This window comes from Nonomuraea sp. NPDC051191, from assembly GCF_044455665.1.
Lineage (GTDB): Bacteria > Actinomycetota > Actinomycetes > Streptosporangiales > Streptosporangiaceae > Nonomuraea.
The window spans coordinates 227,326-281,173 of the sequence record NZ_JBITEZ010000010.1; the positions used below are offsets into that span (position 1 = coordinate 227,326).

General features: G+C 73.8%; 56 protein-coding genes. 18 read left to right on the forward strand and 38 right to left on the reverse strand.

Annotation, left to right across the window (positions count from 1 at the left end; translation table 11 throughout):
• Positions 1 to 41 precede the first annotated feature (41 nt).
• The 3 genes from ACIA8R_RS28680 to ACIA8R_RS28690 all read right to left on the reverse strand — a co-directional run bounded on the left by ACIA8R_RS28680 (position 42) and on the right by ACIA8R_RS28690 (position 2,911).
• Positions 42 to 1,448: an NAD(P)/FAD-dependent oxidoreductase gene (locus ACIA8R_RS28680; protein ID WP_397041333.1), complete on the reverse strand. Its 1,407-nt coding sequence runs from the start codon at positions 1,446 to 1,448 to the stop codon at positions 42 to 44.
• 109 nt (positions 1,449 to 1,557) lie between these two features.
• The gene (locus ACIA8R_RS28685) at positions 1,558 to 1,986 is read right to left on the reverse strand and encodes a type II toxin-antitoxin system PemK/MazF family toxin (protein WP_364088237.1); all 429 of its coding nucleotides are present in this window, start codon (positions 1,984 to 1,986) and stop codon (positions 1,558 to 1,560) included.
• Positions 1,987 to 2,029: 43 nt separating this feature from the next.
• Entirely contained in the window at positions 2,030 to 2,911 is an 882-nt protein-coding gene (locus ACIA8R_RS28690) for a helix-turn-helix transcriptional regulator (protein ID WP_397041334.1), read from the reverse strand.
• Positions 2,912 to 3,163: 252 nt separating this feature from the next.
• Between ACIA8R_RS28690 and ACIA8R_RS28695 the strand changes: the two genes are divergently transcribed.
• Positions 3,164 to 3,514: a VOC family protein gene (locus tag ACIA8R_RS28695; protein WP_364088242.1), complete on the forward strand. Its 351-nt coding sequence runs from the start codon at positions 3,164 to 3,166 to the stop codon at positions 3,512 to 3,514.
• On the opposite strand, the gene ACIA8R_RS28700 is transcribed toward ACIA8R_RS28695, so the two are convergent.
• Positions 3,511 to 4,587 carry an epoxide hydrolase family protein gene (locus ACIA8R_RS28700; RefSeq protein ID WP_397041335.1) on the reverse strand — a complete coding sequence of 359 codons (1,077 nt, stop codon included), beginning with the start codon at positions 4,585 to 4,587 and terminating at the stop codon, positions 3,511 to 3,513. The genes ACIA8R_RS28695 and ACIA8R_RS28700 overlap by 4 nt on opposite strands.
• A gap of 51 nt (positions 4,588 to 4,638) precedes the next feature.
• On the opposite strand from ACIA8R_RS28700, the gene ACIA8R_RS28705 reads away from it, so the two are divergent.
• Both ACIA8R_RS28705 and ACIA8R_RS28710 read left to right on the forward strand, forming a co-directional pair.
• On the forward strand, positions 4,639 to 5,583 hold the full coding sequence (locus ACIA8R_RS28705) for a helix-turn-helix transcriptional regulator (RefSeq protein ID WP_397041477.1): 945 nt from the start codon (positions 4,639 to 4,641) through the stop codon (positions 5,581 to 5,583).
• Positions 5,584 to 5,590: 7 nt separating this feature from the next.
• Positions 5,591 to 6,364: an acyl-CoA thioesterase domain-containing protein gene (locus ACIA8R_RS28710; RefSeq protein ID WP_364088246.1), complete on the forward strand. Its 774-nt coding sequence runs from the start codon at positions 5,591 to 5,593 to the stop codon at positions 6,362 to 6,364.
• Between the two features lie 39 nt (positions 6,365 to 6,403).
• Here ACIA8R_RS28710 and gndA read toward each other — a convergent pair whose 3' ends face one another.
• A complete protein-coding gene (gndA, locus tag ACIA8R_RS28715; protein ID WP_397041336.1) occupies positions 6,404 to 7,828 on the reverse strand; it encodes an NADP-dependent phosphogluconate dehydrogenase in 1,425 nt (474 codons plus the stop codon).
• Between the two features lie 68 nt (positions 7,829 to 7,896).
• Positions 7,897 to 8,589: an HAD family hydrolase gene (locus ACIA8R_RS28720; protein WP_357704948.1), complete on the reverse strand. Its 693-nt coding sequence runs from the start codon at positions 8,587 to 8,589 to the stop codon at positions 7,897 to 7,899.
• 24 nt (positions 8,590 to 8,613) lie between these two features.
• Between ACIA8R_RS28720 and ACIA8R_RS28725 the strand changes: the two genes are divergently transcribed.
• Entirely contained in the window at positions 8,614 to 9,258 is a 645-nt protein-coding gene (locus tag ACIA8R_RS28725) for an SDR family oxidoreductase (RefSeq protein ID WP_357704702.1), read from the forward strand.
• Positions 9,259 to 9,339: 81 nt separating this feature from the next.
• The gene (locus ACIA8R_RS28730) at positions 9,340 to 11,844 is read left to right on the forward strand and encodes an ATP-dependent Clp protease ATP-binding subunit (protein WP_357704704.1); all 2,505 of its coding nucleotides are present in this window, start codon (positions 9,340 to 9,342) and stop codon (positions 11,842 to 11,844) included.
• A gap of 18 nt (positions 11,845 to 11,862) precedes the next feature.
• Here the strand turns inward: ACIA8R_RS28730 and ptsP are convergent, their stop codons facing one another.
• The 8 genes from ptsP to ACIA8R_RS28770 are packed head-to-tail and all read right to left on the reverse strand — an operon-like array spanning position 11,863 to position 18,490.
• Positions 11,863 to 13,452 carry a phosphoenolpyruvate--protein phosphotransferase gene (gene ptsP / locus ACIA8R_RS28735; RefSeq protein ID WP_397041337.1) on the reverse strand — a complete coding sequence of 530 codons (1,590 nt, stop codon included), beginning with the start codon at positions 13,450 to 13,452 and terminating at the stop codon, positions 11,863 to 11,865.
• Complete coding sequence (locus ACIA8R_RS28740) at positions 13,445 to 13,768, reverse strand: HPr family phosphocarrier protein (protein WP_397041338.1); 324 nt, start codon at positions 13,766 to 13,768, stop codon at positions 13,445 to 13,447. The genes ptsP and ACIA8R_RS28740 overlap by 8 nt, the downstream gene beginning before the upstream one ends.
• An 11-nt stretch (positions 13,769 to 13,779) precedes the next feature.
• The gene (locus ACIA8R_RS28745; protein ID WP_357704710.1) at positions 13,780 to 14,784 is read right to left on the reverse strand and encodes a zinc-dependent dehydrogenase; all 1,005 of its coding nucleotides are present in this window, start codon (positions 14,782 to 14,784) and stop codon (positions 13,780 to 13,782) included.
• Entirely contained in the window at positions 14,781 to 15,206 is a 426-nt protein-coding gene (locus tag ACIA8R_RS28750) for a PTS sugar transporter subunit IIA (RefSeq protein WP_397041339.1), read from the reverse strand. Before ACIA8R_RS28750 ends, ACIA8R_RS28745 begins: the two co-directional genes overlap by 4 nt.
• On the reverse strand, positions 15,199 to 15,507 hold the full coding sequence (locus ACIA8R_RS28755; protein ID WP_357704714.1) for a PTS lactose transporter subunit IIB: 309 nt from the start codon (positions 15,505 to 15,507) through the stop codon (positions 15,199 to 15,201). Before ACIA8R_RS28755 ends, ACIA8R_RS28750 begins: the two co-directional genes overlap by 8 nt.
• A gap of 3 nt (positions 15,508 to 15,510) precedes the next feature.
• A complete protein-coding gene (mtlA, locus tag ACIA8R_RS28760; RefSeq protein ID WP_397041340.1) occupies positions 15,511 to 16,704 on the reverse strand; it encodes a mannitol-specific PTS transporter subunit IIC in 1,194 nt (397 codons plus the stop codon).
• A gap of 32 nt (positions 16,705 to 16,736) precedes the next feature.
• Positions 16,737 to 17,732 (reverse strand): 1-phosphofructokinase, encoded by a 996-nt coding sequence (gene pfkB, locus ACIA8R_RS28765; RefSeq protein WP_364088262.1) that lies wholly within the window; start codon positions 17,730 to 17,732, stop codon positions 16,737 to 16,739.
• Entirely contained in the window at positions 17,729 to 18,490 is a 762-nt protein-coding gene (locus ACIA8R_RS28770) for a DeoR/GlpR family DNA-binding transcription regulator (RefSeq protein ID WP_357704720.1), read from the reverse strand. Before ACIA8R_RS28770 ends, pfkB begins: the two co-directional genes overlap by 4 nt.
• 108 nt (positions 18,491 to 18,598) lie before the next feature.
• Here ACIA8R_RS28770 and ACIA8R_RS28775 point away from each other — a divergent pair, with 108 nt between their 5' ends.
• Positions 18,599 to 19,453: a hypothetical protein gene (locus tag ACIA8R_RS28775; protein WP_357704722.1), complete on the forward strand. Its 855-nt coding sequence runs from the start codon at positions 18,599 to 18,601 to the stop codon at positions 19,451 to 19,453.
• Positions 19,454 to 19,527: 74 nt separating this feature from the next.
• Here ACIA8R_RS28775 and ACIA8R_RS28780 read toward each other — a convergent pair whose 3' ends face one another.
• The 5 genes from ACIA8R_RS28780 to def form a co-directional block, all read right to left on the reverse strand.
• Entirely contained in the window at positions 19,528 to 19,878 is a 351-nt protein-coding gene (locus ACIA8R_RS28780; RefSeq protein ID WP_397041341.1) for an MmcQ/YjbR family DNA-binding protein, read from the reverse strand.
• A gap of 9 nt (positions 19,879 to 19,887) precedes the next feature.
• Entirely contained in the window at positions 19,888 to 20,304 is a 417-nt protein-coding gene (locus ACIA8R_RS28785) for a CBS domain-containing protein (protein ID WP_357704726.1), read from the reverse strand.
• 131 nt (positions 20,305 to 20,435) lie between these two features.
• Complete coding sequence (locus tag ACIA8R_RS28790) at positions 20,436 to 21,848, reverse strand: pyridoxal phosphate-dependent decarboxylase family protein (RefSeq protein ID WP_397041342.1); 1,413 nt, start codon at positions 21,846 to 21,848, stop codon at positions 20,436 to 20,438.
• Positions 21,841 to 22,476 (reverse strand): XRE family transcriptional regulator, encoded by a 636-nt coding sequence (locus ACIA8R_RS28795; RefSeq protein ID WP_364088269.1) that lies wholly within the window; start codon positions 22,474 to 22,476, stop codon positions 21,841 to 21,843. The genes ACIA8R_RS28790 and ACIA8R_RS28795 overlap by 8 nt, the downstream gene beginning before the upstream one ends.
• 7 nt (positions 22,477 to 22,483) lie before the next feature.
• Positions 22,484 to 23,023, reverse strand: coding sequence for a peptide deformylase (gene def / locus ACIA8R_RS28800; protein WP_364088271.1), 540 nt, complete (start codon positions 23,021 to 23,023; stop codon positions 22,484 to 22,486).
• A gap of 153 nt (positions 23,024 to 23,176) precedes the next feature.
• Between def and ACIA8R_RS28805 the strand changes: the two genes are divergently transcribed.
• Positions 23,177 to 23,971 carry a methyltransferase domain-containing protein gene (locus ACIA8R_RS28805; protein WP_364088274.1) on the forward strand — a complete coding sequence of 265 codons (795 nt, stop codon included), beginning with the start codon at positions 23,177 to 23,179 and terminating at the stop codon, positions 23,969 to 23,971.
• 33 nt (positions 23,972 to 24,004) lie between these two features.
• Here ACIA8R_RS28805 and ACIA8R_RS28810 read toward each other — a convergent pair whose 3' ends face one another.
• Together ACIA8R_RS28810 and ACIA8R_RS28815 are read right to left on the reverse strand one after the other, a co-directional pair.
• Positions 24,005 to 24,520 carry a hypothetical protein gene (locus tag ACIA8R_RS28810; RefSeq protein WP_357704736.1) on the reverse strand — a complete coding sequence of 172 codons (516 nt, stop codon included), beginning with the start codon at positions 24,518 to 24,520 and terminating at the stop codon, positions 24,005 to 24,007.
• 50 nt (positions 24,521 to 24,570) lie between these two features.
• The gene (locus ACIA8R_RS28815) at positions 24,571 to 25,596 is read right to left on the reverse strand and encodes a hypothetical protein (protein WP_397041343.1); all 1,026 of its coding nucleotides are present in this window, start codon (positions 25,594 to 25,596) and stop codon (positions 24,571 to 24,573) included.
• Positions 25,597 to 25,837: 241 nt separating this feature from the next.
• Between ACIA8R_RS28815 and ACIA8R_RS28820 the strand changes: the two genes are divergently transcribed.
• Positions 25,838 to 26,773: a GNAT family N-acetyltransferase gene (locus ACIA8R_RS28820; protein WP_364088278.1), complete on the forward strand. Its 936-nt coding sequence runs from the start codon at positions 25,838 to 25,840 to the stop codon at positions 26,771 to 26,773.
• Between the two features lie 31 nt (positions 26,774 to 26,804).
• Here ACIA8R_RS28820 and ACIA8R_RS28825 read toward each other — a convergent pair whose 3' ends face one another.
• Both ACIA8R_RS28825 and ACIA8R_RS28830 read right to left on the reverse strand, forming a co-directional pair.
• On the reverse strand, positions 26,805 to 27,548 hold the full coding sequence (locus tag ACIA8R_RS28825; protein WP_397041344.1) for a DNA polymerase beta superfamily protein: 744 nt from the start codon (positions 27,546 to 27,548) through the stop codon (positions 26,805 to 26,807).
• On the reverse strand, positions 27,545 to 28,183 hold the full coding sequence (locus tag ACIA8R_RS28830; RefSeq protein ID WP_364088282.1) for a DNA polymerase beta superfamily protein: 639 nt from the start codon (positions 28,181 to 28,183) through the stop codon (positions 27,545 to 27,547). Before ACIA8R_RS28830 ends, ACIA8R_RS28825 begins: the two co-directional genes overlap by 4 nt.
• Before the next feature lie 57 nt (positions 28,184 to 28,240).
• Here ACIA8R_RS28830 and ACIA8R_RS28835 point away from each other — a divergent pair, with 57 nt between their 5' ends.
• Positions 28,241 to 30,106: a propionyl-CoA synthetase gene (locus ACIA8R_RS28835; RefSeq protein WP_357704746.1), complete on the forward strand. Its 1,866-nt coding sequence runs from the start codon at positions 28,241 to 28,243 to the stop codon at positions 30,104 to 30,106.
• A gap of 76 nt (positions 30,107 to 30,182) precedes the next feature.
• Complete coding sequence (locus tag ACIA8R_RS28840) at positions 30,183 to 32,999, forward strand: NACHT domain-containing protein (protein WP_397041345.1); 2,817 nt, start codon at positions 30,183 to 30,185, stop codon at positions 32,997 to 32,999.
• Positions 33,000 to 33,059: 60 nt separating this feature from the next.
• Here ACIA8R_RS28840 and ACIA8R_RS28845 read toward each other — a convergent pair whose 3' ends face one another.
• Together ACIA8R_RS28845 and ACIA8R_RS28850 are read right to left on the reverse strand one after the other, a co-directional pair.
• Complete coding sequence (locus tag ACIA8R_RS28845) at positions 33,060 to 34,196, reverse strand: HAMP domain-containing sensor histidine kinase (RefSeq protein ID WP_364088288.1); 1,137 nt, start codon at positions 34,194 to 34,196, stop codon at positions 33,060 to 33,062.
• Positions 34,193 to 34,849, reverse strand: coding sequence for a response regulator transcription factor (locus tag ACIA8R_RS28850; protein WP_357704752.1), 657 nt, complete (start codon positions 34,847 to 34,849; stop codon positions 34,193 to 34,195). The genes ACIA8R_RS28845 and ACIA8R_RS28850 overlap by 4 nt, the downstream gene beginning before the upstream one ends.
• Positions 34,850 to 35,005: 156 nt before the next feature.
• On the opposite strand from ACIA8R_RS28850, the gene ACIA8R_RS28855 reads away from it, so the two are divergent.
• From ACIA8R_RS28855 to ACIA8R_RS28865, 3 genes are all read left to right on the forward strand, one after another.
• Complete coding sequence (locus ACIA8R_RS28855) at positions 35,006 to 36,442, forward strand: hypothetical protein (RefSeq protein ID WP_397041346.1); 1,437 nt, start codon at positions 35,006 to 35,008, stop codon at positions 36,440 to 36,442.
• Between the two features lie 225 nt (positions 36,443 to 36,667).
• A complete protein-coding gene (locus ACIA8R_RS28860; protein WP_364088294.1) occupies positions 36,668 to 37,555 on the forward strand; it encodes a hypothetical protein in 888 nt (295 codons plus the stop codon).
• A gap of 81 nt (positions 37,556 to 37,636) precedes the next feature.
• Positions 37,637 to 38,533, forward strand: coding sequence for a hypothetical protein (locus tag ACIA8R_RS28865; protein ID WP_397041347.1), 897 nt, complete (start codon positions 37,637 to 37,639; stop codon positions 38,531 to 38,533).
• On the opposite strand, the gene ACIA8R_RS28870 is transcribed toward ACIA8R_RS28865, so the two are convergent.
• Together ACIA8R_RS28870 and ACIA8R_RS28875 are read right to left on the reverse strand one after the other, a co-directional pair.
• The gene (locus ACIA8R_RS28870) at positions 38,503 to 39,729 is read right to left on the reverse strand and encodes a UDP-N-acetylglucosamine--N-acetylmuramyl-(pentapeptide) pyrophosphoryl-undecaprenol N-acetylglucosamine transferase (RefSeq protein ID WP_364088299.1); all 1,227 of its coding nucleotides are present in this window, start codon (positions 39,727 to 39,729) and stop codon (positions 38,503 to 38,505) included. The genes ACIA8R_RS28865 and ACIA8R_RS28870 overlap by 31 nt on opposite strands.
• Positions 39,730 to 39,733: 4 nt before the next feature.
• Complete coding sequence (locus tag ACIA8R_RS28875) at positions 39,734 to 40,549, reverse strand: formylglycine-generating enzyme family protein (protein WP_397041478.1); 816 nt, start codon at positions 40,547 to 40,549, stop codon at positions 39,734 to 39,736.
• A gap of 254 nt (positions 40,550 to 40,803) precedes the next feature.
• On the opposite strand from ACIA8R_RS28875, the gene ACIA8R_RS28880 reads away from it, so the two are divergent.
• Entirely contained in the window at positions 40,804 to 41,763 is a 960-nt protein-coding gene (locus ACIA8R_RS28880) for a Ppx/GppA phosphatase family protein (protein ID WP_364088303.1), read from the forward strand.
• Between the two features lie 58 nt (positions 41,764 to 41,821).
• Positions 41,822 to 42,178, forward strand: coding sequence for a hypothetical protein (locus ACIA8R_RS28885; protein ID WP_357704766.1), 357 nt, complete (start codon positions 41,822 to 41,824; stop codon positions 42,176 to 42,178).
• Positions 42,179 to 42,269: 91 nt separating this feature from the next.
• Here ACIA8R_RS28885 and ACIA8R_RS28890 read toward each other — a convergent pair whose 3' ends face one another.
• The 3 genes from ACIA8R_RS28890 to ACIA8R_RS28900 all read right to left on the reverse strand — a co-directional run bounded on the left by ACIA8R_RS28890 (position 42,270) and on the right by ACIA8R_RS28900 (position 43,762).
• Positions 42,270 to 42,701, reverse strand: coding sequence for an ATP-binding protein (locus ACIA8R_RS28890; protein ID WP_357704768.1), 432 nt, complete (start codon positions 42,699 to 42,701; stop codon positions 42,270 to 42,272).
• Between the two features lie 92 nt (positions 42,702 to 42,793).
• Positions 42,794 to 43,342 carry a helix-turn-helix domain-containing protein gene (locus tag ACIA8R_RS28895; protein ID WP_364088306.1) on the reverse strand — a complete coding sequence of 183 codons (549 nt, stop codon included), beginning with the start codon at positions 43,340 to 43,342 and terminating at the stop codon, positions 42,794 to 42,796.
• A gap of 99 nt (positions 43,343 to 43,441) precedes the next feature.
• Positions 43,442 to 43,762: an STAS domain-containing protein gene (locus tag ACIA8R_RS28900; RefSeq protein WP_357704772.1), complete on the reverse strand. Its 321-nt coding sequence runs from the start codon at positions 43,760 to 43,762 to the stop codon at positions 43,442 to 43,444.
• 68 nt (positions 43,763 to 43,830) lie between these two features.
• On the opposite strand from ACIA8R_RS28900, the gene ACIA8R_RS28905 reads away from it, so the two are divergent.
• Positions 43,831 to 44,760 (forward strand): GNAT family N-acetyltransferase, encoded by a 930-nt coding sequence (locus tag ACIA8R_RS28905; RefSeq protein WP_397041348.1) that lies wholly within the window; start codon positions 43,831 to 43,833, stop codon positions 44,758 to 44,760.
• Between the two features lie 17 nt (positions 44,761 to 44,777).
• Here ACIA8R_RS28905 and ACIA8R_RS28910 read toward each other — a convergent pair whose 3' ends face one another.
• The 5 genes from ACIA8R_RS28910 to ACIA8R_RS28930 are packed head-to-tail and all read right to left on the reverse strand — an operon-like array spanning position 44,778 to position 50,104.
• Positions 44,778 to 46,061: an AAA family ATPase gene (locus tag ACIA8R_RS28910; RefSeq protein ID WP_364088312.1), complete on the reverse strand. Its 1,284-nt coding sequence runs from the start codon at positions 46,059 to 46,061 to the stop codon at positions 44,778 to 44,780.
• A complete protein-coding gene (locus tag ACIA8R_RS28915; protein ID WP_397041349.1) occupies positions 46,052 to 47,479 on the reverse strand; it encodes a hypothetical protein in 1,428 nt (475 codons plus the stop codon). Before ACIA8R_RS28915 ends, ACIA8R_RS28910 begins: the two co-directional genes overlap by 10 nt.
• Positions 47,476 to 48,606, reverse strand: a complete 1,131-nt coding sequence (locus ACIA8R_RS28920) for a hypothetical protein (RefSeq protein WP_397041350.1) — start codon at positions 48,604 to 48,606, stop codon at positions 47,476 to 47,478. The genes ACIA8R_RS28915 and ACIA8R_RS28920 overlap by 4 nt, the downstream gene beginning before the upstream one ends.
• Positions 48,603 to 49,373 (reverse strand): hypothetical protein, encoded by a 771-nt coding sequence (locus ACIA8R_RS28925; protein WP_364088316.1) that lies wholly within the window; start codon positions 49,371 to 49,373, stop codon positions 48,603 to 48,605. Before ACIA8R_RS28925 ends, ACIA8R_RS28920 begins: the two co-directional genes overlap by 4 nt.
• A gap of 50 nt (positions 49,374 to 49,423) precedes the next feature.
• Positions 49,424 to 50,104 carry a class I SAM-dependent methyltransferase gene (locus ACIA8R_RS28930; RefSeq protein WP_364088318.1) on the reverse strand — a complete coding sequence of 227 codons (681 nt, stop codon included), beginning with the start codon at positions 50,102 to 50,104 and terminating at the stop codon, positions 49,424 to 49,426.
• Between the two features lie 55 nt (positions 50,105 to 50,159).
• On the opposite strand from ACIA8R_RS28930, the gene ACIA8R_RS28935 reads away from it, so the two are divergent.
• Positions 50,160 to 50,579 carry a hypothetical protein gene (locus ACIA8R_RS28935; protein ID WP_357704786.1) on the forward strand — a complete coding sequence of 140 codons (420 nt, stop codon included), beginning with the start codon at positions 50,160 to 50,162 and terminating at the stop codon, positions 50,577 to 50,579.
• Positions 50,576 to 51,178, forward strand: coding sequence for a TetR/AcrR family transcriptional regulator (locus tag ACIA8R_RS28940; protein ID WP_397041351.1), 603 nt, complete (start codon positions 50,576 to 50,578; stop codon positions 51,176 to 51,178). Before ACIA8R_RS28935 ends, ACIA8R_RS28940 begins: the two co-directional genes overlap by 4 nt.
• Before the next feature lie 9 nt (positions 51,179 to 51,187).
• Here ACIA8R_RS28940 and ACIA8R_RS28945 read toward each other — a convergent pair whose 3' ends face one another.
• The 3 genes from ACIA8R_RS28945 to ACIA8R_RS28955 form a co-directional block, all read right to left on the reverse strand.
• Positions 51,188 to 52,165, reverse strand: a complete 978-nt coding sequence (locus tag ACIA8R_RS28945) for a phosphotransferase family protein (RefSeq protein WP_397041352.1) — start codon at positions 52,163 to 52,165, stop codon at positions 51,188 to 51,190.
• Positions 52,162 to 53,352 carry an acyl-CoA dehydrogenase family protein gene (locus ACIA8R_RS28950; protein WP_364088325.1) on the reverse strand — a complete coding sequence of 397 codons (1,191 nt, stop codon included), beginning with the start codon at positions 53,350 to 53,352 and terminating at the stop codon, positions 52,162 to 52,164. Before ACIA8R_RS28950 ends, ACIA8R_RS28945 begins: the two co-directional genes overlap by 4 nt.
• A gap of 101 nt (positions 53,353 to 53,453) precedes the next feature.
• Complete coding sequence (locus tag ACIA8R_RS28955) at positions 53,454 to 53,639, reverse strand: hypothetical protein (protein ID WP_357704794.1); 186 nt, start codon at positions 53,637 to 53,639, stop codon at positions 53,454 to 53,456.
• Positions 53,640 to 53,848: the final 209 nt, after the last annotated feature.

The window sequence follows — 53,848 nt, forward strand, 5'->3', positions numbered from 1 at the left end:
CCGTCCTTCATGCGGCGTCCGGCCGGTCACTCGCGGGCGGGTCAGACGGCGGGCGGCGCGTAGGGGGTGAGGTCGATGGGCGACTGTTCGTCGAGGGCCAGCCTGGCCACGAGCTCGCCGGTGAACGGGCCGGCCGTCAGGCCGTACGCGCTCAGGCCCGTCGCCACCACCACCCGGGGGGTGAGCCGGCCGATGAGGGCGGGGCCGGGGGCGTTGACCGGGCGCAGGCCGACCCTGGTCTCCGACACCGTCGCCCCGAACAGGCCGGGCGCCACCCGCAACCCCGCCGCGATCACCTCGTCGAGCCCGCCCATCGTGACCCGCGGCGCGAACCCGACGTCCTCCACGGTCGCGCCGATCACGACCCGCGAGCCGGGGAACCCCAGCAGGTACGGCCCGCTCCTGGGCAGCACGATGGGCCAGAACGCGGTGTCCACGCCGTCGAGCGTGGCGTGCAGGATCTGCCCCCGCCGGGGGAACACCGGGAGCTCCACCCCGAGCGGACGGCACACCTCGCCGGTCCACGCCCCGGCCGCCACGATCACGACGTCCGCCTCCAGCGGGACGCCCTCGTCGGCGGGCGCCCGATCGGCCGCGGGAGGCCCGGCGGGCTCGGCCGGACGGGCTGGCCGGACGGGCGCGGCAGGCTGGACGGGTTCGGCGGGCGCGGGCGGGATCGGGGCGGGGCCCTCCGGGGAGCCGTCAGGGGGACCGCCGAAGGGGGCGTCGCCCGCCGCTGCGACCGGCCCCTCGGCGGACGCCTCAAGGGGGCTCTCGGTCAGGTCCCCGGTGGAGGACGGCGTGAGAGGGGCGGCCTGCGGCCAGGAGGCGGTCTCGCCGCCCGCCGCCTCGGCACCGGGGCCGGTCCACTGCCGCCCGTCGCCCGCCGGGGGCTCCTCGTCGGCGGCATGCAGGCGTACCCGCCCGTCGGGGGTGAGGACGGCGTCGCCCCTCAGCACCTCGGCGCCCTGGGCGACGGCGGCGCGCAACAGCGCGTCACGCACGGCGCCGCCGTCCACCCGGGCGGCGCCGGGCACGAGCAGCGCGCTGAGGTCGTCGGACAGCGGCGGGAACAGGTCGGACGGCGTGAGCACGTCGGTGACCTCGCCCATCTCGGGCGCGTCGGCGTAGCGGCGGCGCAGCAGCGCGCGCACCGGTTCGAGGTCGACCGGGTCCTCCGCCACGAGCAGGGCCCCGACCTTGGCGTAGCCGATGTCCTCGCCCAGGGCCTCGACCAGCGCCGGGTAGTGGCGGGCGCCCTCCCTGGTCAGCCGGTACCAGGCGTCGTCCTCCGGATGGTCCACCCAGGGGCACACGATGCCCGCGCCCGCCTGGGTCGCCTGCCCCTGGGAACCGCGGTCCACCACGGTCACGGCCACGCCACGGCCGCTCAGGTAGTAGGCCGCGCTCGCTCCGACGATCCCGCTGCCGATCACCACAACACGCATGGACCCATGATCGCAGGCGTGGGTGACCTCGGGCGATGACCGGATCGTGCGCTTACCATCCGGATACTCCCTCACGCCCATCCATGGGGTCAGGGACCCGGCGGCGCGGTCAGCCCACGCCCCACCCGTGCGTCTGCATGAGGACGGACGCCACCCGCGCGAACCGGTCGCCGTCGAGCACCGCGCCCTCGCGGCGGATGTCGGCCTCGTCGAGCACGAAGACCCGGTCGAGCCGCAGGTACGACACCCGCCCGTCGCGGCCCCACGCGCCGACCTCCAGCCAGTCGGGGCCGTCGTCGCCCTTGCTGGACAACATCATGCCGAGCAGCCTGCGCCCGGTACGGCCCACGACCAGCAGCGGCCTGTCCTTGCCCCGCGCCGGATCCTCCTCGTACGGCACCCACGCCCACACGATCTCCCCCGGATCGGCCAGGCCGTCGAGGTCGGGGGAGTAGGCCAGAGTGACGGGCCCGTTGAGCGAGTGGACCTCGCGTACGACGCCCCGGTCGGGCCGGGGGTCCTCACCTAGATCACGCATTGTGGGAGCCTACGGCGGCGGGCCGCCCGAAATCCACCCGGCCTCAGGGAACGGGGGAGGCCAGCAGACGGCGTAAGGCCGCCGGGGTGTGGCCGACGTGGCGGCGAACCGTGCGGGTCAGGTGGGCCTGGTCGGCGAACCCGAGGTCGGCGGCGAGCGCGGCCAGGCCGGTCTCGCCGCTCTCCAGCCGGTCGAGTGCCCGGCTCACGCGCACCCGGTTGCGGTAGTGGGTCAGCGAGACGCCCAGCTCGCGGGTGAAGGCCCGGCTGAGCCGGTAGGGGGAGACGGCCAGGAGCTCCGCCAGCGGCAACAGCCCGGCGGCCGCCGGATGATCGGCCGAGATCGCCTCGCGGGCGGCCTCGGCGATGGCGGCGGGGGAGCGGACAAGGGCACGGACAGGGGAACGGGCGGGGGAGCGGGCAGGGGAGCCGGCAGGGCCGGGGGCGGGCGTGGGCGCGGCGGCCGGGGTGGCGGGCCCGGCCAGCTGGGTGAGGGTGGCGCTGGTCAGCGACAGGAGGGACTCGACCAGCGCGAAGTCGGGGTCTCCCGCGCGGGCGGCGGCCAGCAGGCGCCGGTGCGCGAGCTCGAAGCGGGCGTCGACGTAGACGGTCGGGCGGGCGAGCCGCGTGCCGTCGCCCGCCAGCGTGCGCCAGAGCGCGGGGGACAAGGACAGGGAGGTGCAGACGTCGCCGCCCGCCGGGTGGGCGAAGCGTTCCTCCTCGCCGGGCGCGCCCAGGTAGGCCATCGTCGGGTCCACGGCGGCCGGGCGGCCGTCGGCCATGCGGCGGAACGCGCCGCGGTGGACCAGCACCATGCGGTGGGCGCGGCCGACCTCGGGCCGTGACCAGCCTCGGTGGTCGTCGACGCAGGTCACCAGGTCGAGGGTGAAGCCCTTCCCACGGGCCAGCTGTCTGGAGGATCGCACCCGCCGAACGTTACGCGCCGCCTCCGACAATCTCCCCCGCCACGGCCCGGGGCCTGTGGCGCCTGGGGGCATGGCATCGGCGGAGATATGGGGTGGAGGGGTGGAGGCGTGGGGTGGATCGGGCGAGGCAACTCCGGAAAGGGCGTGGAGCGGAGGTGTGGTGGGGGCGGGCGAGTGTGCGGCGGTGAGGGGGCGGGCGGGGTGCAAGGATGTTCAAGACCCGGTGTCGTCGTCACCGGCAAGGTGGGCGACATGACAACAATGATTTCCTCCATAGTCGTCGACTGCGCCGACCCCGTCGCCCTGGCGGCCTTCTACGCCAAGGCGACCGGCTGGCAGGTCGCCGACTCCGACCCCGAGTACGCCACCGTCACCGGCGGCCCCGTGCAGCTGGCCTTCCAGCGGATCGACGGCTACCAGGGCCCGGGCTGGCCGAACGACGGCAAGCACCTGCACCTCGACCTCACCGTCCCCGACGTCGCGGAGGCGAAGCGGACGTTGGTCGCCCTGGGCGCCACCCTGCCCGACCAGCAGCCGGGCGGTGACGAGTGGACGGTGGTGCTCGACCCCGAGGGTCACCCGTTCTGCGTGATGGCCGGCTAGAGCCCGGCGAAGAACGCCCTGACGTCCTCGGCCAGCAGATCGGGGGCCTGGAGGGCGGCGTAGTGACCGCCGCGCGCCGGCTCCGACCAGCGCACCACGTTGTGGGAGCGCTCGGCGTAACGGCGGACCGTGCTGTCGCCCGGGAAGACGGCCACGGCCGTCGGCGTCCTGCCGGGCTCGGCGGGCGGCGCCCAGTCGCCGCCGCTCTCGCGGTACAGGCGCGCCGAGGAGCCGGCGGTGCCGGTCAGCCAGGTGATGGTGACATCGGTCAGGACGTCGTCGGGGGCGACCCCGCCGACGTCCTGGCCCCAGCTCGCGAACGCGTCCAGGTGCCAGGCGAGCTGGCCGGCGGGCGAGTCGGCCAGGGCGTAGGCCAGGGTCTGCGGCCTGGTACCCTGGACGGCGGCGTAGCCGGAGAACTCGCGGTGCCAGCGCTCGATCCGCCGCGCGCGCTCGGTCTCGGCGTCGGTCAGTCCGGACAGGTCGTCGGAGACGAAGGCCGTGAGCGCGTTCAGGTGCACGCCCACCACCCGGTCGGGGACCGTCCGGGCCAGCGCGGGGGAGACGAGCGAGCCGAAGTCGCCGCCCTGGAGGCCGTACCGGTCGTAGCCGAGGCGGTCCATGAGCTCGATCCAGGCGGCGGCGACGCGGCGCACGCCCCAGCCGGTCTCGGTGGTGGGGCCGGAGAAGGCGAAGCCGGGCACGGACGGGATGACGAGGTGGAAGTCCCGGGCGAGCGGCTCGGCCACCCGGGAGAAGTCGGCGAACGTGCTGGGCCAGCCGTGCGTCAGCAGCAGCGGCAGCGCGTCCGGGCGCGGCGAGCGTACGTGGGCGAAGTGCACGCGCTGGCCGTCGATCTCGGTCGTGTACTGCGGCAGCTCGTTGAGCCGCGCCTCGTGCGCCCGCCAGTCGTAGCCGTCCAGCCAGTACGCGGCCAGCTCGCGCACGGCCTCGGGCGGCACGCCGTAGGACCAGCCGACCCCGTCCAGGGCGTCCGGCCAGCGCGTACGGTCCAGCCGCGCCCGCAGGTCGTCGATCGCGGACTGTGGGACGTCGATGACGAATTGGTTCATGCCACCCACGCTAGGCACCATTGCGGTCAGGAACGGGCCACAATGGACAGTGTGCTCGACACCTCGGCGCGGCTTCTGCGCCTGCTCTCCCTCCTGCAGACGCGGCGCGAGTGGCCCGGCGCGGAGCTGTCGAACCGGCTCGGCGTGGCCCCGCGCACGCTGCGCCGCGACATCGAACGGCTGCGCGGCCTCGGCTACCCGGTGGGCTCCACGCCGGGCGTGGCCGGCGGCTACCGGCTCGGTCCGGGCGCGGAGCTGCCGCCGCTGCTGCTGGACGACGAGGAGGCGGTGGCCGTCGCGGTCGGCCTGCGCACGGCCGCGGGCGGCACGGTGACCGGCATCGAGGAGACCTCGCTGCGCGCCCTGGCCAAGCTCGAACAGGTGCTGCCCGCCCGCCTGCGGCAGCGCGTGAACGCCCTGCAGACGCACACCGTGCGCGTCGGCGGGCAGGGCCCGACGGTCGATCCCGAGCTGCTGATCCGCATCACCGCCGCCTGCCGCGACCGCGAGCAGCTCCGCTTCGACTACACCGACCACGAGGGCGCCGTCACGCTGCGGAAGGCCGAGCCGCACAGCCTGGTCAGCAAGGGCAACCGCTGGTACCTGGTCGGCTGGGACGTCGACCGCCAGGACTGGCGCACGTACCGGGCCGACCGGATCGAAGTGCGCACGCCGAACGGCCCGCGCTTCGCCCCGCGCGAGCCGCCGGAGGCCGACGTCGCCGCCTGGGTGCGGCACCGGCTCGGCCACGAGATGTGGCCGGTCCAGGCCCGTTTCCTCATCCACGCGCCCGCCGCACGCCTGGCCGGCCGCGTCGCCGGTCAGGTCGAGCCCGTGGACGAGGCCCGCTGCGTGCTCACCATGCGCGGCGACGACCTGCACCTGATGGCCGTGGCCGTGGCCTTCCTCGACGTCGACTTCGAGGTGCTCGAACCGACCGAGCTGAAGGAGCGCCTGCGCGCACTGGGACGGCGGCTGCTCTCTTCTAGAATATGATTCGGTGATGGCGACGTCAGCGTTCTTCACGCGCAAGGAGGGCGAGTTCGTGCCCGCCCCGCACGCGCGCAGCCCCTGGTCCCCCGACATGCTCCACGGCCGCCTGCTCGGCGGCCTGGCCGCGAGCGCCCTGGAGGAGCGGCACGCCGAGCCCGGCCTGCACTTCGCCAGGCTGACCGTCGACCTGTTCCGCAACAGCCCGATGCTGCCGGTGACGGTGGAGACCACCCTGGTCAGGGACGGGCGGCGGATCCGGGTCGCCGACGCCGTGCTCTCCACCGCGCAGGGCGTGATCGGCCGGGCCTCGGCCGTGCTGCTCCGGCAGGGCGAGCAGCCCGGCGGCAGGCTGCCGCACACGCCCGCCTGGGACGAGCCGCCGCCCGCCGGCGCCCCGGCCGAGGGGCAGGGCTGGAAGCCGCCGTTCGACCTGTGGCGGCTGACCGACTGGGGCCAGGGCGGGCGCGACCGGGTGTGGCTGCGGGAGACGCACCCCCTGATGGACGACGAGCCGCTGACGCCGCTCACCCGCGCCGCCCTGGCCGCCGACTTCGCCAGCCCGCTGGCCAACGTCGGCTCGGCGGGCGTCAGCTTCATCAACGCCGACTACACGCTGACGCTGGCCCGCCTGCCCGAGGGCGAGCTGATCGGCGTCGAGGCCGGCGGCCACCTCAGCGCGGAAGGTGTGGCGACCGGCCAGGTCACCCTGCACGACACGACGGGCCCGATCGGGTTCTGCGTGGTCACGGCGGTCGCCAACCCGGTCGCCCTGACCGGCCGCTGACCTCCCGGCGACCACCCGGCGAACTCCCGGCGAGCGAGGTCAGGCGGGGCTCTCGGTGCGGTCGCCCGACCAGTCGGTGTGGAAGGCGCCCTCCCGGTCCACCCGGTGGTAGGTGTGCGCGCCGAAGTAGTCGCGCAGTCCCTGCACCAGCGCGGCCGGCAGGCGGTCGCGGCGCAGCCCGTCGTAGTAGGCCAGCGCGGAGGAGAAGCCCGGCGTCGGCACGCCGATCCGCACGGCCGTGGTCACCACGCGCCGCCACGCCTCCTGCGCGGCGTTCAGCGCGGCGGCGAAGGTGGGGTCGGCCAGCAGCGTCGGGAGCTGCCGGTCGGCGTCGTACGCGGTGCGGATGCGGTCGAGGAACTTGGCCCGGATGATGCAGCCGCCGCGCCAGATGGTGGCCATGGCGCCGGGGTCGACGTCCCAGCCGTACTCCTTGGAGGCGGCGGCGATCTGGTCGAAGCCCTGCGCGTAGGCGACGATCTTGGACGCGTACAGTGCCTGGCGGACGTCCTCGATCAGCTCGCGCCCGCCGACGCCGGACAGCTTCGGGCCCTCCAGCGACGCGGCGGCGGCGCGCTGCTCGGGGTGGCCCGACAACGCGCGGGCGAAGACCGCCTCGGCGATGCCGGTCACCGGGACGCCCAGGTCGAGCGCGCTCTGCACGGTCCAGCGGCCGGTGCCCTTCTGCTCGGCCTGGTCCACCACGACGTCCACGAACGGCTTGCCCGTGGCCGCGTCCACCTGCTCCAGCACCTCGGCGGTGATCTCGATCAGGTACGAGTCCAGCTCACCCCGGTTCCACTCCCTGAACACCTCGGCCAGCTCGGCCGGCGTCGCGCCCAGGGCCTGGCGCAGCAGGTCGTAGGACTCGGCGATGAGCTGCATGTCCGAGTACTCGATGCCGTTGTGCACCATCTTCACGAAGTGCCCGGCGCCGTCGGGGCCGACGTGCACCGCACACGGCACCCCGTCCACCTTGGCCGAGATGTCCTGCAGGATCGGGCCCAGCGCCTCCCACGACTCCTTCGAGCCGCCCGGCATGATGCTCGGGCCGAGCAGCGCGCCCTCCTCGCCGCCGGAGATGCCGGTGCCGACGAAATGGATGCCACGCTCGCGCAGCGCCGCCTCACGCCGCCGGGTGTCCTGGAAATGCGCGTTGCCGCCGTCGACGATCATGTCGCCCGGCTCCATCAACTCGGCGAGCTGGTCGATCACCGCGTCGGTGCCCGGACCGGCCTTCACCATGATGATCGCCCGCCGCGGTCGCTTCAGCGACGCCACGAACGCGGCCAGCTCGTCGGCCGGCAGGAACGTGCCCTCCCCGCCGAACTCCCTGACCAACTGCTGGGTACGGGCCGTCGTGCGGTTGTGCACGGCGACGGCGTACCCGTGCCTGGCCAGGTTCCTGGCCAGGTTCCGCCCCATGGTGGCCAGGCCGGTGACGCCGATGTCTGCCAAATCCATCTCAATGCTCCTCTGTGGGGGATACGCACGATCAAGCTGGGAGGCTCGGCGAGATATTCCCCCGTCGCTCAGGAGGGGGAGCGCACGCCGAGCTCGTCCAGCCTGTCGAGCATGTCCGCCGGGTCGGCGTACACGCGGAAGGCCCCGGCGCGTTCGAGCTCGTCCCTGCCATATCCACCGGACAGCAGCCCGATGCCGAGCGCGCCCGCCCGGCGGGCGGCCAGCAGGTCCCAGACGCTGTCGCCCACCACCATCGCATGCAGCGGGTCCACCTGGACGAGCGCCGCACCGGCCAGGAACAGATCCGGGTCCGGCTTGGCCCGCCGCACCAGGTCGCGGGTGACCATCGGGGTGTCCTCCGGCAGGCCGAGCATGCCCAGCGCGAGCCGGGCCGTACGGGCGTAGCCGCTGGTCGCGATGGCCCACGGCACGCCGCGCGAGCTCAGCTCGCCGAGCAGCTCGGCGGCCCCCGGCAGCGGCCGCACGGACTCCACCTGCTGCTCGTACGCCTCGGCGTGGGTGACCTGCAGCTCGTCGATCTGCTCCGGAGTCAGCTTCAACCCGGTCTCGCGCAGCAGCGCGCTGACGAACAGGCCGCCGCTCATGCCGATGCGCCGGTGGATGCGCCACACCGACAGGTCGATCCCCATCCCGGACAGCGCCTGCCGCCAGGCGATGACGTGCTGGTAGACGCTGTCGATCAGAGTGCCGTCCAGGTCGAACAGGAACGCGGGCGTGGGGGCCTGCGGGAAGTCGTTCATGACGTCCATGACACCATGGGAGGCATGCGGATCATCATCGCGGGTGGGCACGGGAAGATCGCGTTGAGGCTGGCCGAGCGGCTCGGGTCCGGCGCGGTCGGCCTGGTGCGCAACCCCGCGCACGTGGCCGACGTCGAGGCCACGGGGGCCGAGGCCGTGCTGTGCGACCTGGAGAGGGCCACGGCCGACGAGGTGACGGAGATCCTGCGCGGCGGCGACGCCGTGATCTTCGCGGCCGGCGCGGGTCCCGGCAGCGGCGCGGCCCGCAAGGACACCGTCGACCGGGCCGCGTCCGTGCTGATGGCCGACGCCGCCGAGCGTGCGGGCGCGCGGCGCTTCATCCAGATCTCCTCCATGGGCGCCGGCCGCCCGCCCGCGCCGGGCAGCGACGCGGTCTGGGCCGCCTACATCGAGGCCAAGACCGCCGCCGAGGACGACCTGCGCGCCCGCGACGGCCTGGCCTGGACGATCCTGCGCCCCGGCCGCCTGACCGACGAGCCGGGCACGGGCCTGGTCCGGCTGGCCCCCGAGGTGCCGCCCGGCTCGGTGCCCCGCGACGACGTGGCCGCCGTCGTCCTCGCGCTCCTGGACAATCCGGGCACCGCGCATCGGACGCTGGAGCTTGTTTCGGGCGAAACCCCTGTCATCGATCTGGTGGCCACTGAGTAATGCGTCCCCTTTGCCGATTGCTGGCTATGACTTGCGGCTTCTTCGGCTAGATGTCCCCCTGATGCACTAGGGGGAGATCAAATGTCGGACATGCCGTTCAGGTCGTTCTTCGGGGGAGATCCGTTCAGGGGGTTCGAGGAGCTCACCGGGCGGGTGTTCGGCGGGATGGAAGGCTGGCCGCCGTCGCGTCCCGGCGTACAGCGGGTCGACGTGGGCAAGCTGCTCAGCGCCTCGGCGAGGGAAGTGCTCAGCCGGGCGCTGGAGGTGGCCGGGCAGCGCGGCGCGCAGGACATGGACGTCCTCGACATCCTCGACGCGCTGACCGAGTCCGACGCCACGCGCCCGCTGATGCAGGCGGCGGGCATCGACCTCGGCAGGCTGCGCGACCGCATCGACGCCCTGACCGGGCCCGGCACGGGGACCGAGCCGCCGACCACGCTCTCCCCGGCGGCCAAACGCGCCGTCCTGGACGCCCAGCGCATCTCCCGGGCCCTCCAGTCGTCCTACATCGGCCCCGAGCACCTGCTGCTCGCCGTGGCCGCCAACCCCGACTCCGGCGCCGCCCGCCTGCTCCAGGAGCAGGGCGTCTCGGCCAACGAGCTGCAGCAGGCCATCATGTCCGGCGCTTCCCGCCAGCAGCACGGCGACGGGCGGCAGCCCACCGACACCCCCGCGCTCGACGAGTACGGCCGCGACCTGACCGAGGAGGCCAGGCAGGGCAGGATCGACCCGGTCGTCGGCCGCGAGGACGAGATCGAGCAGGCCATCGAGGTGCTCTCGCGCCGCACCAAGAACAACCCGTGCCTGATCGGCGAGCCCGGCGTCGGCAAGACCGCCATCGTCGAGGGCATCGCCCAGCGCATCGTCAACGGCAGCGTGCCCGACACGCTCAAGGACCGCCGCGTCGTCGCGCTGGACCTGACCGGCATGGTCGCCGGGTCGAAGTACCGGGGCGAGTTCGAGGAGCGCATCAAGAAGGTCATCGACGAGGTGCGCGCGCACGCCGACGAGACCATCGTCTTCATCGACGAGGTGCACACCCTGGTCGGCGCCGGCTCGGCCGAGGGCGGCATGGACGCGGCCAACATCCTCAAGCCCGCCCTGGCCCGCGGCGAGCTGCACGTCATCGCCGCCACCACCATCGACGAGTACCGCAAGAACATCGAGAAGGACGCCGCGCTCGAACGCCGCTTCCAGCCGATCCTGGTCAGCGAGCCCACCGTCGAGCAGACGGTGGAGATCCTGGCCGGGCTGCGCGACGCGTACGAGGCCCACCACCAGGTGCGCATCACCGACGAGGCCCTGGACGCCGCCGCCAACCTCTCGGCCCGCTACATCTCCGACCGTTTCCTGCCCGACAAGGCCATCGACCTGATGGACCAGGCCTCGGCCCGGGTCCGGCTGCGCTCGCGCACCCCCGGCAGCGACGTGCGCGAGCTGGAGGAACGCCTCGACGCGCTGCGCCGCGACAAGGACCAGGCGGTCACCTCCGACGACTTCGACCGCGCCAAGGAGCTCACGGTCCAGATCGACAAGCTCCGCCCCGAGCTGGACCGCGCCCGGCAGGGCCACGACGCCGTCCCGCAGGTCATGGTGGAGGACATCGCCGAGGTCGTCTCCCGGCGTACCGGCATCCCCGTCACCCAGCTCACCGAGCAGGAGCGCGAGCGCCTGATGCGGCTGGAGGAGCACCTGCACGAGCGGGTGATCGGCCAGGACGAGGCCGTCGTCGCCATCGCCGAGGCGGTGCGCAGGGCCAGGGCGGGCCTGTCGGATCCGAACCGGCCCATCGGCAGCTTCCTGTTCCTCGGCCCGACCGGCGTCGGCAAGACCGAGCTGGCCAGGGCGCTGGCCGCCGCGCTGTTCGGCGGCGAGGACCACATGGTGCGCATCGACATGAGCGAGTTCCAGGAGCGGCACACCGTCTCCCGGCTGATCGGCGCGCCCCCCGGGTACGTCGGCTACGAGGAGGCCGGCCAGCTCACCGAGGCCGTACGCCGCCGCCCGCACGGCGTCATCCTGCTCGACGAGATCGAGAAGGCCCACCCCGACGTCATGAACATCCTGCTCCAGATGCTCGACGACGGCCGCCTGACCGACGGCCAGGGCCGCACGGTGGACTTCACCAACACCATCGTCATCATGACCAGCAACATCGGCGCCCAGCTCATCCTGGACGCCGAGGGCGACTCCGCGCAGCTCCAGGACCAGCTCATGGACCTGCTGCGCCACTCCCTGCGCCCCGAGCTGCTCAACCGCATCGACGAGGTGATCGTCTTCAAGCGGCTGGAGCGCGAGCAGCTCCGCCAGATCGTGGACCTGCTGCTGGAGCGCACCCGTCAGCGGCTGCGCGGCCAGGACGTCACCCTGGAGGTCAGCGACGAGGCCAAGGACTGGCTGGCCCGGCGCGGCTACCAGCCCGAGTTCGGCGCCCGCCCGCTGCGCCGCACCGTGCAGCGGGAACTGGACAACCGCCTGTCCACGATGCTGCTGACCGGAGAGGTGGGCGAGGGCGGCAAGGTCACCGTGGACGTCGAGGGCGACGAACTCCGGCTCAGGGCCCACAACCCGGAGCCGGTCGGCTGAGAACACGAGGGCCCGCCGTCAAGGCCGCGGCGGGCGGGCGGCCTCGCGGCACTCCTCCAAGGTGAGGGCCGCCAGGGCCTCGCGGACGACGGGCACGCACACCGGGGCCATCGACAGGCTCGACACCCCGAGCCCCACCAGCAGCGGCGCGACCGCCGGGTCGCCGGCCGACTCGCCGCACACCCCGACCGGCTTGCCCGCCCGCAGCCCGGCCTCGGCGCACATGCCGACCAGCCGGAGCAGCGCGGGGTGGGCCGGGTCGAGCAGGTCGGACAGGCCGTGATGTTGCCGGTCGGCGGCGAAGGTGTACTGGGCCAGGTCGTTGGTGCCGACGCTGAGGAAGTCCACCTCGGCCAGCAGCTCGTCGGCCTGGAGGGCGGCGGCGGGCACCTCGACCATCACGCCCGCGCGGGGGAGGCCGCGCTCGCGGACGCGGCGGGCGAAGTCGGCCGCCTCCCGCGCGGTGGTCACCATCGGGGCCATCACCAGCACGTCGGCGCCCGTGGCACGGGCGGCCTCGGCGATGGCGTCGAGCTGGGCGTCCAGGACGCCGGGCAGCACGCGGTCGACGCGCAGGCCGCGCACGCCCAGCGCCGGGTTGGGCTCGGGCGGCAGGCCGAGGAAGGGCAGCGGCTTGTCGGTGCCGGCGTCGAGGGTCCGGACGGTCACCGGCCCCGCCGCGGCGAACACCTCCGCGTACGCGGCCACCTGCTCCTCGTGGGAGGGCGGCTGCCTGCGGTCGAGGAACAGGAACTCGGTGCGGAACAGCCCCACGCCCTCCGCGCCGGGACGCAGGTCCGCGGCCGAGCCGATGTTGTGCAGCAGCCTGACCGGGTGGCCGTCGGCGGTCCGACCGGGACCGGTGCTCGCCGCCAGTCTGGCCCGGTCGCGCCGGTCGGACTCCCGTACGCCGTCGGCCTCCTCGCCGGTGAGGCCGACCGTGACCTCGCCGGTGACGCCGTCCACGCCGACCAGCGTCCCGTCGGGGACGTCCAGGACGCCCGCGCACGCCACGACGGCGGGCAGGCCCCGGCCGCGGGCCAGGATCGCGGTGTGGCTGGTGGGCCCGCCGCGCTCGGTGACCAGCGCCAGCACCCGCGGGCCCAGGCCGACGGTGTCGGCGGGGGACAGGTCCTCGGCCACCAGCACGAACGGATGCCCGGGGTCGGGGACGCCCGGCATGGGCAGGCCCAGGGCGGCGGCCACCGCCCGGGACCTGAGGTCGTCGACGTCGGCGGCCCGTTCGGCCAGGTAGCCGCCCAGCGCGGCCAGGGTTTCCCGGTGCGCGGTGAAGGCGGCGTCCAGGGCGTGGGCGGCGTCCAGGCCGTCGTCGCGCACGTGCGCCTCGGCCTGCTCGCGCAGCACCGGGTCGGCGGCCATCATGGCCAGCGCCTCCAGGATCTCGGCCCCTTCGGCGGTGGCGTGGCCGGCGCGGCGTCCGAGGTCGGCGGCCAGGGCGTCCAGGGCCTCGGCGGTGACGGCCGCCTCGGCGCCGGGGTCGGTCACCCGGCGGGGGGCGGGCAGCACGGGCGGGGCCGCCATCCGCACCACGGGCCCGGCGGCCCGGCCCTGGCTGACCCCCAGCCCCTTCAGCGTCGCCTCAGGCATCGAGCGCCCCACCGTCCCCGGCCCCAGCCGCCCCCGCCGCGTCGGGGACGTCGGGGGCGTCGAGGTCGCGGGACAGGAGGGCGGCCAGCGTGTCGAGCGCCTCCTCGGCCCCCGCGCCGTCGGCCTCCAGCGTCACCACCGTGCCCCGCACCGCGCCCAGCGACAGCACCCCCAGCATGCTGCCGGCCGGGACCGACTTCTCCCCGAGCCGCACCCGCACCGGCACCCCGAGCCGGGCCGCCTCCCGCACGAACACCTTCGCCGGACGCGCGTGCAGGCCACTGGCCGAGGCCACGGCCACCGTTCGACTCGCCATCCCGAACCTCCTCAGGGTTCTATCGTCACCTTGATGGCCGTGCCCGTGCTGACGAGATCGATCCCGTCGAGCACCCGGGGCAGCGGCAGCCGGTGCGTGATCAGGTCGGACACCACGACGGCGCCCTCGGCCACCAGGCGCAGCGCCTCGGCGTTGTGCGCGGGGCTGGAGCCGTTCGCGCCCACGATGGTCAGCTCCCGGTAGTGGACCAGGTTGGCGTCGAGCGCGATGACCGGGTCGTCCTTCGGCAGCCCGCCGAAGAAGCTCACGCGCCCCTGCCGGGCGGCCATCCGCACCGCCTGCTCCTGGGCCGCGCCGGAGGCCGCCGCCGTGATCACGACGTCGGCGCCGCGGCCGCCGGTCAGCTTGAGCACCTGCCCGACGGCGTCGGAGTCGATCACCGCGTCGGGACGCACCAGCTCGGCCGCCATCGCCAGCCGCTCGGCGTTGACGTCCACGAGGAAGACCCGGGACGCGCCGCGCGCCCGCGCCAGCCGTACGTGCAGGCAGCCGATCGGGCCCGCGCCCATCACCACCACGTCGTCGCCCGCGCCCACCCCGGCCAGCGACTGGCCGTTGAGCACGCAGGCCAGCGGCTCGGCCACCGACGCCTCGGCGAACCCGACACCGTCGGGAATCGTGTTGACCCCCTTCACGGCCAGCACCTTGGCCGGGACGATCAGGTACTCGGCGAAGCCGCCGTCGTAGTGGTAGCCCATCGACTCCTGGTTCGCGCAGACGGTCAGGCGGCCCCGGCGGCACTCGGCGCACGTCCCGCACGGGATGGCGGCGATCACCTGCACCCGCGCGCCCGTGCCCACGACCTCGCCGGCGATCTCGTGGCCCATCACCCGCGGCGGCCTGATGTGGTGGTGGCCGTACCGGAAGATCTTGGCGTCCGTGCCGCAGGTCGAGCAGTTGCGCACCCGGATCTTCAGCTCGCCCGGCCCGGCCTGCGGCTCCGGCGCGTCCTCGATCCTGATGTCGCCGGGGGCATGGAACCTGGCTACCTTCACGTGAGCTCCTTCAGCACCTGGGCCGGGTCCGTCGCCTCGCGCAACGCCCTGGCCCGGTCGGGGTCGAGCAGGATCTCGGCCAGGGCCGCCAGCAGCGGCACGTGCCCGTCGCCGGCCGCGGCGATGCCCACGCACAGCGTGACCCGCTCGCCGTCCCAGTCGATCCCGCCGGGGAAACGCACGACGCAGATCGCGTCGCGCGCGACGTCCTGCTTGGAGGCGGCCGTGCCGTGCGGGATGGCCACCTCCTCGCTGACGTAGGTGGAGATCGTGCGCTCGCGTTCGAGCATCGCCTCGACGTACGGCTGCGCGACCGCGCCCACGTCCACCAGAACCTGCCCGCACCTGCGCACGGCCTCCTCCCGCGAGGACGCGCTCTCGTGCAGCAGGATCGCCCGCCGGTCGAGCAGCCCCTCACGCATCGACGGTGCCGCCGTTCCTGATGGTGTTCACCAGCCTGGTCACCGCCGGGTCGCCGAGGAAGACCTGGAAGGACACCAGCGGCTTGCCCGGCGCGGCGGCCCTGGCCCTGGCGGCCAGCCCGGAGTGGCACACGACGACGTCCGCGTCGCCGGGGATGGAGTTCACCGGGGTGTGCTCGACGGTGACGCCGCTCTCCTTGAGCTGCTTGCGGAGCTGGGAGGCGAGCATGACGCTGCTGCCCATGCCCGCGTCGCAGGCCACGACGATCTTGTGGATGTCCTTGCTGTCGATGCCGGCCACGGCTCACGCCTCCTTGCTGACGGGTTCGGTCCTGACGGGTTCGCTGCTCGCGGGGTCACTGGTCGCGGGGTCGCGGCTGCTCGCGGGGGCCGGGGCCGCCGGGTCCGCGACGGTGTCCTGCGGGCCGAGGGCGTCCGGCTCCTCGTCCTTCTCGCCCCGGCCGAAGCCGAGCAGCACGGCGGCGACGGCGAACGACACGGCCGTGGCCACCGCGATCCCGGCGATCGAGCCGAGCCAGCCGCCGCGCGGCGTCACCGCGAGGTAGGCGAAGATGCTGCCCGGCGAGGGCGTGGCGACCAGGCCCGCCCCGGTGATCATGAACGTGAAGACGCCGGCCGCCCCGCCCGCGATGACGGCCAGGATGAGCCGCGGCTTCATCAGCACGTACGGGAAGTAGATCTCGTGGATGCCGCCGAAGAAGTGGATGATCATCGCGGCGGGCGTGCTCGGCCGCAGCGGACGCGGCCCGAACAGCAGGTACGCCACCAGCAGCCCGAGCCCCGGCCCCGGGTTCGACTCCAGCATGAACAGGATCGACTTGCCCTGCCGCACCGCCTCGGCCACCCCCAGCGGCCCCAGCACGCCGTGGTTGACCGCGTTGTTCAGGAACAGCACCTTGGCCGGCTCGATCAGCACCGAGGCCACCGGCAGCAGGTTGTTGGTGATCAGCCACTCGACCGCGCCGCCCGCCGCGTCGGTGACGACGCGGACGACCGGCCCGATGCCCAGCACCCCGGCCACGGCCATCGCGGCGCCCACGATGCCGGCGGTGAAGTTGTCCACGAGCATCTCGAACCCGGCCCTGGTCCGCTGCTCAGTGAACTTGTCCACATATTTCAGGATTACGGCGGCGAGCGGGCCGACGATCATCGCGCCGAGGAACATCGGGATGTCCGAGCCCACGACGACGCCCATCGCCGCCACCGCGCCGACGACCGCGCCGCGCTGGCCGTGGACCATGCGGCCGCCGGTGTAGGCGATGAGGATCGGCAGCAGGGACTTGATGACCGGGTCGACCAGCGCGGCCAGTTCCTTGTTCGGCAGCCAGCCGGTGGGGATGAACAGCGCGGTGATCAGGCCCCAGGCGATGAACGCGCCGATGTTCGGCATGATCATCCCGGCCAGGTGGCCGCCTAAGCGCTGGATGGTGGCCTTGACTCCGGTGCCGTAGACCGGAGGGGTGTAGCTGTCGGCCATGGACGTGCTCCTTCGGGGGGATGAGCAGTGGATCAGCCGTGCGGTGAGGGGGCGACCGGCTCCGGGACGGGCGGCGCCTGCGGGACGGTGAGCGGCCGGGCCGGGTCGGGGACTCCCGTCCGCACCCCGGCGCGGTCGATGTCGGCGGGGCCGGGCATCCTGCTGCCGGGCAGCCGGACCGCCGCCGCGCCCCAGGCCAGCGCCTCGGCCAGGGCGGTGACGCCGTGCCCGCCGGCGGCCAGGAATCCGGCCAGCATGGCGTCGCCGGCGCCGACGGAGCTGCGCGGCCCGGTGACCGGGGCCTCGCCGTACCAGACGCCGCCGTCCTCGACCAGGACGGCGCCGTCGGGGCCGAGGCTGGCCAGCACCGTACGGGCGCCCGCGGCGCGCAGTTCGGCCGCCGCCTCGACCACGTCGCCCACCCGGACGAGCGGCACGCCGGTCACCGCGGCCAGCTCGTCGAGGTTGGGCTTGACCAGGGCCGGACCGGCTCCGAGCGCGCGGGCGAGGGCCGGGCCGCTGGTGTCCACGGCGACGTGCAGGCCCGCGGCGGCGAAGCGGCGGCACAGCCGGGCGTAGACGTCGGCGGGCACCCCGGGCGGCAGGCTGCCCGAGGCCACCACCCAGTCCGCCACCCAGTTCGCCTCGCGCGCCGCGGCCAGCACGGTCTCGGCGATCGTGTCCAGCTCGGCCGCCGACAGCGCCGGACCCGGCTCGTTGATCTTGGTGACGGTTCCGTCGGGCTCGGCGAGCGTGACGTTGGACCGGGTCGTGCCCGCCACGGGGACGGTGACCATGTCCAGCCCCTCGGCGGCCAGCAGGCGGACGAGCTGCGCGCCCTCGTCCCCGGCGAAGGGCACCACCGCGCGGGCGGCGACGCCGTTGGCCAGCAGCGCCCGCGAGACGTTGACGCCCTTGCCGCCCGGGTCGAGCCGGGCCCGTGCGGCGCGGATCACCGCTCCCCGGGCCAGGGCGGCGATCTCGATCGTGCGGTCGAGGCTCGGGTTCAGCGTCAGCGTGAGGATCACGCGCGGATCACCTCCGGCCCGGCGGCGGCGATGTCGGCGGCCAGGGCGGGGTCGAGCCCGGCGTCGGTGATGACCACGTCGATCTCGCCCAGCTCGGCGAACGTGGCCAGGTAGGTGTTGCCGAACTTGGTGTGGTCGGCCAGCAGCACGCTGCGCTGCGCGGCCCGGACCATGGCCCGCTTGATCGCCGCCTCGGCCGGGTCGGGCGTGGTCAGGCCCCGGGCGGGCGAGCAGCCGTTGGCGCCCATGAAGGCGACGTCGACGTTGAGGTGCGCCAGCGGGCGCAGCGCCCAGTCGTCGACCGTGGCCAGCGTCTTGCCGCGCAGCCGCCCGCCCAGCACGATCACCTGCAGATTGGACCGCGAGGCCAGGACGGTGGCCAGCGGCGGCGAGTTCACGATCACGGTGAGCTCGCGGTCGGCGGGCAGCGCCTGGACCAGGCGGCCCGTGGTGGTGCCGGCGTCGATGATGACCGAGCCGTCCTCGGGCAGCTCGGCCAGGGCCGCCTTGGCGATGCGCTCCTTCTCCGCGGTCATCACCTCGTCGCGGGCGGCGAGCGCGGGCTCGAACCCCAGCCGTTCCACGGGGATCGCGCCGCCGTGCACCCGGCGCAGCACGCCCGCCCGCTCCAGCGCGGTCAGGTCGCGGCGGATCGTCTCGGTGGTCACGTCGAGCTCGGCGGCCAGCGTCACCACGTCGACGCGGCCCGCGTTCCGCGCCCTGCGGAGGATCTCCTGCTGCCGCTCCTCGGCGTACATGATGTTGGTTCACCGCCGTTTCTGGTTGGTTTCTCCTGTGTTTATACCCGCTTTCGTGGGACGGTCAAGAGGGGGACGGCACAATCTGGTAGTTATAGGCGGGTGCGAATGAAGCCTCTGGCCGCCGTGGCGGCGGTCGTCCCCGTCGTCGCCCTGGCCACGCCGGCCCACGCCGCCGCCGCGCGGCCGATCCGCGTGCCCGCGGGCACCACGGCGGCCTGGGTGGTGTTCGACCGCAAGGCGGGCAAGATCGTCGCCGTCCGGAACGCCCATCGGAAGTTCCGCTCGGCGTCGGTCGTGAAGATCCTCATCGCGATCGACTACCTGGAACGGCGCAAGAGCGTCCCGGCGGCCGACGCCCGGCTGCTGAAGATCATGCTGCGCTCCAGCGACGACGACGCGGCGTCGGCGTTCTGGGACCGCGGCGGCAAGGGGCAGATCATCGTCCGGACGGCGCGCAGGCTCGGCCTGTCCGACACCACGCCGCCGCCCGCCTCCAAGCCCGGCTTCTGGGGCTACACCTCGCTCAGCGCGTACGACGTCGTCAGGACCTACCGCTACCTGCTCGACACCGCCGACGCCCGGGTGCGCGACCTCGTCCTCGGCCACCTGCGCGCCTCCACGCCGTGCGGCACCGACGGCTTCGACCAGACCTTCGGCATCCCGCGCGCGGTCCCGAGGCCGTGGGCGGTCAAGCAGGGCTGGTCGGGATTCGGCACGACGCCGCCGGGCAAGTGCGACGCCAAGAGCGTGGCCGCCCCCGTCTCGTGGATCGCGCAGCGGGCGACCGGTTCGGGCGTGCCCGACTACGGGCGGCCCGTGCTGCACACGACGGGCCTGGCCGGCGCCGGCGACCGCCTGGTCATGGCGGTGCTCACCGCCCACCCGGCGGGCAGCGCGTGGAGCGGCTCGGTCAAGCGCGTCACCGACCTGACGGCCGCGCTCCACCGCTCGGTGTCGTAGCCGCGAAGGCTCTGCCTGCGCGGGCCCGGCCCGCGGGGGCCGGTGCTCAGTGGCCGAGGCTCAGGGGCCGGTGCTCAGGGGCCGGTCTGGAGCTGCTGCTCCAGGCGGACCTTCTTGGGCACGCACATGCGCCACGCCTCCAGCACCAGCTCCCGCATCTCCGCCGCGTCGAGGGCGTCCATGCGGGCGACCACCCAGTTGAAGCGCAGGTCGGACTCGCCGGGCATGAGGAACCTGCCGGGCTCGGCCGCCACCAGGGCCTCGCGTTCCTCCTTGGGGAACCCGAAGCCCATCAGCGTCTCGTCCCGCGAGAACGCCACGTAGACGATCTTTCCCACGCGGAACTTGACCCGGTCCCGGATCAGATGCTCGGACGAGCGCGGAAGGGTGCGCGCGAAGCGCCGGACGTCCTCGACGGTGATCACACGGCCACGTTAGCGGTTGCCCTCCGCGGCCGAGATGTCGGCGAGGGCGGAGTCCGGGTCGCGCTCCACCGCCAGGTCGCCCAGGCTCACGATGCCGACCGGACGCCCGTCCTCGACGACCGGGAGGCGGCGTACCGCGTGCGACCGCATGATCTGCACGGCCTGGTCGATGCTCGTGTCGGGCCCGACCGCCTCGACCGACGGGCTGCACGCCTCCCTGACCGGCGTGTCCGGCCCCCGCTCGTCGGCCACCACGCGGATCGTGATGTCCCGGTCGGTGACGATGCCCTTCATGCGCCCGTTCTCGTTGACGATCACCGCCCCCGCGTCGTTGTCGCGCATGAGCGCCGCGGCGACCGAAACGGCCTGGTCGCACTCGACCGTCGCCGGGTGGGAAGTCATGACGTCTGCCACGGTCTCTGCCATGGGGTCCTCCTGAATGCTCACGTCCCGGCGGCTACCTACCCGGGCCGGTGAACCATTCACAGGGTTTTGTCGGATTCCGGCGTCCGGCCATGCATGTCCGGTACGTCCGTGGAGGACCCCTTTACCGGATCTCAGAGTGTCTTCGCCGCCAGGCGGATCTCCTCCAGCAGGATCGCGAGGTCGTCCTCGGTGGTGTCCGGGTGCAGGAAGCAGGCTCGCAGGGCGTCCCGGCCGCCGAGACGGGTGCCGGTGAGGAAGGTGTTGCCGCGCGCCTGGACCGCGCCCGGCAGGGCCCGGTTGAGCGCGTCGAGCCCGCCGGGCCCGGTCGTCGTGGGCGTGTGCCGGAAGGCGGTGATGGAGGTGGCGACCGGCGCGAGCAGCTCGAAGTCCGCGGCCTTCTCGACCATGGCGGCGAGCGTGCGGGCCAGGCCGCTGGTGTGCTCCACCAGCCGCGTGACGCCCTCCCTGCCCAGGTACGACATCGTCGCCCACGTCTTCAGCGCCCGGAACGGCCGGGTCTGCTCGGGCCCGTACTCGGCGAACCAGCCCAGGTCGTCGGCGCTGTCGTCCACCAGGTACGACGGCACCAGGCTGAAGGCGGCCCGCGCGGCGGCCGGGTCGCGCAGCAGCGCGCAGCCGCAGCCGACCGGCACGCCGAGCCACTTGTGCGGGTCGAGGGCCAGCGAGTCGGCCCGGTCCAGCCCCGCGTAGGCGGGCGCCGACACCGCGTCCAGCACGCCGAGCGCGCCGTAGGCGCCGTCCACGTGGAACCAGAGCCCGTGCTCGGCGGCCACGTCGGCGATGGCGTCGAGCGGGTCCACCGCGCCGGAGTTGACGGTGCCCGCGCTGCCCGCCACGCAGAACGGCCGCAGGCCCGCCGCCAGGTCGTCGGCGATCATCGTGCGCAGGGCGCCGACGTCCATGCGGAAGGAGGCGTCCACCGGGACCTTACGGACGTTCCGGGCGCCGAGGCCGAGGAGCTGGGCCGCCTTGTGCAGGCAGCTGTGGCCCTCCTCGGTGACGTACAGGATCATGGGCGGGCGGCCGTGCAGGCCGTCCTCGCGGGCGTCCCAGCCGTCGGCGAGCGCGGCGTGCTGGCGGGCCGTGGCCAGGCAGACGATGGTGGCCATCGACGCGCCGCTGGTCAGCAGGCCGCCGCCGGGCGGATGGGGGAAGCCGACCAGCTCGGCCAGCCAGCGCACCACCGTACGCTCCAGCAGCGGGCCCGCGTGGTCGCCGCCCGCGCAGCTCGGGTTGAGCGCGGCGGCCAGCGGCTCGACCACCACGCCGGCGGGGGAGGGCGGCGAGTTCACCCAGCCGAAGAAGCGGGGGTGCCCGTTGCCCATCGGGTACGGCAGCACGTGGGCGCGCACGTCGTCGAGCAGCGCGTCGAGCGGACGCCCGGCGGCGGGCAGCGGCAGCTCGCCCAGCCAGGCGCGTTCGGCGGCGGGCACCGGTTGCCAGACCGGCCCGGCCGCGACTCCCTCCAGGTGGGCGGCCGCGATCTCGGCCGCCCTGACGCCGGCGCGGCGCAGCTCATCCATGCGGGGATTCCCTCCGGGTCTCGTGGTGCCGGGTCTCGTGGTGGCCGCCGCCACTCAGCTCCATGGCCAGGTAGAAGACGCAGTCGGCGGTCCCGTCGTTGGCGAAGGCGTGCCGGTGGTCGCCGGGGTAGGAGGCCGAGTCGCCGGCCTCCAGCTCGTACGGGCGGTCGTCGATCGTCAGGCGCAGCGTGCCGCGCTCGACGGCCAGGTACTCGCGCGAGCCCCGGGCGTGCGGCGCGAACTCGCCCGCGTCCACGCCGGGGCCGATCGTGGTCCGCATGAACTCGAACTCCACGTCGGCCAGCACCGGCGACAACACCCGCCGCTCCCAGCCCGACGGGTCGCGCAGCACCCGCTGCCGGTCGTGCCGCAGCACGCGCACGGCCTCGTGCGCCGGTTCGTCGAGGAGCCGGGAGATCGACGTGCCGAGGGCCGTGGCCAGGCGGTCGAGCACCAGCACGGTCGGCGACTTGGCGCCGCGCTCGATGTCGGAGACCATGCTCCGGCTGACGCCGCTCAGCTCGGCCAGCCGCTCGACGGACAGCCCGCGCCCGCGCCGCTCGGCGCGGATGCGCCCGCCCAGTTCGGCCAGGGACAGGCCGCCGGACAGGATGCCTTCACCTTGCATTCCTCCACTATAGCGGAGAAATATCCTCTTTAGCGGCCTTCGTTGCCTCGTAGCCTGCGAGAACTTGCTTGCGGCGTTTGGCCGACAGGCGGTCGATGTACAGGTAGCCGTCGAGGTGGTCGGTCTCGTGCTGGAGGCAGCGGGCCAGCAGGCCGGTGCCCTCGACCGTGACGGGCGCGCCCTCGGCGTCGAAGCCGTGGACGGCGGCGTGGTCGGGACGGGGGAGCGGGGCGAACTGCCCGGGGACCGACAGGCAGCCCTCCTCGTCGGGGTCGAGACGGCGCTCGCCGAGAGCGGGCAGCTCCAGGGCGGGGTTGACCACGACGCCCTTGTGGTGGACGCCCTCGGCGTCGGGGCAGTCGTAGACGAACACGCGCAGCGGCACGCCGATCTGGTTGGCGGCCAGGCCCACGCCGTCGGCCGCGTACATGCTCGCGAACATGTCGTCGACCAGCGCCGCCAGCTCGCCGTCGAACCGGGTCACCGGCTCGCACGGATTGTGCAGCACCGGATCGCCCACGTGCACGATCGGCCGGACCTCTCCCACGACCACGCCTTCCTTTTGACCTGACTTTGCCGCGACCAGTCTATGAGCGACGCCGCGCCGGTCGATCCAGTCTCATATGACAAGACATATCCTCTCGAAAGATGAGATACGCGCTAATGTGCGGAGTACACATCGTCGTGAAGGAGTCTTTCGATGGACGCCGTCTACACCCATGGGCATCACGAGTCCGTCCTGCGCTCGCACCGGTGGCGCACCGCGGAGAACTCGGCCGCCTACCTGCTGCCGCACCTCAAGCCCGTGATGAAGGTCCTCGACGTGGGCAGCGGGCCCGGCACGATCACCGCGGACCTGGCCGCGCGGGTGGCGCACGTGACGGCGTCGGAGGTGACCGAGGAGGCGCTGGCGCTGGCCAGGGCCGAGATCGCCGCGCGGGGGCTGGGGAACGTGGACTTCGCCGTCGCCGACGCGCACGCCCTCGACTTCCCCGACGACACCTTCTGCGTGGTCCACGCCCACCAGGTGCTCCAGCACGTCGGCGACCCGGTGCGGGCGCTGCGCGAGATGCGCCGGGTGACCAAGCCGGGCGGGTACGTCGCGGTCAGGGACAGCGACTACGCGGCCTTCGCCTGGTACCCGCGCCTGCCCGCCCTGGACGACTGGATGGCCCTCTACCGGAGGCTCGCCCGCGAGAACGGCGGCGAGCCGGACGCCGGGCGGCGCCTGCTGTCCTGGGCCCGCGCCGCCGGCTTCCAGGACGTCACCGCCACCTCCTCCACCTGGTGCTTCGCCACCCCCGAGGACCGCGCGTGGTGGGGCGGCATGTGGGCCGACCGCGTCCGGGAGTCGGCCATGGCGCGGCAGGCGCTCGCCACGGGCGCGGCCACCGAGTCCGACCTGCGGCGCATGGCCGACGGCTGGCGGGAATGGGCCGCCGACGACGACGCCTGGCTCTCGGTCCTGCACGGCGAGATCCTCTGCCGCCCCTGACCCGCCGGACGGGCCACCGGGCGGGGCGTCAGGTCAGAGGCCGAGGGTGCGGGTGCGCTGCCACTGAGGGTCGCGGTAGAGCACCTGGTCGGTGCCCAGCAGTTCGTCGGGGGCCGACAGCATGGCGATCTCGCCCGCGGCCTGGAGCTGCAGCAGCAGGTCGCGCACCCGCGGCCCCACCGGCAGCCGCCCGGCGGGCAGCCCGAACCCGGCCCGCACCGTGTCGGCGATCTCCGACAGGTGGAACGGCCCGTCGAGGCCCGCCACGATGCCGCGCACCACGGTCATCGTGATCAGTTCCTCGGCCTCGGTGTGGGCGAGCTGCCAGGTGATCTGCTCCTTACGGCCCCCGGTCGCCGCGCAGACCGTGCAGCCCCGCGTCAGGCCCGGGGCCACCTGCTCCACCGCCGAGCCGAGACAGGCCGAGCACTGGCCGTTCTCGGCGGCGTGCAGCTCGGCCGCCATCCGTCCGGCCAGCACCGCGCCGCAGTCGCAGCCGAAGCCGTCGCCCAGCATGCCGCTCTGCGGCGAGATCGTATGCTTCGTCATCAAGCCGACTCTACCGGCCCCGGCCGCCCCTTCCGTGGGCCCGCGTCCCGTCAGGCACGGACGTCGGCGAGCCCGTGCAGGCGGCGCAGGGCCTTGCGGGCGGACGCCGTGACGCGTTCGTCCGGGTGATGGTCGATGATGACCCGCAGCACCCGGCCCGTCCACGGGTGGTCACCGAAGGCCAGGATCGCGATCGTGCCCGCCTGCTCCTCGGCGTCCATCCCCATGGCGATCGACTCGATCACCTCACCCGCCTCGCCGCCGCCGAACTCCAGCAGCGCCGCCGCCATGTCCACCAGCACCCAGGCGATCTCGTCGGGAGAGGGACGCCGTTCCTCGCGGCCGGTCCTGGCCGCGACCACCGCGCCCAGGCGGTATTCCTCCAGCAGCCCGCGCAGCGCCCGGCGGCCCTCCTCGCCGAGGCCCGACGACAGCAGCTCCACGCCGACCGCCCTGCTCAGCGGGCTCACACCGGGCAGCGCCCCGGCGATCTCGGCCGCGGCCCGCTCGCGGTCGCGTCCGGCCAGCCAGCCAGCGAGCTCCTCGCCGCGCTCGGCCTCGGGGTAGGAGCGCAGGCCGTGCAGCAGCGTGGCGGCGTCGGCGTCGGCGAGCGTCCCCATGACGGGGATCTCCTGCCCGGCGGTCTCGGCGATGATCAGCCGCGCCACCCACAGCCCGAGCCAGCTCAGCGTGTACGGCTCCGCCTGCCGGACCAGCCCCAGATCGGTCAGCGCCCGCGGCACCCGCCCGGCGACCGGCTCCCTGGACAGGAACATGCGGATGAGCTCCAGCAGCAGCCGCTGGTCGGCGGCCAGCCGCGCCCGGCACACCTCGGCCCACGCCTCCAGCACCCGGGCGTCGTCGCCGCCCCCGCCCTCGCTCCCGCCCTCGCTCCCGCCCTCGCTCCCGCCCTCGCTCCCGCCCTCGCTCCCGTCCGCGCGCTCGTCTTGCCTGTCGAGCAGCGCCTTCAGCTCGCCCGAGAGCGGGGCGGCGCGGACGGCGGCGGCCAGGGTGGCGGCGTCGGGGAGCCGGATCGGCGGTTGCAGCGGCAGCGTGTCGTCGTCGTAGGACCTCACGGAGCCCATCCTGTCCTCATCGTCGGCCGGATCGGAATCGTCCCGCCGGATCGCGAAACGCCGGAAACTGGACGCGGTCCAGCGTACTCACGTCGTCCTCCGGCCACGAGGGAAAGATCACGTCCGGGAAAACGGTGAGCGGGCGACGGCAAGCTGGGCTAGAGTGCTGCGAAATGTCGGGAGAAGGGAGGCACTGAGATGTTTGGCAGTGTAAGTGTGATTTTCATTTCTCGGAGGAACTGTGCTTTTCCGTCCCGCGGTCGAGGCTGACCTCGACCGTCTGCTCAGCTGCGTCGTCGACGAATCCATCAGCTGGGCCCATCCCGACCGGCTGCTCTCCTTCCTGGAGAGCCGTAACTACCGCTACGACCGCATCTGGGTCGCCGAGGAGAACGGCGAGATCCTGGCCCGCGCCGTCTGGTGGGGCTTCGCCGGCGAGGAGCGACCGCTCGCCCTCGACTGCGTCTACGTCCACCCCTCGGTCGAGGACCGCGTGAGCCTGGCCGCCGAGCTGCTGCGCCACGCGCACGCCGCGTTCGGCCGGACGCCGGAGTACCACGTCTTCGTCTCCAACGGCTGGCGTGAGGACCCGAAGGCGTCGGCGGCCATCGCCTGGCGCTGGGAGGCCGCCGGCCGCGCCGGGCTGACCGAGGAGCTGGAACGCCTGCGCTACGCCTGGACGCCCGGCTCGCCGGTGCCCGAGCCGTCCGACCGGCTGGTCTTCCGCGGCGATGACGACGACGAGGTGTTCGTGGACGCCTTCCGCCAGGTCGCCGAGGGCACCCTCGACTTCCACACCCGCCAGGCCCTGATGACCATGGACCCCGTGGAACAGGCCCGCGAGGACGTCCGCGACAACCGCTCGATGCGGGGCGAGCGGTCCTGGTGGCGACTGGCCTTCGACAAGAGCGGCGAGCTGGTGGGCGTCGCGCTGCCCTCCGCCAACGACGCCGGGCCCGTGGTCGGCTACCTCGGCGTGGTGCCCGCGCACCGGGGCCGCGGCTACGTCGACGAGCTGCTCGGCGAGATCACCCGCTTCCACGCCGAGCGTGGCGTGCCGGGCATCATGGCCGACACCGACGCGGGCAACGTCCCGATGGCGCGGGCGTTCGAACGCGCCGGGTACGAGAACGTCTCGGTCCGGCTCGTCCTGTCGGCCGATCCCGCCGCCGCCTGACCCTCCGGCCCGTCCCTGACGGCGTCCCCCGTCAGGGACGGGCCGCCAGGCGCGCCCGTACGACCAGATCGTGCAGGGCGTCGTCCGCGGCGGCCCGCTCGGGCAGCGCCGACTCCTCGCGCGCCGCCTCCAGCGCGGCCGTCATCCGCGCCACGTCGTCGGCCACGCCCGCCACCTGGGGCGCGTGCCCGTGCTCGGCCTCCTTCTTGGCCGCCACCAGCTCCGGCAGGTACGCCGGCCCGTACGCCGTCAGCCGCGTCAGGTCGGCCTCCAGCTCCCCGCTGCGCATGAGATGGGTGCCCGTCGCCAGCACCCGGAAGGTGTACAACAGCGGCTTCAGCTCCCCGGTACGCCCGAACAACCGCCACTGCGTACGGGCGAACCCCAGGTAGTGGTGGGCGTGGTGCCGCGTCACGCATCCGGGCGCCAGCGCCACCAGCTCGTCGTGCAGCGGCGAGGAGGTCACCACCAGCGGCGACAGGAGCTGTTCCAGCACGTATCCGTTCCGGCCGAGCAGCAGGCGGCAGAACTTGGCCAGGTCGTGCGTGACCAGGTCCACCTCGACGCCGTCGCGCGTCCACGTCCGGTCGAGCGTCTGCGGCCCGGTGCGCAGCCCGACCACCTCCTCGGCCGGCAGCACGTGCACGCCGCGCAGGTCCACGTCGGAGTCCACGGACGGGAAGCCGTACAGGTGGGCGCCGCTCACCGTGGCGAACGCCACCGGGTACGGCTGCTCGCCGGGGATCTCCGGCAGCCAGGACGGCAGCGCGCTCACAGGTGCTCCTTCCGCACGCCCACCAGGAAGTCCTCCACACGTTCCCGGTCCGGCCGCTCCGGCAGGACGCAGGGCGTGGCGGCCAGCTCCGCCGCCAGCTCCCCCCGCCAGGCGTCCACCTCGGCCCACGGCACCTGGCCGCGCCTGACCGCCAGCAGCCGTGCCCGGTGGGGGCCGACCTGGACCAGCGGCTCGCCGTGCCGGACCAGGTGCAGGCCGCTCAGCAGCAGCCGCACCATGTGCATGGCCTGCTTCCACTTGGGCGCCCGCGGGTCGAGCCGCCGGAACTGGTCGTCGGCGTACCCGGCGAACGTCTGCCGCGCCCGCCGCGACACGAACGCCTCGCGCAGCTCGCGCAGCCGCCGCCCGGCCGGGGTCTCGACCTCCACGATCGGCGACCACAGGCACTCCAGCACCGTCGGGTTGTTCTCCAGCGCCAGCACGCAGAAGCGCTCCACCTCCCAGGAGAACTGCTCGGGCAGCGGCCCGTCGCGGTGGGTGGGCGGCTTGGACAGCCGCCAGAAGTCCGCGGTGGGGGCGGCGAACACGCCGCGCCGGTCGGTGTCGGAGCCCTCGGTCTCCAGCCCGTACGCCCGGGAGCCCGTCACGACGGACAGGATGAGGTCAGAGTTCATCCGGACACCCTCCCACGGGGCTTGCGTTCGGGGGCCGGCGGCTGATCTGATCGAAAAGTGGGCGGCTATGACGAGGCTTACCGGCGCAGCATCTCGCACCCGGAGGAGTTCTGGGCCGAGGCGGCACGCGACATCGACTGGGACGTCGCGCCCGCCGTGGTCACCGACGGGAGCCGCTGGTTCCCCGACGGACGGCTCAACACCTGCCACAACGCGGTCGACCGGCACGTCGCGGCCGGACGCGGCGGGCAGGCGGCGCTGATCCACGACAGCCCGGTCACCGGCACGGTCCGCACGATCACCTACGCCGAGCTGCTCGACGAGGTGGCCCGGACGGCGGGCATGCTGAAGGCGCTCGGCGTGACGGCCGGCGACACCGTCGTGATCTACATGCCGATGGTGCCCGAGGCGGTCGTCGCGATGCTGGCCTGCGCGCGGCTCGGCGCGGTGCACTCGGTGGTGTTCGGCGGCTTCGCGGCCAGGGAGCTCGCCCTGCGCATCGAGCACGCCGAGCCCAAGGTGGTGCTCTCGGCCTCCTGCGGCGTCGAGCCGGCCCGGACCGTCGCCTACAAGCCGCTGCTCGACGCCGCCCTCGACCAGTCGGCCCACCGGCCCGCCCACTGCGTGATCCTCCAGCGCCCGCAGTGCCCGGCCGGGCTCACGCCGGGCCGCGACCTCGACTGGCACGCGTCCGTACGCGCCGCCGAGCCCGCCGGGTGCGTGAGCGTGGCCGCCACCGACCCGCTCTACGTGCTCTACACCTCCGGCACCACCGGCCTGCCCAAGGGCGTGGTGCGCGACAACGGCGGCCACGCCGTCGCCCTGCGCTGGAGCATGACCAACGTCTACGGCGCCGCCCCCGGCGAGGTCTTCTGGGCCGCCTCCGACGTCGGCTGGGTCGTCGGCCACTCCTACATCGTGTACGCGCCGCTGCTGACCGGCTGCACGACCGTCCTGTACGAGGGCAAGCCCGTCGGCACGCCCGACCCCGGCGCGTTCTGGCGGGTGACCGCCCAGCACGGCGTCCGCACGCTGTTCACCGCGCCCACCGCGATCAGGGCCATCAAGAAGGAGGACCCCGCCGGGAACTTCGCGAAAAAGTGGGACCTGTCCGGGCTGCGGCATCTCTTCCTCGCCGGCGAGCGCCTCGACCCCGACACCTACCACTGGGCGAGCGACCTGCTCGGCGTCCCGGTCATCGACCACTGGTGGCAGACCGAGACCGGCTGGCCCGTCGCGGCCAACTGCGTCGGCATCGAGACCCTGCCGATCAAGCCGGGCTCGCCGACGAAACCCGTCCCCGGCTACGACGTGCGCGTCCTCGACGCCGAGGGCCGCGAGTGCCCGCCCGGCGTGGAGGGCGCGGTCACCGTCCGGCTGCCGCTGCCGCCCGGCTGCCTGCCCACCCTCTACCGCGACGAGGAGCGCTTCACGGCCTCCTACCTGTCCCGCTATCCCGGCCACTACCTGACCGGCGACGGCGGCCACATCGACGCCGACGGCTACCTCTTCGTCATGGGCCGCATCGACGACGTGATCAACGTGGCCGGCCACCGCCTGTCCACGGGCGCGCTGGAGGAGGCGCTCGCGGCCCATCCCGACGTCGCCGAGTGCGCGGTGATCGGGGTGGCCGACGCGCTCAAGGGGCAGCTCCCGGTCGGGTTCGTGGTGCTCAAGTCCGGCTCCGCCCGCGACCCGGCCGACGTCGAGCGCGAGCTGACCGCCCTGGTGCGCGAGCGCGTCGGGCCGGTCGCCGCCTTCCGCCGGGCCGTGGTGGTCGCCCGGCTGCCCAAGACGCGCTCGGGCAAGATCCTGCGCGCCACGATGCGCGACATCGCCGACGGCCGGCCGTACGCCACGCCGTCCACCATCGAGGACCCCGGCGTGCTGCCGGAGATCGCCGACGCCGTGAAAGGCCCATAGCGGAGCGTGCATCAGGGCGGCGCCGGGGGCGCGGCCCGGCGCATGATGGGACCTCCCGGTCCCGGAGAGAAGGCTGATGATCGAGACCCCGAGTTACGCCGACGCCCTGAGGGTGCTCGGCTGCAAGGAGGGCAGGCTCGTCAAGGTGGTCGGCTTCGCCGCGGCGGCCGCCCGTACGGGCTGGGCGCTGGCCGGGGGCGGGCTGCTCACCATGGGCCTGGCCGACATGCGTTCCGACGTCGTGCGCTACGGCGAGGAGGTCATCCGCCGGATGCCCGAGCTGAAGGGCGGCGTGGACCGTTACACCCGCACCCAGCGCCTGGCCGCCGCGCACGCCGTGATCGTCGTCTCGGCCTGGTTCGAGGCGCTCGGGGAGGCCAAGCTGCCCTTCACCCTGGAGCAGCTCGACCGGGCCGACAAGATCTCCCACGGCGTGCCCACCCCCGAGCGTTTCGCCCGCCTGGTGGCCGGTCTCCTCATGGAACGCCTGCCCACCCCCGAGCCGCACGTGCCCTTCGCCGAGACCCGCCAGGCCGTCGAACGCGCCCACCTGCGCATGTCGGAGGTGATGGCCGGGTTCGTCGGCGGCCTCAGCGTGTGGGACGAGCTGCCCGTGGACGACCAGCTCCTGTTACCCCGGATGCTCGCCGAGGGCCCGCCCGCGCACGCCCTGCGCATCTACGACGAGGACTTCCGCTCGCTGTCCCTGGACAGCCACGAGTTCGGCGTGCGCAGCCTGGTCACCGACCGCCAGACGCCGGGCACCGGCCTGTCGCGGGTGGCCTGGTTGCTGGCCGAGCTGGCCCCGCCGCGGGTCGGCGACCGTCCTATGATCCACCGGGCCAGGATGGCCGCGAACGCCCTCGACCGGCCCCTGCTGGCCGCGGGCAAGCTCCCCGAGGACGTCTCGCTCCCGCTGCTCGGCGAGGGCTATCTCAGCCCGCGCTGCCGGGTCGCCGAGCTGACCGGCGAGTCCGACCCCTCCTCCGTGGGCTGGTGGCGGGACCAGCGCGTGCTGCCCGACGCCGAGGCGTTCCTCGTCGGCCACCTCACCTCGCTGCGCGCCACCCAGGCGCCGCTGCTCGTGCTCGGCGAGCCCGGCTCGGGCAAGTCCAAGCTGACCGAGGTGCTGGGCGCCCGCCTGGCCAGGTCGGAGTTCCTGCCGATCAGGGTGGAGCTGCCGCGCGTCTCGCCGCGCGCGCCGGTCACCGAGCAGATCGAGCAGGCCGTCGCCGCCGTGCTGGAGGAGGACGTCGCCTACGCCGACCTGGTCGCCGCGGGCGACGGCGCGCTGCCGGTGATCCTCCTCGACGGCTTCGACGAGCTGCTGCAGGGCGGCGTCAACCGCTACGACTACCTCGGGCACGTCCAGGAGTTCCAGCGCCGCGAGGCCGCGCTCGGGCGGCCCGTCGTGGTGATCGTGACCAGCCGGACCGTGGTGGCCGACCGCATCAGGTTCCCCGACGGGCTGCTGGCACTGCAGCTCCAGCCGTTCGAGGACGACCAGGTGCGCCAGTGGCTGGACATCTGGGACCAGGCCAACCGCGCCCTGCTGGCCCGGCGCGACCTGAAGCCCCTGCCCGCGGCGACCGCCCTGGCCCACGGCGAGATGGCCAGGCAGCCGCTGCTCCTGCTGCTGCTCGCGCTCTACGACGCCGGCGGCAACGCCCTCCAGCGCGAGCACCGCCCGATCGGCCGCGCCCGCCTGTACGAGGTGCTGCTGCGCGACTTCACCGAACGCGAGACCGCCACCCCGCAACGGGTGCTGATCGACGGCGAGCTCGTCCTGCTCGGCACGGTCGCCCTGTCCATGCTCGCCCGCGGCCGCCAGGTCATCACCGAGGACGACCTCGGCCGCGACCTGCCCGCCCTGTGCGAGGGCGGCGAGGACGAGCCCGAAGAGCCGCGCCCGCCCGTCGACTGGGCCCGCCGGGCCACCGAGCGCTTCTTCTTCATCCGCCGCGACGGCCACTCCTTCCTCCACTCCACCTTCGGCGAGTTCCTGACCGCCTGGCTGACCGTGTACGCGCTGCGCGACCTCGACCGGCGCCGCCGCCTGGCCGGGGACGAGCCGCTGGCCCTGGCCCAGAGCGTGGACGACGACCTGCTGTACGCGGTCACGTCGTTCTCCTGCCTGGCCGAGCGCGGGCCGACGGTCGGGTTCATCCTGGAGCTGCTGGACGAGGTGCCGCCGGCCGTACGCGCCCGGTGCGTGACCCACCTGGCCGGGCTGCTGCGCCGGTCCCTGTACGAGCGCCGCCGCCGCTGCTTCACCGGCTTCGAGCCCGTACGCCATCCCGTCACCCGCCGCCTGGCCGCCTACTCGGCCAACCTGGCGCTGCTCATCGTGGCCGCCTCGCAGGAGCCCGTCCCCGTCTCGCACATCCTGGGCGGGCCCGACCCGCTGGGCCGCTGGGCCTCCTTCAGCCACCTGTGGAAGGGCCAGCTCGGGCACGAGGGCTGGACGGGCCTGGTCAACGCCCTGTCGGCGCACCGCGTCGCCGGGCAGGGCAGGGAGGAGGTGATCCTCGGCGGCACCGAGGGCACCGCCATGGGCGACGTGATCGTCGCCGCCGCCACCGGCCACGCCCCCCGTCACCGCAGGCTGCTCGACCTGCTGATGCTCGCCGTGGGGGAGGGGCGCGCCCTGCGCTTCCGCGACCGGGTGGCCGTCCTGCGGGAGCTGCTGGAGGCCGGGGAGGTGCGGTCCCCGGCGGTGCACCGGGCGCTGGGCGCGTTGTGGCGCGAGGACGGCGCCGACCACGCCGAGCTGCGCCCGCTGCTGGTCCTGGTGCTGGCCGACCCGACCGAGCGCGTCGCCACGTGGGAGCAGCTGGTCAGGGCGGGCGTGCCGGAGGAGGAGCTCTGGCAGATCAGCCTGGGCGCCGACTGACCCACCGGCTCCACGACGGTCGTCAGGGCGCCGACCGGTCCACCGGCTCCGCGGTGATCGTCAGGGGGCCGACTGGTCCACCGGCAGTTCCACGGTGATCGTCAGGCCGCCCTCGTCGCGCGGCCTGGCGGTGACCGTGCCGTCGTGGGCCTCGGCGATGACCCGGACGATCGACAGGCCGAGCCCGCTGCCCCGCTCCGAGCGCAGCCGGTCGCCGTGCAGCCGCCGGAACGGCTGGAAGATCGTCTCGATCTCGTACGGCGGCACGTGCAGCCCGGTGTTGGCCACCACCAGCTCGACCTGCTCGGCCCGCCGCCGCGTCGTCACCCACACCTCGCCCTTGGGATGGTTGTGCCGGACGGCGTTCTCCACCAGGTTCTGCACCAGCCGCTCGACCAGCACCGCCTCGCCCGTCGTCGGCGCCGCGTCCAGCAGCCGGTGGATCGTCACCTCCCGCTCGGCCGCCTCCTCCCCGGCCTGGTCGAGCACGTGCTCGGCGACGTCGGTCAGGTCGAAGGGCCGCCGGTCCAGCACCGCCTGCTCGCCCTCGGCCAGGGCCAGCAGGCCGTCGATGAGGCGTTCGTGCCGGGTGTTGACCAGCAGCAGCGACTCGCCGAGCCGCTTGACGTCGTCGGTGGCGTCGGGACGGCGCACCGCCACGTCCACCAGCGTGCGGTTGATCGTCAGCGGGGTACGCAGCTCGTGGGAGGCGTTGGCGACGAACCGGCGCTGCCCGTCGAACGAGCGCGCCAGCCGGCCGAGCATGGTGTCGTAGATCTCGGTCAGCTCCTTGACCTCGTCGCGCGGGCCCTCGTAGGCGATGCGCTCGGTGAGGTCGTGGCTCTGGGCGACCCGGCGGGCGGTCTCGGTCACCGTCTTGACCGGCCGCAGCACCCATCCCGCCGCCCGCCAGCCCAGCCCGAACGCCGCGGCGGTGGCGGCCAGCACGATGATCCCGCCGACGGTGCGCACGCCGCTCAGCGTCTCGCGCTGGTAGGCCGCGCGCACCCGCATCCCGTTGAGGTAGGCGCGGTCGTAGGAGTCGCCGTAGTACTCCCGGGGGAAGTCGGGCTTGATCAGGTCCATCCGGTACTCCAGCTGCGACCGGACGACGAAGTACACCCCGGTCACCGCCAGGCCGCCGAGAAAGAGGAAAACCCCGGCGCAGGCCAGGGCGAAACGCATGCGCACGGTCATGGGATGCGGTACCCCGATCCCGGCACGGTCTCGATGACCTGGGGCTCGCCGAGCTTCTTGCGCAGCTTCATCATCGTCGTCCGCACGGTGTTGGTGAACGGGTCGATGTGCTCGTCCCAGACCTTCTCCAGCAGGACCTCGGCCGAGACCACCGCGCCCTGCGCGCGCAGCAGCTCGGCCAGCACGCCGAACTCCTTGCGGGCCAGCGGGACGTACACGCCGTCGCGGAACACCTGCCGGTGCGCCCAGTCCAGCCGCACGCCCGCCCGCTCCAGCATCGGCGGGTCGGCCCGGCGGGCGCGCCGCCCGAGCGCGTGCACCCGCGCCACCAGCTCCTCGAACGCGAACGGCTTCGACAGGTAGTCGTCGGCCCCCAGCGACAACCCCGCCACGCGCGACCGCACGTCCCCGGACGCGGTCAGCATGAGCACCCTGACCAGCCGATCCTGCTCCACCACCGTCCGGCACACCTCGTCGCCGTGCACCCCCGGCAGGTCCCTGTCGAGGATCAGCACGTCATAGTCGTGCACCCCGAGCCGCTCCAGCGCCGCCTCCCCGTCGTAGGCGACGTCGACGGCCAGCGCCTCGCCCCGCAGCCCCTCGGCGATCGAGTCGGCGAGCATGCGCTCGTCCTCGGCGATCAATACCCGCACTCGTAGCCCCCAACAAGATCACGAAATGCCCCAAGTCTGGACCAGACCTCATAACGCGGGCATAACCATTTCAGGTGACGCCAAGGTTATCGGCGGATCGCTGGACTGCCCTCCGAACGACCGGGACCGGCCCGGTCGCCGACGGGGGAGAAGTCCATGGCAGTCACTCTGGCGCGGACGCGCCCGCACGCGCCCGCCGCGCGCCGCCTGCCCGGCCACGGACTGTTCGCCTGCGCACTGGCCCTGGCCGCCGCGCTGCGCGTGCTGGTCATGCTCGGCTACGACACCGCGCAGCTCTACTGGTACGACTCCTTCACCTACCTCGACACCGCCGTGCACCTGCGGCCCCAGGCGGCCTTCCACCCCGCCGGGTACTCGTGGTTCCTGTGGGCGCTGCGGCCCTTCCACAGCGTCGAGCTGGTCGCCGGGGTGCAGCACGCGATGGGCCTCGGGATCGGCGTCATGATCTACGCGCTGCTGCGCCGCCGTTCGCTGCCCGGCTGGGGGGCGACCCTGGCGACCGTGCCGGTGCTGTTCGACCCGGCCCTCCTCCGGCTGGAGCACGCCGTGCTGTCGGACCTCCAGGTCATCTTCCTGATCATCGCCGCGCTGGCGGTCCTCATGTGGCGCCACGGCCCGTCCGGGGGGCTGTGGCCGGGCGTGCCGTCGGTGCGGGCGGCGGCGGTGGCGGGGTTGCTGCTCGCGCTCGCCGGGCTGACCAGGACCGCGGCCGTGCCGCTGATCGCCCTGGCCGCCGGGTGGCTGATGCTGCGCCGCGCGCCCTGGCGGCGGGTGGCCGCGCTGCTGCTGGCCGGCGCCCTCCCGCTGGCCGCCTACGCCGGCTGGTACGCCCAGCATCACGGCCGCTTCGCCCTCAGCGGCTCCGACGGCGTCGCCCTGTGGGCCCGTACCATGACCTTCGCCGACTGCTCGATCATCGAGCCGCCGCCCGCCGAGGCCCCGCTCTGCCCGAACGGCACCGTCGCCGACGCCGCCTCCGAGTACGTCTGGGCCCCCGGCGCGTCCCTCAACCGGCTCCCCGGCGACCGGTTCGCCTACAACGACCTGGCCAGGTCCTTCGCCCTGCGCGCCATCGCCGCCCAGCCGCTGGACTACCTGCGCGAGGTGGCCCGCGACACCTCACTCGCCTTCACCTGGCAGCCGGTCGCCCACCCGCGCCGGATGAGCCCGTCCACGACCTTCCCGCGCGGCTCCTGGTCGCTGCCCGAGCAGCAGGCCCTCGTCGCCAAGGTGCGTTCCGAGTACGACCCCGGCATCCGCGGCATGACCTCCGTCGAGCCGTACGCCTCGATCCTGGCCGCCTACCCCTACCCGTGGTTCCTGCACGGCACGGCCTTCGGCGTGCTGCTCCTGATCGGCGGCCTGGGTTCGGCCGGACGCCGCCGCGCCGCCCTGCTGCCGTGGACGATGGCGGCGTTCCTGCTCCTCGCCCCGGTGGCCGCCCTCGACTTCGACCACCGCTACGTCCTGCCGGCCATCCCCTTCGCCTGCGTGTCCGCCGCGCTCGCCGTAGCCGGCGTACGGCGACGGCGGTGTCGCGCGGAGCAGGAGGGCACTACCGTCCCGGCATGAGGACGATCGCGCTGCGCGCCGCGGACCTGCGTAGTCGGCCGTCGCGGTGCTGCTCGACGCCACGGTGGGTGTGCCTGGTGCTGGTGCCCGCGGTCATGGAGGTGCTGGGGGAGCGGGCCTGGTGGTTTCCCGTCCTGACCCCGCGGAGGCTGACATCCTTGCGAAAAAATACGTAATATCCACTGCATCACGAGCGTTGGGGGCGCCAAGGTGCCGGGACAGAGCGTGGGTGTGGTCGTCGAGCCGGGGGTTCCTCCGGAGGTCGCGGGGTTGCTGCGGGCCAACGCTCCGCTGCTGTCCAGGATGCGGTCGGGCTGGGTGCCGCCGGCCGACGTGCGTCCGGACCGGTTCAGGAACGTCTCCAGCGTCGCGCTGCTGGCCGCCACGCCCGCGGTGGTCGCGCTCATGACCGTGCTGCTGGCCTGGTCGCACCCGGCCGCCGGGTTCACGTTGCTGGGGGCGTTCGTCTTCGTCGTCCTGGTCAAGATCGCCTCGATGAGCGAGCTGCCCGAGCACGACCGCTCGCGCGACCGCGAGGTGTACGAGCGGGCCCGCCCGTTCCGCGACCGCTACCTGCTGCCCGAGGACTTCGACCAGGACGCCGCCGACGTGCTGACCAGGGCGCAGCGGGCCATCGGCTCGGTGCTGCGCTCGCACGTCAACGCCGAGGGGCTGCTCGACGGCGCCCGCAACGCGGTGATGCTGCCCGCCCAGGAGTGGGAGATCGCCCGCCTGCTGGCCAAGCTGTCGGCCTTACGCGCCGAGCACGAGGCCCTGCTGTCCCGGGGCATCGCCCCCGAGGTGGCCGCGGTGATCGAGCCGCTGGACCGGGCCCTGGCCACCAGCGAGGCCGCCATGATCGCCCGCGTCGAGGCCCTGGAACGTTACGCCGAGCACGTCGCCGAGGCCGAACGCGCCTACCACGCCCGCGGCCAGATCGAGGAACTGCGCGCGCGCCTGCCGCGCTACGAGGAGCTGCTGGCCGAGACCGGCGCCGACGCGCTGGCCGTGCCGGAGATCGACCGGCTCGCCGAGGACGCCGACCAGCTGGAGCAGGTGCTGCGGCGCAGCGTGCGGTCGGCGCACGAGGCGTTCCGGTACCTGGAGAGCTGACATCGGACCATGTGGCACACGCGGGAGGCGCTCCGCCCTCGCAGGAGGTGAATCCCCATCCGATCCGACATCATGGCGGACGTGATCGTCGACCCCGCCCTGCCGCCGGCCGACGCGCGGCTGCTGCGGGACAACCGGCGGCTGCTGATCAGGGCGCGCAGGGGGTGGGTCCCGGACCGTTCCGGCCCGAGCCTGGCCGCCGCGCCGTACTGGCGGCTCGGCGCGGTGTGCGGGGCGACCGTCTGCCTCGGCCTGCTCCTCGGTGTCGGCGGGCTCGGCCGATCCCTGGGGCCGCTGTTACTCGTGCTCCTCGCCGTCCCGCTGATGATCGTGACGTTCGTCCGCACCGAGACGCCGGAGGGCGAGGAGGCCGAGCACGAGCGGCGGGTCCACGCGCAGGCGGCCCGCCACGAGGGCCGGTACGTGCTCATCGACGACCTCGACGAGCCCTCGCGCAGGCTGCTGCGCCGGGCCCAGCGGGCGGTCGCCGCGGTGTCGCAGTCGCGGGTCAACGCCGAAGGGCTGCTGGACGACGTGCGCAACGCGGTGATGCTGCCCGCCCAGGAGTGGGAGATCGCCCGCCTGCTGGCCAAGCTGTCCGGGCTGCGCGCCAGGCACCGGCAGACCCTGTCGGGGGAGAGCACGCCCGAGGTGGCGGCCGTGGCCGAACCCCTCACCAAGGCGCTGGACAGCAGCGAGCACGCCGTCCTGGGCCGGGTGGAGGCCCTGGAACGGTACGCCGCCAACGTCGCCGAGGCCGAACGCGCCTACCGGGCCCGGCAGCAGATCGCCGAGCTGCGGGCGCGGCTGCACGAGTACGAGGAGCTCGTCGCCGAGACCGGCGCCGACGAGGCCACGACGGACGAGCTGACCCGCCTGACCGAGGACGCCGACCGCCTGGACCAGGCGCTGAGGCGGAGCGTCAGCTCCGCCCACGAGGCCTTCCGCTACCTGGAGCCCGGCCCGCCCGGCCCGTGACCGGCCGTCCCCTGCCCCCCGAAGCGCTGCCCGCCCGCGCCCTGACCTCCGAAGCCGGGCCCGCCCTGGCCGCCGTGGGCGGCCTCCAGGAGCAGGTCGCAGAGGGCGTCGGCGGCGTCGAGGCGGCCCAGCTTGCCCGCCGCCTGCCCCATCGCCGCGCGCAGCCCCGGATCGGCCAGCATCGGCATCAGCTCGGCCAGCAGGTCCTCCGCCGTCGGACGCGGCTCCAGCAGCGCCCGCGCGGCCCCCGCCGAGACCAGGTAGCCGGCGTTCTTGCGCTGCTCGTCGCCGCCGGTCGGGATCAGCGGGATCAGCAGCGACGGCTTGCCGATCGCGGTCAGCTCCGACACCGTGCCCGCGCCGCTGCGCGAGATCACCACGTCGGCCGCGGCGAACAGGTCGGGCAACTCGGTCCCCACGTACGGCACCGGGTGGTAACGGTCGGCCAGGCCGGGCGGCACCTCGACCGCCCGCATCTGGTCGATCCAGGCCGGCCCGCACTGGTGGACGACCTGCGCGTGCGGCAGCAGCCGCGGCAGGATCTCGGCGATCAGCGTGTTGATCTGCTTGCTGCCCTGCGCCCCGCCGGTCACGTAGATCAGCGGCACCTCGAACGTCAGCCCGAACAGGTCGTAGGCCGCCGCCCGGTTGCCCTGCAGCAGCTCCGGCCGCACCGGGTTGCCCGTCACCACGGCCTTGGCCCGCGCCGAGGGCGGCAGGTACTCCAGCGACGACTCGTGCGACAGCGCGATCCGGGTCGCCAGCCTGGCCAGGATACGGTTGGCCAGGCCCACCACGGTGGTCTGCTCGTGCATGACCAGCGGACGGCGGATCAGCTTGGCCGCCACGCCGATCGGCACCGCCACGTACCCGCCGGTGGACAGCACCACGTCGGGCAGGTAGCGGGCGGCGTGCCCCACGGCCTGGAACACCCCGACGGGGATGCGGAACACGTCGGCGATGTTGGTGCCGAGCTCCTTGATGTTCGGCCGGCGGCGCAGCTTGCCCGTGGTGATCGCCTTGAACGGGATGCCGTGCTCGGCCGTGATGCGGGCCTCCAGGCCGTTCTCGGTGCCCACCCACAGCACGTCGTGCGGCACCTGACGTCGCTGGACGGCCGACAGGGTCGTCAGGGCCGGATAGGTGTGACCGCCGGTGCCGCCGCCGGTGATCAACAGTCGCAGGGTTCGTGACATGCGATCAGACTATGGCCGCACAGCGGAAGCCCGTGTGCCCGGTCGAGCTGTCGGGCGTGTTCGACGTGCGCGCGGCCACCCGGTAGCGGTTGCAGTAGGAATCGTGGCACATGTACGACCCGCCCCGGATCACCTTGGCCGTCCCGTCCGCCGGACCGGCCGGGTTGTCGGCGGACGGCTCCCACGCCGTGCCCCACCAGTCGGCCGTCCACTCCCAGACGTTGCCCGAGACGTTGTAGAGCCCGTAGCCGTTCGGCTGGAACGACTTGACCGGCATCGTGCCCTTGCTCGGCGCGGTCGGGAAGTGGCCCTGCCAGATGTTGCACCGCTGCCGTCCCTTGGGGGTCAGCTCGTCGCCCCAGGGGTAGCGGGCGCGTTCGAGACCGCCGCGGGCGGCCATCTCCCACTCGGCCTCGGTCGGCAGGCGCTTGCCCGCCCAGGCGGCGTAGGCGTTGGCGTCGTTCCACGACACGTGCACGACCGGGTGGTTCTGCCGATCGCCGACCGTCGAGCCGGGCCCCTCGGGGGAGCGCCACGTCGCGCCCTCCACGCCCGTCCACCAGGGGGCCTGCGGCACGCTCGCGTCCATGATCCCGGCCTTGGCGAACTGCGCGAACACGAACGACCAGCCGATGCGCTCGGCCTCGGTGACGTACCCGGTCTCCTTGACGAAGGTGGCGAACTGGGCGTTCGTCACGCAGGCCGGGTCGATCATGAACGGGTCGAGGCGTACCTCGCGCACCGGGCCCTCGCCGTCCTCCGGGCGGCCGTCGGGGTCGTCCCCGCCCATGAGGAAGGCGCCGCCGGGGATGCGCACCATGCCGCGCGGCGCCGTCCGCCGCGTGATCACCTCGACCTGGCGCGGCGGGGCGGCGGCCCCTCTGCTCGGACCACAGCACGCGCTCACGAAACCCCCCAAACGTGTCATGTCACCATGGGAAGGGTAGTCCCCTGAACATGCGTACGAAGACGCGGCCGTCCCGGGTCCGGGCCGCGTGGCTGGCCGGGTCCGCCCCGCTCGGCCGGGCCGGAGTCGGCTTCGCCCGAAAAGCCGCAGACCGGTAGCGTTTTCCCATGCGACTAGGCGTGCTGGACATCGGCTCGAACACCGTCCATTTACTCGTCGTCGACGCCCACCGGGGCGCGCGGCCCATGCCCGCCTACTCCCACAAGGAAGAGCTGCGCCTCACGCAGTACCTGGGCGCGGACAACAGGCTCGCCCCCGAGGGCATCGAGCGGCTCGGCGCGTTCGTCGAGGAGGCCGTGCGCCTGGCCGAGGACAAGGGGGTGGAGGACCTGCTCGCCTTCGCCACCTCGGCGGTGCGCGACTCGGCCAACGGCGAGCAGGTGCTGGCCGAGATCGACAAGCGCTGCGGCGTGCACATCGCGGTGCTGTCCGGGCGTGACGAGGCCCGGCTGACGTTCCTCGCGGTGCGCCGGTGGTTCGGCTGGTCGTCCGGGCGGCTGCTGGCCTTCGACATCGGCGGCGGCTCGCTGGAGATCGCCGCGGGGGTGGACGAGGAGCCCGACGTGGCCGTGTCGCTGCCGCTGGGCGCCGGACGCCTGACGCGCGACTGGTTCACCGGCGACCCGCCGTCCGCCGAGGAGGTGCGCAAGCTGCGCAGGCACGTCCGTACGGAGATCGCCCGCACGGTCGGCGACGTCGCCAGGTACGGCGAGCCGGACCGCGCCGTGGCCACCTCCAAGACCTTCAAGCAGCTCGCCAGGATCTCCGGGGCCGCCCCGACCAGCGAGGGCGCGTACGTCTCGCGCGCGCTCTCGCGCGAGGACATGGCCCGCTGGGCGGCCAGGCTGACCGGCATGACGTCCGCCGAGCGGGCCGAGCTGTCCGGGGTGTCCGAGGGGCGCGCGGCCCAGCTGGCCGCCGGGGCGCTGGTGGCCGACGCGGCGATGGACCTGTTCGAGGTGGACCGGCTGGAGGTGTGCCCGTGGGCGCTGCGCGAGGGCGTGATACTGCGCCGGCTCGACGTCCTGCCGGGACGACTGGACCAGTCCACTGGAATTGCCGAGTAAGGCCGATATATCCCAGAAAATCGGCATAGTTTGCTGGTGAGCGGGCACTTTTTGCCCAATGTTGACAGTCCTCGGTACGATCGGCTCCCTGGTGATCGTCTTCGTCCTCATCGTCCTGGCCGTCCTGGTCATCGCGGTGGTCGCGATGCTGGTGCTGGCGGCGCTGGCCGGAACGTTGGTGGACTGGCACACGTTGTGGCGGCGGTTGTCCGGCCGCGGGGCACGGTTGCCGCTGAAGTTCAGCGCCCCCGAGATGCCCGCGCGGCTGCGGGCGAAGCTGAGCGGCGGCACGCCCCTGGTGAGCCGCCGCATCCGCCTCGCCCCCGTGGTCCGCGGGGGCGACCGGCGGCCCGACGTGAGCCGTCCCGGCCGTAGCGCCCGCCTTCGCAGGCCCTCCGGTCTCACCTCACGATGACCGCCGTTCCCGGCAGCCAACAGTGAGAGAACAGTGAGAAAGGGGCCGGGGCCGCCGCGAAGAGCGGCGGCCCCGGCCCCTTTCGTGCGGGTCACCTGGCGATGAGATGCTGCCCCGCCGCCCCTGGGGTGAAGCGCAGCCTCTTCTCGAGGCAGACCATCGCGCCGTTCTCGCGGACGTTGGTGAACCGGATGTCGTCGGCGAGCGCGCGCATGATCTGCAGTCCTCTGCCGTGCTCGGCCCCCGGGCCGGGTTCGAGCACCTTGTGCGGGTCGAAACCGCCCCCGGTGTCGACGACCTTGATGACGCACAGATCGTCGCGCACGCAGGCGCTGACGGTGTAGTCGTCACTGGGAGCCGCGTGCTTGACCACGTTGGCGCACGCCTCGGTCAGCATCAGCTCGATGTCGTCGCGTACCTGGGCCTCGACGCCGAGCGACCGCAGCGTGCCGTCCAGCATCTTCCTGATCAGCGGGACGCTCGCCGCATCCCTGGGCAGTCGGAGCGCTATCGTCGCCTCCACTGCGTCTCCTCCCGTCTGGATGCGTGCGAGCCTTCTTCCCCGGATCCCGGGCGCCAATCGTCCGTTGTGGCATCAGGAGCCCGGGAGGGCGGCTACTGCTCCAGAAGCCGCAGCGCCACCTCCATGCACGCCTTGTCGATCTCCTCGTCGGTGAGCCCCTCGCCGGCCATGGTCAGCCACTTGCCCGCGTGCAGCGCGAACAGCGCCAGCGACCGGCTGACGCGCTCGGTGGGGGTGGCGCCGGGCTCGCTCATCTCGGCGGTGAGCTCCATCATCGTGTCGCGCATCTTGGCGAGCTTGGGATGGCTGCGCATGGCCGTCTGGTTGCTGTCCAGGAAGCGGGCGACGGCCAGGTAGCGGGGCTGGCGGAGGCGTTCGGCGTAACGCGCCAGCAGCTCGCGGCGGGTCTCGGGGGTCTTGGGCATGCTCCTGGCCCAGTCGAGCAGCTCCTGGAGCTCGGCCACCCGGAGGTCGACCAGGCTGCCGACGATGTCGTCCTTGGTCTTGAAGTGGTAGTACAGCGCGGCCTTGGTCACGCCCAGCTCTTCGGCGATCTCGCGCAGCGAGGTCGCCTCGTAACCCTGCTCCGTGAAGAGCCTCAGCGCGATCTCCTGGATCCGCGCCCGCGTGTCTTCCCGCACTTCGCACCTGTTTCGACTTGACGGTCGGCAAGTTGATGTCCCGCCTATTCTAGGCTTGCCGGTCGGCAAGTAAGCAAGATCAACTAAGGGCGGAGGCGGTCAGTCCGGCGGCAGGGTGAACAGCCGGTCGATCGCCGTCAGCAGGAACAGGCTGCGCAGATAGGGCGTCAGCGCCACCACCCGTACGACGGCGCCGGCGTCCGCGGCCTGCAACTGGAGGCGGACGAGCCCGGCCAGGCCGGAGGAGTCGACGAAGGTCAGCCGGGACAGGTCGACGTCGATCGCGGTGCAGCCCGCGGGGACGGAGAGCTCGGCCAGCCGGCTCACGGACTCGTAGTCGAGGTCGCCGCTGAGTGCGAGCGAGACGGTCGTCGCGCCCGGCGTGGCGACCTCGATGTGCAGCGGCTTTCTGTCGACCACCCGCCCAGCTTAGCCACCACCGGAAAAATGGGAGGCGCGGGGGCGGGCATATGTGCACAATCGGCCCCATGCACACCTTCAGCCGCCCCCGGGTGGACGACGCCGCGGACATCCACGAGCTGGTCGCGTCCTACGACACCGAGGTCATCGGGTCGCCCGACATGACCCTCGACGACGTCGCCGACGAGCTGGTCGAGCCGGGCTTCGACCTCGACAGGGACGGCTGGCTGGCCCGCGACGAGACCGGCCTGCTGACCGGGTGGGCCTGGGCGTGCCGGGTGGGCGACAGCGACCTGGTCAACATCGAGGTCATCACCCGCGCCGGCCTGACGGGCCTGCGGGAGGAGCTGTGGCGTACGGTCACCGACCGCGCCCGCGAGCTGGGCGGCGAACGCGGCCACGACGGCGTCACCATCGACATCGGCATCTACCGCGACGACCAGGACAAGCAGTCCTACGCCAAGGAGCAGGGCTTCGAGCCCGGCACCAGCTTCCACCGCATGCGCGTCGACCACGCGGCCCCCGTCGAGCCGCCCGTCCCGCTGCCCGGCCTCACCCTGCACACGGGCGAGAGCGAGGAGACGCGCCGCGCGGCGCACCAGGTGCACCAGCTCGGCTTCGCCGAGCACTTCGGCTTCGTCCCGGTCGACTACGACCACTGGTACGAGCGCCGCCAGGCCCAGAGCGTCACCGACTGGAGCCAGCTCACCCTGGCCAGGATCGACGGGCAGCCCGCCGGCGTGCTGATCGGCAGCAACCAGTTCGTCTCCGACGAGGACTGCGGCTACGTCGCCACGCTCGCCGTGCACCCGGGCTTCCGCGGCCGGGGCCTGGGGCGCTTCCTGCTCCGCCACGCCTTCGCCGCCGACGCCGCCAGGGGCCGCAAGGGCACGATCCTGCACGTGGACAGCAACAACACCACCCCCGCGCTGGGCCTGTACGAGTCGGCGGGCATGCGCCGCGTGCTGGCCATCGACGTGTGGCGGCGCCGCCTCTGACCCGTGCGGCTCCGGGGTCAGACCCGGTGGCGGGCCAGGTGCTCCAGCACCGACTGGTTGGCCTCCCAGCCGTCGGGGAACTTCACCGGCACCCCGAGCTGCACCGGCTCGGCCGACGGGTGGGCGTCCAGCAGCTCGGCGATGCCCGCCCGCGCCACCATCACGCAGGCGTGCCGGTGGCGCGAGGCCAGCACGCACAGCCGCCCGGACTCCAGGTGGAAGGCGGTGGCGTCGCGGCGGCCCGACAGCGGGTGCAGCACGATCGTCACGTCGTACTCGCGGCCCTGGAGGCGGTTGGCGGTGTCCACGGTGATCTCCGGCGGCAGCCCGGCGTTCCTGATCGCCGCGACCTGGTCGCGGTGGGCCGCGCCGACCGCGATCCGGTCGGCGGTCACCGGCCGCTCGCCCTGCTCGGAGGTGGCCACGGCCCCGCGCTGGAGCAGCCGCGCCGCCAGCAGCGCCACGGCCTGCACGGCCTCGCCGTCGGTGCGCACGGTGTGCCGGTTGGGCAGCTCCAGCAGCGCCCAGCCCGACCGGGCGGCCTCCTCCAGCGCCCGGTCGTGCACGGTGCCCATGCCGCCGGCGGTCAGGTCCAGCCGCCGGTCGCCCTCGGAGGTGCCCGACCGGAACCCGGTGAACGGGTAGAACGCCTGCGACACCACCGGCGCGGCCGAGGCCGGCAGCCGCCAGGACACCGGCAGCCGGTGCACCGGCAGGCCGGGGTTGTGCCGCAGCAGCACCGCCACCGCGCTCTGCAACGGGTCCCACGACAGCCCCGACCAGCGGTCGCCGTCGATGATCGAGAACGGGTCGAGCTGCCCGGGATCGCCCACGAACAGCGCCCGCTCGAACAGCCCCGCGATGCGCAGCAGCTTGTCCGAGCGCATCTGGTACGCCTCGTCCACGATCGCCCACGGCCACACCCGGCCGGAGATCCACGCCCACTTGTCGGCGGTGGCGATGACGATGTCGGGGTCGCCCAGGTCCTGGATCCTGGTGCCGATCGTGACGCCCGCCAGCTCCAGCATGCGCGGGTGGGGCACGTACCCGCCGGCCGACAGCCGTCCGACCTTCAGGTGCGGGTGCTTGTCGGAGATGCGGGCCACCAGGTCGTCGACCTGCTCGTTGGTCTGGGCGACGATCATCAGCGGCTCGCCGGTGGCGGCGATGTGCGCGGCGGCGCGCACGACCAGGGTGGACTTGCCCGCGCCCGGCGGGGAGTCGACCACGACGCCGCGGTTCCTGGGCAGGTCGGCCAGGACGTTCGCGATCACCTGCTCCGGGCTCTCGCTCACGACCATTCCTCCTGCGCGTCCTCGTCGTCGGGGATGTACTCCTGCGGCGGCCCGCCGTGCGTCCACGGCGTGGCCTCGGCCTCGGGCAGCGTCGGCGAGCCCTGGAAGTCGTCGGTCAGCGAGGTGTAGCAGACGCGCTCGCCGACCTCCGGCACGGCGCCGGGGACGGGCGTCTTCCCCCGGCCCATGCCCTTGGTGATCTTCAGGGTGACCAGGCCGTCGCGGGCCTCCACCAGCTCGGCGCCCTGGCCGCGGCGCTCCGGGGTGCCGAGCGAGGCGCCGGGCGCCAGGCGCACCGGGTCGTCGGTCTTGAGCACCACCAGCGGACGCAGCTTGCGCGAGCGGCCCTCGCCCTCGACGTTGTCGGGCACGGTCTCGACCACCTCGCCGGCGAACGCCTCACCGGTCAGCCGGTACTCGGCCATCACCAGCGGGTCGTCGTAGGCGCGCTGCACGTCGTAGGCGGCCTGGGCGCGTTCCATGCGGGCCAGCTTGGCCGCGGCGGCCACCGCGCCGTCGCGTCTGGCCTGCGGCGGCGCGCCCTCGGCGATGTGGGCGGCCATGGCACTGAACGAGCCGCGGTCCTGCTCCCAGCGCTGGGCCACGCTCGCGCCCGGCTCCAGCCCGGACAGCAGGTCGAGCGCCTGCCACATCAGCCGCCAGGTGGGTTCGAGCTGGGTGCGCAGCGCCTCGGCGACCCGTTCGGGCGACTCGCTCTCGATGGCCGGGGCGAGCACCTCGGCGTCGAAGCCGGGATCGGTCGCGGGCCCGGCGGGCGGCCAGATCAGCGGATCCTCGGCGTCGTCGGAGGGCCCCTGGGTGATCCAGGACAGCAGCGCGGCCAGGTTGGCGTCCTCCAGCGCGCTCTGCCCGCTGGCCCAGTGGCGGCCCAGCTCCTCGGTCACGGCCGGCGTCAGCGACGAGCCCGGGTAGGCGGCCCGCTCGCCGAAGTACGTCAGCCACCGCCCCAGCAGCGGCACCTCCGGCGGCACCGGGTAGGGCCCGTCGGGCCTGCGGAAGCGCGTGGAGCGGCCGAGCAGCCTGGCGAAGGCGACCCCCGCCTGGTTCGGCACGACGAGCTGCGGCGCGTCGAGGGCCCGCTCGTAGGGGTCGGCGTTCTTGCGCTCCACCGTCTCGGTGTCGGCGGTGAACGACTCGATGTACGGCAGCAGCACCCCGGCCAGCTCGGCGGCCCAGGCGAAGCGCAGGTCGCGGTTGCGCGGCTGGGCGACGACGAGCAGGCGCGGCCGGTCGCGGTCGGTGCCGAGCATGGCGGCCAGCGGCGCGGCGGCCTCGCCCGACAGCTTGAGCGGGACGAACACCATCGGCCGAGCGCCCACGTGACAGTGGCGGACCGTGGCGACGGGCTGGGCGATGCCCTCCTGCAGGGCGCGCAGCCGGGCGAGCGAGGTGAGCAGGCTCAACTGAGGCACTCCCTGCGCAGGCGTTCGGCGTTGCGGAGCAGGCCGGCGATCTCCTCCTGGCCGTCGGCCGGGTCGCGCAGGCCGTCGGCCAGGCCCAGCGCCTCGGCCACCGAGGCGACCCCGCCCAGCTCGTCGCGCACCTGGCGGCCGAGCAGGTCGGAGGCGCCCTCCTGGCGGGCCTCGTCGCGGCAGAAGTAGCACAGGTCGCACGTGGACAGGCAGTCGGGGGCGTAGCGGGCGGTCGTCCTGTGCAGCGCGTCGGTCAGTTCGGCGACCGGGCGGGTGGGCCGGCCGTCCTCGCCGGGCCGCAGGTCGAAGCTGAGGTCGTCGGGCAGCGCCGCGAGCAGCCGGTCGAGGCCGGTCATCCGGGTGAGCTGACGGCGCAGCACGGCGAGCTGCCTGCGCACGTCGACCAGGGTCGCCACGGGCCGGTTGGCGAAGTTCTCGGGGCACACCAGCACCACGTCGTGGGAGACGGTACGCGGGTCGTGCCCGAGCTCCTCCAGCATCGTGCGCAGCGCCAGCACGTAGACCGCGGCCTGGCGGGCGGCGGCGGCCACCGCGCCGGGGTCGGCCTGCCCGTCCACCACCGCGAACGACTTGATCTCGACCACATGGAAGCGGCCGCCGAGCTGGAAGGCCACCACGTCGGGTTCGAGGAAGGCGGTGTGGCCGGCGATCTCCAGGCTGAGCAGCGGGTGGTCGAACAGCGTGCCGGCGTCCTGGTTGCCGCGCGCCGCCCGGTCGAACAGGGCCCGGGTGTGGGTGTGGCGCAGGTGGGCGCCGACGTTCTCCACGTCGTGGTAGGCCACCTCGGCGACCGGCAGGCCGAGCACCTCCCTCAGCAGGCGCAGTAGCTCGGCGCAGCCGTCGGCCTTGACCAGCGCCTCGAACGCGTTCCCGCGGGTGATCGCGAACGGCGACTGGCCGAACGGCGCGGGGAAGCCCAGATGGCGGGCGGCGGCGTCCTTGTCGACGCCCGCGCCGTCCATGAGGGCCCGGCGGGCGCAGCCGGGGTTGGCGGCCAGGGCCGCGATCGCCCGGGCGTCGTGCGGCTTGGGCGGGGTCGTGCCGCGCAGCGCGTCGAGCCGGTGGGCCGGGCCGTCCTCGCGTCTCAAGCCGCTCACGTCGCTGTCTCCTCCTTGATCGTGCCCAGCGTAGCGGCGCCGAACAGCCTGGCCACGTCACCGAGCTGGGATGTGGCGCGTCGTGCCAGCTCGGCGCGGTCGCGCGTGTCGCGTTCCGCGTGCACGGCCAGCTCGGCCCCGGCCGCCTCGGCGATCCGCCGGCGGTCGGGCGGGCCGAGGTCGGCGGCCGTGGCGCCGGGGACGTTCCTGGCCATCCGCGCCAGTAAGCGCAGCGCCCGCTCGTCCTCGCATTCGTGCGAGGCCACGGCGATGGCGCAGGTCAGGAAGTCGACGCGGGGGCTGAGCGGGCCGACGACGCGCCGCTCCAGCGGCCAGGTGCTGAGCGTCAGCAGGCCGCGGGCGGGGGAGAGGCGGTCGGTCAGCGCCGCGCACAGGTAGTACGGCCGCCCGTGCGGCGTGGACCGGAACGAGCGTTCCTCGTCGCGGCGCAGGCTGGTGAGCTGGGCGCTGCGGATGGTGCCGGCGAAGAACGCGCCGCTGACCGCCACCACCAGGCGCGGCTGCGCGGCGGCCCCGAGCAGCGCGAGCGCCTGGTGCACCTGCTCGCGCACGGTGACCAGCCGGGGCCCCTCCGCCCTGCCGCGCGGCTGCTCGCCGCTCACCAGGGCGTCCCAGGCGCGCTCGGCGGCGCGCAGCTCGGCGCGCAGGACGCGGGCCGTCGCGCCGTCCTTGACGCGCATGGCCTTGCGCACGCCGGCCCGGAGCCCGTCGATCCGCCGCTCCAGCTCGTCCAGCCGGTCACTCATGGCGCGAGGGTATCAACAGTTCCAGTATTTCCCAGTATTTACACTGAAATCTACTTTGTAAAGGGCCGGGCCAGGAACCACGTGCGGTCCTCGGTGAGGAACCGCTCCAGCCGCAACCCCTCGGCGGCCAGGTCGGCGGCCAGGTCGTCGTCCGTCATCCGCCGCGAGGTGAACGACTGCGTCCAGACCCGGTCGCCGTGCTCGTAGCGCATGGTCGCCGCGAACACGCCGGGGGAGGTCTCCTCGACCTCGGCCAGCGTGATCGTGACGTCGCCGTCGGCCCTGCCCGAGCCGGCCCGCCAGGAGTCGTGCCGCTCGGCCGGCATCCACTGGACGAGCACCGCCCCGCCCGGCTCGACGTGCCGCGCGCACGCGGCCAGGAAGGCGCGCCTGACCTCCCCGTCGACGACGTTGACGAGCTGGGAGGCCAGCGTGACGGTGTCGAAGCGGCGGTCGAGCCGCAGCTCCTGGAGTCGCGCGTGCACGGTCCCGGCCCCGCGCACGTGCGCCAGCATCTCGGCGGACTCGTCCACGGCCACGACCTGTAACCCGGCCTCGACGAGGGCGTGGGTGACCCTGCCGACGCCGGCCCCGAGCTCCAGGACGGACCCGCCGGGCGGGGTCTCCTGGATCACGAGGTCGGCGTCCCGGCCGGGCCGGAGGAGGGTGTAGAAGTCGACAGGGGATCCGTCGGGGGTGATGGCGCCTGGGCCTGTGCCACTGTTCTTCATGACGAAAAACCTAACCGCCGAGTGAGCCGCGCGCGGGCGGGGGACGATGGGCTCTGTGACCGGTGAGGTACGAGCTCTGATCGGCGTCGGCGCGGGCCTGACCGCCGTTCCCCCCGTCTACTACCTGACCGAGGCGGGCGCCAGAGCCCTGCGGACCGGCCAGGCGGCCTTCGCCCCGGCCCCCGCCGGGCTCGGCTTCCTGGCGGCCGCGGCGCTGATCGTCGCCGTGCTGGCCGCCTGGCCCGCGGCGGCGCTGGCCTGCGGGCTGCCGCTGGCCGTGGCGGGCGTGCTGTTCGCCCTCGACCTGCGGGCCGCGATCGGCCTGGCGGGCGTGCTCCCCGGGCTGTGGGAGCCGCCGTGGGCCGAGCCGCCCGGCACCCTCGCCGGGGCGACCGGCCTGTACGCCTACACCGGCGCGTTACTGGTCTTCTCGGCGCTGCTGCCGCGTCGCCTGCGATCTATCCTGAGCAGATGAGCAGACGGGACCCCGACCGGCGTAGGGCGCTGCTCGACGCCGCCGACCGGGCCATCCTGGCCGAGGGCCCCGAGGTGTCGATGGCGGCCATCGCCGCCGAGGCCGGCGTCACCAAGCCCATCCTCTACCGCCACTTCGGCGACAAGAGCGGCCTCTACCAGGCGCTGGCCGACCGCCACGTGCGCACGGTGATCGCCCGGCTCCGCCCCCAGTTCGCCGGGCCCGGCGCCGACCCGCGGGCCCGCGCACGGGCCGCCATCGGCGTCTACCTCGACCTGATCTCGGCCAACCTCGACCTCTACCGCTTCCTGTTCCACCGGGCCGGCGCCGAGGACACCCGCATCCGCTCCCACATGACCTCGCTCGTGCGCGGCCTGGGCGAGGAACTGGGCCAGGTGCTGGCGGCCGAGCGGGTGGTGCCCGACCCGGTGCGGGCGCAGGTGCTCGGCCACGCGTTCGTCGGCATGGTGCAGGCGACGGGCGACTGGTGGCTGGAGCACCCGGAGGTCGACCGCTCGCAGGTGGTGGAGGGGCTGGTCGACGTGATCGCGGTGGCCATGGCACCCGGCCGCCGGGGCGCGGCCGTCGCCGGGGGCTGAGCGCCGCGGTCAGGCCAGCAGGCCGAGCAGGTCCCACTCGGTCTGGCAGACGCGGCGGCCGAGGGCGGCCAGCTCCACCGACGCCGCGCCGCCGCGCAGGTGCCGCATGGTCTGCATGACGCAGATGATCCCCCACTTCAGCACCCCGAACGTCTCCCACCAGCGCAGCGCGTCCAGGTCGACGTGCCGCCCGCCGGCCTCCTCGTAGGCGGCGATCAGCTCGGCGTAGCCGCCGAACCCGCCCACGGGCAGCGGCGAGCCGAACCGCCACGCCTTGACGCACAGCCAGCCCAGGTCCTCCAGCGGGTCGCCGGCGTGGGCCAGCTCCCAGTCGAGCACGGCCCTGATGCCCTCCGGGCCGACGATCAGGTTGCCGTTGCGGAAGTCGCCGTGCACGACGCCCGTGGGGGCGGCGGGCGGCCGGTCGGCTGCGAGCCTGCGCAGGGCCAGCTCGAACACCGGGTGCGGCTCGCCGGTCAGGTCCAGCACGTCGCGCCAGCGCCGCAGCGGGTCGCCGGGCCCGGCCCCGGCTTCCGCTCCGGTCTCCGCGTCGGTCGCGGGCAGGCAGGACAGCGGCATGCGGTGGATCGCCGCCAGCGTCCGGCCGCACTCGGCGGCCAGCCCGGCCCTGGCCTCCCGGTACGCCTCGTCACGCAGGATCCTGCGCGGGATGGTCTCGCCGGGGACCCGCGTCATCAGGATGTACGGATCGGCGGGCGGATCGGCGGCTGCCACGACGTGCGGTACGGGCACTCCGGCGTCGGCCGCCGCCCGCATCAGCCGCGCCTCGGCGGCCAGCCCGGCGCCCACCTCCAGGACGGCCCCCGGCCCGTCGAGCCGGAGCACCAGCTCGTGCCGGTCGCCGCCGGTGGTGACCACGTCCAGGGCCCAGGTCTCCCTGGAGGCCCCGCCGGGCAGCCGGACCGCGTACGGGACGGCCGCGCCGGGGCCGTACACCTCGCGGGCGATCGTCTCGGCACGGTTCATCGCAGGCCGAACTCCCAGTTGCCGCCGGCCGCGTACTCGCCCAGGAGGCGGCGGCCGACCGTGTCCACGTGCACCTCGTCGGGGCCGTCGTAGACGCGTGCGGCGCGGGCGTGCCGGTACATGCGGTCCAGCGGGGTGTCGGGGGTCAGGCCGGCCGCGCCGTACACCTGGACGGCCCGGTCGATGACGTTGTGCAGCATGCGCGCCCCCACCACCTTGATCGCGCCGATCTCGACGCGGGCCTGCGAGCCGGCGTCCACGGCCTCGGCGGCCTGGAGGGTGAGCAGGCGGGCGGCCTGGATCTCGGTGTAGGAGTCGAACACGTGCTGCCGCATGAGCTGCTTGGCCGCCAGCGGCTCGCCGGACGCGGTGCGCGCGTGCAGCCGCCGGCACATCAGGTCGAAGGCCCGCTGCGCCTGCCCGAGCCAGCGCATGCAGTGGAAGATCCGGCCGGGCCCGAGGCGCTGCTGGGCGATGACGAAGCCGCGCCCGCGCTCGCCCAGCAGGTTCGCGGCGGGCACCCGCACGTCCTCGTAGCGCACCTCGCAGTGGGCGCCGCCGAGCCCGAGCACCGGGGTCTCGCGCACGATCGTGTAGCCGGGCGTGTCCGTCGGCACGAGGATCATGGAGAAGGCCCGGTGGGGCGGCGCGTCCGGCTCGGTCCGGCACATCACGGTCGTGTACGCCGCCGCCGACGCGCCCGTGGTGAACCACTTGTGCCCGTTGATCACCCAGGTGTCGCCGTCGAGCACGGCGGAGGTGGTGATCCGGGTGGGGTCGCTGCCGGCGGCCTCCGGCTCGGTCATCGCGAAGCTGGGCGAGATGTCGCCGCGCACCAGCGGCTCCAGGTAGCGTTCGCGCTGCTCGGGGGAGGCGTGCTCGTGCAGCATGAGCGAGTCCTGCAAGGTGAACGAGCCGAGGGCGAGCTGCCCGTACTCGCTGCGGCCCTGGACCTCGTTGACGTAGACGTAGTCGAGGAACGGCAGCCCGCCGCCGCCCAGTTCGCGCGGGTGGCCGAGGGCCCACAGGCCCTCCTTCCTGGCCTCGTCCCGCAGCCCGGCCAGGGTGGCGGCGGCCCGGGGGCCGCCCTCGTGCAGCACCTCCTCGGCCGGTTCGACGCGCTCGGTCATGAACGCGCGCACGGCGTCGCGGATCGGCCGGACATGCCCGGGTACGGCGAAGCTCATGGGGTGATCTCAACCGAAATCCGTTGCGCGGTCAACGGCCGGCGCGCGGGACGGGAAAGGGCCCGGCGGCGGCCGCCGGGCCCTTCGGAGGGGACGGGGGGTCAGGCCGCGTTCTCCTCGGCCTTGCGGGGCAGGACCTCCAGCTCGAACGCCCCCGACCTGACCGCCTCCAGGAAGTGCAGCCAGTCGCGGCGCGGGATCTCCAGGACCACGTCAGGGGAGGAGTCGTGGATGAGCTCCACGTGGTCGTTGATGCGGCAGGCCTTGACGCGTACGTCGTCGTTCATGCTGCGCTCCCTCGGGTTGACTGCGGCTGAGCGGCCCGGGGGTCCGGGGGCCTGGGAGCTGCGCCGGGCGACTTTCCCAGCCGTCCGGGCCGTCCGCGTGACCCCGGAGGGCCGGGCCGCTCGGGAAGCGTGTCATCGTCGCGCGCGGGCCCGCCACCGGGGGTGTCGGCGGTCCGGTAGAGACACGCCGATCGCGGGGGGAGGTCTGT

What these genes read in the sequence shown, in the direction of transcription:
- ACIA8R_RS28680 (WP_397041333.1), bottom strand. Translation starts at nt 1,448, where the DNA reads ATGCGTGTTGTGGTGATCGGCAGCGGGATCGTCGGAGCGAGCGCGGCC.
- ACIA8R_RS28685 (WP_364088237.1), bottom strand. Translation starts at nt 1,986, where the DNA reads ATGCGTGATCTAGGTGAGGACCCCCGGCCCGACCGGGGCGTCGTACGC.
- ACIA8R_RS28695 (WP_364088242.1), top strand. Translation starts at nt 3,164, where the DNA reads ATGACAACAATGATTTCCTCCATAGTCGTCGACTGCGCCGACCCCGTC.
- ACIA8R_RS28700 (WP_397041335.1), bottom strand. Translation starts at nt 4,587, where the DNA reads ATGAACCAATTCGTCATCGACGTCCCACAGTCCGCGATCGACGACCTG.
- ACIA8R_RS28710 (WP_364088246.1), top strand. Translation starts at nt 5,591, where the DNA reads ATGGCGACGTCAGCGTTCTTCACGCGCAAGGAGGGCGAGTTCGTGCCC.
- gndA (WP_397041336.1), bottom strand. Translation starts at nt 7,828, where the DNA reads ATGGATTTGGCAGACATCGGCGTCACCGGCCTGGCCACCATGGGGCGG.
- ACIA8R_RS28720 (WP_357704948.1), bottom strand. Translation starts at nt 8,589, where the DNA reads ATGAACGACTTCCCGCAGGCCCCCACGCCCGCGTTCCTGTTCGACCTG.
- ACIA8R_RS28725 (WP_357704702.1), top strand. Translation starts at nt 8,614, where the DNA reads ATGCGGATCATCATCGCGGGTGGGCACGGGAAGATCGCGTTGAGGCTG.
- ACIA8R_RS28730 (WP_357704704.1), top strand. Translation starts at nt 9,340, where the DNA reads ATGTCGGACATGCCGTTCAGGTCGTTCTTCGGGGGAGATCCGTTCAGG.
- ptsP (WP_397041337.1), bottom strand. Translation starts at nt 13,452, where the DNA reads ATGCCTGAGGCGACGCTGAAGGGGCTGGGGGTCAGCCAGGGCCGGGCC.
- ACIA8R_RS28740 (WP_397041338.1), bottom strand. Translation starts at nt 13,768, where the DNA reads ATGGCGAGTCGAACGGTGGCCGTGGCCTCGGCCAGTGGCCTGCACGCG.
- ACIA8R_RS28750 (WP_397041339.1), bottom strand. Translation starts at nt 15,206, where the DNA reads ATGCGTGAGGGGCTGCTCGACCGGCGGGCGATCCTGCTGCACGAGAGC.
- mtlA (WP_397041340.1), bottom strand. Translation starts at nt 16,704, where the DNA reads ATGGCCGACAGCTACACCCCTCCGGTCTACGGCACCGGAGTCAAGGCC.
- ACIA8R_RS28770 (WP_357704720.1), bottom strand. Translation starts at nt 18,490, where the DNA reads ATGTACGCCGAGGAGCGGCAGCAGGAGATCCTCCGCAGGGCGCGGAAC.
- ACIA8R_RS28775 (WP_357704722.1), top strand. Translation starts at nt 18,599, where the DNA reads ATGAAGCCTCTGGCCGCCGTGGCGGCGGTCGTCCCCGTCGTCGCCCTG.
- ACIA8R_RS28785 (WP_357704726.1), bottom strand. Translation starts at nt 20,304, where the DNA reads ATGGCAGAGACCGTGGCAGACGTCATGACTTCCCACCCGGCGACGGTC.
- ACIA8R_RS28790 (WP_397041342.1), bottom strand. Translation starts at nt 21,848, where the DNA reads ATGGATGAGCTGCGCCGCGCCGGCGTCAGGGCGGCCGAGATCGCGGCC.
- ACIA8R_RS28795 (WP_364088269.1), bottom strand. Translation starts at nt 22,476, where the DNA reads ATGCAAGGTGAAGGCATCCTGTCCGGCGGCCTGTCCCTGGCCGAACTG.
- ACIA8R_RS28805 (WP_364088274.1), top strand. Translation starts at nt 23,177, where the DNA reads ATGGACGCCGTCTACACCCATGGGCATCACGAGTCCGTCCTGCGCTCG.
- ACIA8R_RS28810 (WP_357704736.1), bottom strand. Translation starts at nt 24,520, where the DNA reads ATGACGAAGCATACGATCTCGCCGCAGAGCGGCATGCTGGGCGACGGC.
- ACIA8R_RS28830 (WP_364088282.1), bottom strand. Translation starts at nt 28,183, where the DNA reads ATGAACTCTGACCTCATCCTGTCCGTCGTGACGGGCTCCCGGGCGTAC.
- ACIA8R_RS28840 (WP_397041345.1), top strand. Translation starts at nt 30,183, where the DNA reads ATGATCGAGACCCCGAGTTACGCCGACGCCCTGAGGGTGCTCGGCTGC.
- ACIA8R_RS28845 (WP_364088288.1), bottom strand. Translation starts at nt 34,196, where the DNA reads ATGACCGTGCGCATGCGTTTCGCCCTGGCCTGCGCCGGGGTTTTCCTC.
- ACIA8R_RS28855 (WP_397041346.1), top strand. Translation starts at nt 35,006, where the DNA reads ATGGCAGTCACTCTGGCGCGGACGCGCCCGCACGCGCCCGCCGCGCGC.
- ACIA8R_RS28870 (WP_364088299.1), bottom strand. Translation starts at nt 39,729, where the DNA reads ATGTCACGAACCCTGCGACTGTTGATCACCGGCGGCGGCACCGGCGGT.
- ACIA8R_RS28875 (WP_397041478.1), bottom strand. Translation starts at nt 40,549, where the DNA reads ATGGTGCGCATCCCCGGCGGCGCCTTCCTCATGGGCGGGGACGACCCC.
- ACIA8R_RS28880 (WP_364088303.1), top strand. Translation starts at nt 40,804, where the DNA reads ATGCGACTAGGCGTGCTGGACATCGGCTCGAACACCGTCCATTTACTC.
- ACIA8R_RS28885 (WP_357704766.1), top strand. Translation starts at nt 41,822, where the DNA reads ATGTTGACAGTCCTCGGTACGATCGGCTCCCTGGTGATCGTCTTCGTC.
- ACIA8R_RS28905 (WP_397041348.1), top strand. Translation starts at nt 43,831, where the DNA reads ATGCACACCTTCAGCCGCCCCCGGGTGGACGACGCCGCGGACATCCAC.
- ACIA8R_RS28910 (WP_364088312.1), bottom strand. Translation starts at nt 46,061, where the DNA reads ATGGTCGTGAGCGAGAGCCCGGAGCAGGTGATCGCGAACGTCCTGGCC.
- ACIA8R_RS28925 (WP_364088316.1), bottom strand. Translation starts at nt 49,373, where the DNA reads ATGAGTGACCGGCTGGACGAGCTGGAGCGGCGGATCGACGGGCTCCGG.
- ACIA8R_RS28930 (WP_364088318.1), bottom strand. Translation starts at nt 50,104, where the DNA reads ATGAAGAACAGTGGCACAGGCCCAGGCGCCATCACCCCCGACGGATCC.
- ACIA8R_RS28940 (WP_397041351.1), top strand. Translation starts at nt 50,576, where the DNA reads ATGAGCAGACGGGACCCCGACCGGCGTAGGGCGCTGCTCGACGCCGCC.
- ACIA8R_RS28945 (WP_397041352.1), bottom strand. Translation starts at nt 52,165, where the DNA reads ATGAACCGTGCCGAGACGATCGCCCGCGAGGTGTACGGCCCCGGCGCG.
- ACIA8R_RS28950 (WP_364088325.1), bottom strand. Translation starts at nt 53,352, where the DNA reads ATGAGCTTCGCCGTACCCGGGCATGTCCGGCCGATCCGCGACGCCGTG.
- ACIA8R_RS28955 (WP_357704794.1), bottom strand. Translation starts at nt 53,639, where the DNA reads ATGAACGACGACGTACGCGTCAAGGCCTGCCGCATCAACGACCACGTG.